Below are 44,776 nucleotides of genomic sequence, written 5' to 3'. Positions count from 1 at the left end.
GGCATCGAGCACGGCGAGGAATATTGCCAGGGAATCGCTGGAAAAGGCCATTGTCAGTAAACCTGATCATGGTGGTGCAAGCATGGGGTGTGTATTTGAACATGCATTGTGGGTTTTGGGGTGTTTGGCGGGGTGTTTGCAGCGCCTGTGAGATCGAGCGCCGCCGCAAAACCCAAGGCAGGCACCTCTAGGCCTTCATCCCAATCTTACAGCCCCTCGCCCAGCACCCGGTCAATGCTGTCGACAAAGTAGTCCACGCTCGCCCGGGTGGTGCACATTGGCGGCTTGATCTTGAGAATGTTCAGGTAGTCGCCGGTGGGTTGCATGAAGATACCCAGCTCACGCAGGCGGTCGCACAGGGCCATGGTTTCTTCGGTGGCCGGCTCCAGCGTTTCGCGGTTACGCACCAGCTCCAGCCCCAGGTAAAAGCCCGAGCCATGCGCCGCACCCGCCAGCGGATGCTTGTCGACCAGCGCCTGCAGGCGGGCCTTGAAGTAGCGCCCGGTGTCGCGGGCGTTGTCCCACAGGCCTTCTTCCTGCATCACGTCCAGCACCGCCATGCCGATGCGGCAGCTGACCGGGCTGCCACCGGCCGAGGAGAAGAAGTAACCCTCGGCCTCCAGCGCTTCAGCGATTTCGCGGCGGGTGATGACCACGCCCAACGGCTGGCCGTTGCCCATGCCCTTGGCCATGGTGATGATGTCGGGCACCACGCCTTGCTCCTCGAAGCCCCAGAAGTATTCGCCCAAGCGGCCATAACCCACCTGCACTTCGTCGGCGATGCACACGCCGCCGCGGGCGCGGACCTTGGCGTAAGCGTCGCGCAGATAACCGGCCGGCAACGAAATGCCGCCAGCGTTGCCGTACACGGGCTCGCAGATGATGCCCGCCAGCTGGCGGCCACGGGCATCGAGGTCGGCCAGCTTGGCGTCGACGTCGCGCAGGTAGTCAGCCGCGCTGTCGCCACCGCGGAAACGGCCGCGGAAGGTGTTCGGCGCTTCGACCGGGTGTACCCAGTCCGGGCGGGTTTCCAGGGCTTGCGGGTTGTCGGCAATGGACGTGGAGATGGCGTCGGTGGCCACCGACCAGCCGTGGTAGGCCTCCAGCACGCTCAACAGGTCGCGCCCGCCGCTGTAGGCCCAGGCCAGGCGAATGGCCAGGTCATTGGCCTCGGTGCCGCTGTTGACCATGAACACCCGGTCGAAGCCCTCGGGCGCGAGGTCCAGCAGGCGTTCGGAGAACTCGGTGATGGCCGCGTAGTGGAAGCGCGAGTTGGTGTTCAGCAGCGACCACTGCCGCGCCGACTCGGCGACCATGCGCGGGTGGCCGTGGCCCAGTACCGCGACGTTGTTGAGCATGTCCAGGTACGAACGGCCCTGCATGTCGATCAGGTAGTTGCGCCAGCCGCGCTCGATGTGTGGCGGTTGCGCGTAGTAGTGCTTCTGCGAGCGGGCAAAGCTGGCGTCGCGGCGAGCCAGCAGGGCCTGTGGGTCGGGCAGCGGCTCGGCATCGCAGTCCAGGTCCAGCAGCGCGGCCGGCGACGGGCACAGGGCCAGCCAGGCGTCGGCGTGGGACGGGGTGGCGAAGAAGGGTGGCTGTAGGGCAAGGTCCAGGCACAGCTGTACGCTGAGGAAACCACAGCTATGGCCCAGCGACTGGCCTTTTTCCAGCGCCTGCCCATCGGCGGGTGCATCTTCCAGGCCCTGTAGCCACAAGGCCCAGTGCGCGGTTTGCAGGCAACCGCGCCCGTCGCCATGGCGCTGCCAGGTGCCAGCTTCGGGTGCCTTCACCTGGCTGCCGTTGGGCACATGCAGCTCAACGCCAAGGGCGCAGGTGGCGGGCTCTTCGGGCCGGTCGATATGGGTTTGCGACAGGCGATACTCCCCATGCAGGGTGCAGGCTGGGGCCGTTTGCGCGCTCAGCAGGTGCTGGTCGAAACCGGGTTGCTCCCAGTTACCCGCTTCACAATGGCGGCTGAGCACACCCAGGTCGACCCGCGTTACCTCCTGCCCGGCCAGGTCGGGGAGCAGGGGGGCACAACGGTCCAAGTCTGGAACGTCGATCTGCACGCCCGCCGCCTGCAGGATGGCGGCCTCCATCAGCGCGAAAGGCACGGCAGTGGCGGTGTCGAAGATTTCCCATTCATGGGCCACGTTGTCGCGGGTGTACTGGTTGCCGGGGTCCACGGCCAGTTGCTGCGCGCTGCTCAATACCAGTACAGCTGCCCGGTTGATCACCAGTGGCCACAGGGCTCGCAGTTCGGCCTCGGTCAGTGGGTTGAGCACCTGATAGGCGCTGATCGCCGGCAGGATGCGCAGCGGGTCGCCCTCGGCGTGGTGCAGCAATGCTGCGCAGGTCACTGACAAGTCGGCGATACGCCAGGTGCGTATCAGGTCACCGAAGTCGATCACCCCTTGCAGTTGCCACTGGCGCTCGCTGTCGCGGGCCCACACGGTGTTGTCGTCGGTGAGGTCCAGGTGCACGGCCTGGCTCGGCAGTCGATCAACCAGCTGCAGCAGGCGCTCGCTGGCCTGGCGGGTAGCCTGCTCGATGCGGGCGCGCTGGGCACTGTCTTGCAGCACCGGCAGCAGGTGATCGATCAGCGCTTCGGCATGTTGCGGGTCCCATTGCAGGGTGCGTACAAGCCCTGGGTGATCGAAGTCGGCCAGGGCCTTGTTCAGCTTCGCACAAAGCCCGCCCAGTTCAGCCACCAGGCGTGGCGGCATGTGCTTGAGGCGAGTCAACGGTTGGCCTTCGATGTAGTCGAGCAGGCGCAGGCGCAGGGGTTGCCCGTCGATGTCCAGTGCCACCAAGCCTTCGCCATTGCGCGCTGGGCGCACTGCCGGTACCGGCAAGCCCTGTTCGTGCAGGAAGGCCAGTGCGGCGTGCTGTGCTTCCAGTTCAAGCTGGGCATAGCTGCCGTGGCAGGCCTTCAGCACATAGCGGCCTTGTGGTGCCTCCACACGGAAGTTGAGGTCCTGCTGGCTACCCAGCGGCGTCAGGTCACCCTCCAGGCCATAGTGCGTCTGCAATACGGCGCGTGCCTGCGTTTCGCTGAGTGAAGGGCTGGGCAGGCCGGAACGGCTGATCAGCGTGGTCAGGGCAGGGGAGGCGGACGGGGGCTGTGGGCTGGACATGAGGCTCTACCGTTTCTGCTGGGAGTTGGCGGAAAAGAATTTATGCCCGAGCTGGCTGATGATGAAAGACGATTGTTGTCAGTAATTCTGATAATGGCGCCAAATTATGGAAATTTGAACTTTTGCTCGCGGGCATCGCTGCACGGGATGCCAGTGGTTGGGTGCCGTGTTCGCCTTAGCGGAAGGTGGTTTTGCCGACGGCGAAATGAGTGTCTTCTGTGGAAGCGGAGACTGCCTGCGTGAATTAACCGTTACAGCCTGTCAAAGCTGTATCGCTGATCTTCAGCGAGCAGCCGGGACTAGAGCCCAGCCAGAGCACCCGCAACGGAAAACACGCGGCAGGAGCGAGCGCAGCTCGCGATGCGCCGCGCGGGCGGCGCTCGATCTTGAGGGCGCTACAAGACTTAAGGCGAACCCACCTCAACCTCCAAAAACGCCGCCTCCAGCAACTGCCGCGTATACGGATGCTGTGGCGCATGAAAAATCGCCTGTGCATCCCCTTGCTCCACCACATGCCCATGCTTGATCACCATCAACTGGTGACTCAACGCCTTCACCACCGCCAGGTCATGGCTGATGAACAGGTAGGTCAGGTTGTACTTCTGCTGCAAATTACGCAGCAATTCCACCACCTGCCGTTGTACTGTGCGGTCCAGCGCGGAGGTGGGCTCATCCAGCAGTATCAGCGCGGGCTTCAACACCAACGCCCGGGCAATGGCTATGCGCTGGCGCTGCCCACCGGAAAACTCATGGGGATAGCGATGCCGTGTACGCGGGTCCAGCCCCACTTCCTCCAGCGCTGCGATTATCGCCGCTTCCTGCTCTTGCGCCGTACCAATGCCGTGAATGCGCAACCCTTCACCCACGATGTCCGCCACGCACATGCGCGGGCTCAGGCTGCCGAACGGGTCCTGAAACACCACCTGCATTTCCCGGCGTAGCGGCCGCACGGCCTTCTGGTTCAGCCCTTGCAAATTCTGCCCATGGAAGTGAATGCCACCCTGGCTGGAAATCAACCGCAGGATCGCCAAGCCGAGCGTCGACTTGCCCGACCCGGACTCGCCAACAATCCCTAGCGTCTGCCCTTGCGGCAGGCTGAAGTTGACCCCGTCCACCGCCTTCACATGGTCAACGGTGCGCCGCAGCAGCCCCTTCTTGATCGGGAACCACACCTTTAGGTCATCCACTTCAAGCAACGGCGCGCCCACCGGGTTGTGCGCAGGCAGCCCGCTGGGCTCGGCATTGATCAGCATCTGCGTGTAATGGTGCTGCGGAGCACTGAACAGCGTGGCGCATTCGGCCTGCTCGACAATCTGCCCGCGCTGCATCACGCAGACGCGGTGGGCGATGCGGCGTACCAGGTTCAGGTCATGGCTGATCAGCAACAGCGCCATGCCCAGGCGCGCCTGCAGGTCCTTGAGCAGGTCGAGGATCTTCAACTGCACGGTCACGTCCAGCGCTGTGGTCGGCTCATCCGCAATCAGCAACTCCGGCTCGTTGGCCAGCGCCATGGCAATCATCACCCGCTGGCGTTGCCCGCCCGACAGCTCGTGGGGCAGGGCCTTCAAACGCTTTTGTGGTTCGGGAATACCGACCAGTTCCAGCAACTCCAACGTGCGTGCCGTCGCTTCCTTGCCGGTCAGGCCCTTGTGTAGCAAAAGGATCTCGTTGATCTGTTTTTCGATACAGTGCAGCGGGTTGAGCGAGGTCATCGGCTCCTGGAAGATCATCGCAATGCGGTTGCCGCGAATGCGTTGCAGGGTCTTCTCGTTCTGCTGGAGCAGGTCTTTGCCTTCGTAGCGGATGCTGCCGCTGGGGTGGCGGGCCAAGGGGTAGGGCAGCAGGCGCAGGATCGAGTGCGCGGTGACGGACTTGCCCGAGCCACTTTCGCCCACCAGGGCCAAGGTCTCGCCCTTGCGGATGTCGAAGCTGATGCCGTCGACCACGCGGTTGACCTGGTCCCCGGTCACAAACTCAACGGCCAGGTCGCGCACTTCGATCAGGTTCTGTTCACTCATGTCACTTCCTCGGGTCGAAGGCATCGCGGGCGGATTCGCCGATGAACACCAGCAGGCTCAGCATCAGCGCCAGCACGGCAAAGGCGCTGATGCCCAGCCACGGCGCCTGCAGGTTGGACTTGCCCTGGGCCACCAGTTCGCCCAGCGATGGCGAACCGGCGGGCAGGCCGAAGCCGAGGAAGTCCAGGGCGGTGAGGGTGCCGATGGCCCCGGTGAGGATGAACGGCATGAAGGTCATGGTCGAGATCATGGCGTTGGGCAGGATGTGCCGGTACATGATCGCGCCGTTGCGCATGCCTAAGGCGCGGGCGGCGCGCACGTATTCCAGGTTGCGCCCGCGCAGGAACTCGGCGCGTACCACGTCCACCAGGCTCATCCACGAGAACAGCAGCATGATGCCCAACAACCACCAGAAATTGGGCTGCACGAAGCTCGCCAGGATGATCAACAGGTACAGCACTGGCAGGCCGGACCAGATCTCCAGAAAACGTTGCCCGGCCAGGTCGACCCAGCCGCCATAAAAGCCCTGCAAAGCGCCGGCAATGACGCCGACGATGGAGCTGGCCACGGTCAGGGTGAGGGCAAACAGCACCGAAATGCGGAAGCCGTAGATCACCCGCGCCAGTACGTCGCGGCCCTGGTCGTCGGTGCCCAGCCAGTTGTCCGCCGAGGGCGGTGCCGGCGCGGGCACGCGCAGGTCGTAGTTGATGCTCTGGTAGCTGAACGGGATGGGCGCCCACAGCACGAAGCTGTCTTTCTTTTCCAGCAGCTCGCGGATGTAGGGGCTCTTGTAGTTGGCTTCCAGCGGGAACTCGCCGCCGAAGGTGGTTTCCGGGTAGCGCTTGAACGCCGGGAAGTACCACTCGCCGTCGTAGCGCACGGCAATTGGCTTGTCGTTGGCGATCAGCTCGGCGCCCAGGCTCAGGCCGAACAGGATCAGGAACAGCCACAGCGACCACCAGCCACGGCGGTTGGCCTTGAAGCGCTCGAAGCGCCGGCGGTTGAGGGGGGACAAGGCCATGTCAGTGCTCCCGGCTGGCGAAGTCGATGCGTGGATCGACCAGGGTGTAGGTCAGGTCGCCGATCAGTTTCACCACCAGCCCCAGCAGGGTGAAGATGAACAGGGTGCCGAAGACCACCGGGTAGTCGCGGTTGATGGCCGCTTCGAAACTCATAAGCCCCAGGCCGTCGAGGCTGAAGATCACCTCGATCAGCAAGGAGCCGGTGAAGAAGATGCCGATGAACGCCGAAGGGAAGCCGGCGATCACCAACAGCATGGCATTGCGGAACACGTGGCCATACAGCACCCGTGGCCGGCTCAGGCCTTTGGCCTTGGCGGTGACCACGTATTGTTTGTTGATCTCGTCGAGGAAGCTGTTCTTGGTCAGCAGGGTCATGGTGGCGAAGTTGCCGATGACCAGTGCGGTGATCGGCAGCACCAGGTGCCAGAAGTAGTCCAGCACCTTGCCGGTGGTGCTCAGCTCGTCGAAATTGTTGGAGGTGAGGCCGCGCAGCGGGAACCAGTCGAAATAGCTGCCGCCGGCGAACAGCACGATCAGCAGGATGGCGAACAGGAACGCTGGGATGGCGTAGCCGACGATGATTGCCGAGCTGGTCCACACGTCGAAGTGGCTGCCGTGGCGCACCGCCTTGGCGATGCCCAGCGGGATCGAGATCAGGTACATGATCAGCGTGCTCCACAGCCCCAGCGAGATCGACACGGGCATTTTCTCGATAATCAGGTCGACGACCTTGGCATCGCGGAAGAAGCTGTCGCCGAAGTCCAGCCGGGCGTAGTTCTTGATCATGATCCACAAGCGTTCGGGCGGCGACTTGTCGAAGCCGTACATGCGCTCGATTTCGGCGATCAGCGCCGGGTCCAGGCCCTGGGCGCCGCGGTAGTTGGAGCCGGCCACGGAGACTTCGGCACCGCCACCGGCAATGCGGCTGGTGGCGCCTTCGAAACCTTCGAGCTTGGCGATCATCTGCTCGACCGGGCCGCCGGGGGCGGCCTGGACGATGATGAAGTTGATGATCAGGATGCCGAACAGGGTCGGGATGATCAGCAGCAGGCGGCGCAGGATGTAGGCCAGCATCTTAGTTGGCCTCGTCCGCAGGGGCTTCGCTGACCGCCGGGGTTACCCCGGGCTTGATCCACCAGGTATCGATCCCGATGTCGTACTTGGGCGAAACATCCGGGTGGCCGATGTGGTTCCAGTAGGCCACGCGCCAGGTCTTGATGTGCCAGTTGGGGATCACGTAGTAGCCCCACAGCAGCACCCGGTCGAGGGCGCGGCAGTGGTCGACCAGGCTCTGGCGCGAATCGGCGTTGATCAGCTCTTCCACCAGTTGGTCGATAGCCGGGTCGCGCAGGCCGATGAAGTTGCGGCTGCCGGGGTTGTCGGCGGCGGCGCTGGACCAGAACTCGCGCTGCTCGTTGCCCGGCGAGTTGGACTGCGGGTAGCCGCCAACGATCATGTCGTAGTCACGCGAACGCAGGCGGGTGATGTACTGGGAAACGTCGACCCGACGGATGTTCAGGTCGATGCCGAGGTCGGCAAGGTTACGCTTGAACGGCAGCAGGATGCGTTCGAACTCGGTTTGTGCCAGCAGGAACTCGATGCTGACCGGTTTACCCTGCGCGTCGACCATCTTGTCGTCGACGATTTTCCAACCGGCTTCCTGAAGCAGCTTGTAGGCCTGGCGCTGTTGCTCGCGGATCATGCCGCTGCCATCGCTGACCGGGTTCTTGAAGGCCTCGGTGAAGACCTGTTCGGGGACTTTGCCACGCAGCGGTTCGAGGATCTTCAGCTCGCTGGCGCTGGGCAGGCCCTGGGCGGCCATTTCCGAGTTGTCGAAGTAGCTGCCGGTGCGGGTGTAGGCGCCGTTGAACAGCTGTTTGTTGGTCCACTCGTAGTCCAGCAGCAGGCTCAGGGCCTGGCGCACGCGTATGTCCTGGAACACCGGGCGGCGGATATTGAAAATGAAACCTTGCATGCCGGTGGGGTTGCCGTTGGGCAGCTCTTCCTTGATCAGGCGGCCGTCGCGCACGGCGGGCACGTTGTAAGCGGTGGCCCAGTTTTTTGCACTGACCTCCAGCGCGTAGTCGAACGCCCCGGCCTTGAGTGCTTCCAGCGCGACAGTGGTGTCGCGGTAGGCGTCGAACGTCATGGCATCGAAGTTATAGAACCCGCGGTTGATCGGCAGGTCCTTGGCCCAGTAATCCTTGACCCGCTCGTAGCGCACCGAGCGCCCGGCTTTTACATCGGCGACCTTGTACGGCCCGCTGCCCAGCGGGATTTCCAGGTTGCCGCGGTTGAAGTCGCGGTTTGCGTACCAGTGCTTGGGCAGCACTGGCAGTTGGCCGAGAATCAGCGGCAGCTCGCGGTTACCCTTGTGCTTGAACGTGAACAGCACCTTGAGCGGGTCTTCGGCGACCACCTCGGCGACGTCGGCATAGTACTGGCGGTACAGCGGCGCACCGTCCTTGATCAACGCGTTGAAGGTGAATACCACGTCTTCGGCACGCATCGGGTGGCCGTCGTGGAAGCGCGCTTCGGGGCGCAGGTAGAAGCGCACCCAGCTGTTGTCGGGGGCCTTTTCGATCTTGCCGGCCACCAGGCCGTATTCGGTGAACGGCTCGTCCTGGCTCTGGCGCATCAGGGTGTCGTAGATGATGCTGATGTTCTCGGCCGACACGCCTTTGTTGATGAACGGGTTGAGGCTGTCGAAGCCGCCGAAGCTGGACTGGCGGAAGGTACCGCCCTTGGGCGCATCCGGGTTGACGTAGTCGAAGTGCTTGAAGTTGGCGGGATACTTGGGGGGCTCGTCATACAGGGTGAGCGCGTGTTGCGGTGCGGCCAGGGCGGGAAGGCTCAGGCAGGCGAGCAACAGGCTGCCTGCCAGCCGGCGCAGTGGGTGCGTTGGCGTCATTGGGCTTTCTCCGAAGTCTTGATCCACCAGCTGTTCAGCCCCAGGGTGTAGGGCGGCGTGGTGACGAAGGCGAACCGGTTGCGGTAGGCCAGGCGATGATTGTCGAGGTACCAGTTGGGGATCATGTAGTACTGCCATGAAAGCACACGGTCCAGGGCGCGGGCGGCGGCGATCTGGTCGTCGCGGGTACGCGCAGCCAGCAGGGTGTCGAGCAGGTGGTCGACCACCGGGTCCCTGACCCCCGCATAGTTCTTGCTGCCCTTGGTGGCGGCCTGGCTGGAATGGAAGTACAGCCACTGTTCGAGGCCGGGGCTAAGGGTCTGGTTCAGGGTCATCAGAATCATGTCGAAATCGAACTGGTCCAGGCGTTGTTTGTACTGGGCGCGGTCCACGGTGCGCAAGCGCGCATCGATGCCGATGCTGGACAGATTTTCGACATAAGGTTGCAGGATGCGTTCAAGGTTGGGGTTTACCAGCAGCAGTTCCATGCGCAACTGCTGGCCCTTGCTGTCGACCAGGCGCTGGCCATTGAGCTTCCAGCCGGCCTCGGCAAGCAGGCCCAGGGCCTGGCGCAGGGTCTGGCGGCTGATGCCGCGGCCATCGGTCTGGCTGACCTTGTAGGGTTCGCTGAACAGCTTGGCCGGCAGCTGGTCGCGGAACGGAGCCAGCAACAACCATTCCTTGCCGGTGGGCAGGCCGCTGGCGGCGAACTCGCTGTTGGGGTAAAAGCTGGTCGAGCGACGGTAGGCGCTGCTGAACAGGGCGCGGTTGGTCCACTCGAAGTCGAGCATCAGCCCCAGCGCCTGGCGCACCCGTGGGTCGCTGAAGGTGGCGCGGCGGCTGTTCATGAAAAGGCCCTGGGTTTGCGTCGGGATCTGGTGCGGGATCTGGGCCTTGATGACCTCGCCACGGCGCACGGCCGGGAAGTTGTAGCCGTTGGCCCAGTTCTTGGCCTGGTGCTCGATATAGATGTCGAATTCGCCGGCCTTGAAGGCTTCGAAGGCAACGGTGGCGTCGCGGTAGAACTCGTACTCCACGCGCTTGAAGTTGTACTTGCCACGGTTGACTGCCAGGTCCTTGCCCCAGTAGTTCTTCACCCGCTCGAACACCAGCCGGCGGCCGGGCTGAACTTCGGTGATGCGGTAGGGGCCGCTGCCCAGCGGTGGCTCGAAGGTGGTCGCCTTGAAATCGCGCTTTTGCCAGTAGTGCTTGGGCAGCACCGGCATCTCGCCCAGGCGCAGGATCAGCAGCGGGTTGCCGGCGCGCTTGAACACGAAGCGGATACGCAGCGGTCCGAGGATGTCCACCCGTTGCACTTCCTGCAGGTTGGTGCGGTAGATCGGGTGGCCGTCCTTGAGCAGGGTGCGGTAGGAAAAGGCCACGTCTGCCGAGGTGATCGGCTGGCCGTCATGCCAGCGGGCTTCCGGGCGCAGGTTGAACACGACCCAGCTGCGATCTTCGCTGTACTCCACCGAGCGGGCGATCAGGCCGTAGCTGGAGGTCGGCTCGTCGCCGGACGGGTCGTACTGGCCGGTGCCGACCATCAGTGGCTCGTTCAGCTCGCTGATGCCGTATTGCTGGAAATTGGGCGTGGTAATCGGGCTCGACCCCTTGAAAGTGTAGGGGTTGAGGGTATCGAACGTACCAAAAGCCATGGCCCGCAAGGTGCCGCCTTTGGGCGCTTGCGGGTTGACCCAGTCGAAATGGGTGAAGGTGGCTGGGTACTTGAGCGTGCCGAACTGCGCGTATCCGTGGCTTTCGCTCACCATCGCGGCTGCGGGAAAGCTCAAGGCCAGGCTGAGTGACAGCAGGAGGGGACGTATCAAGTCGGCATCCGATCCAGAGGCGTTGGGCTTTGATCGGGGTACAGTAACAGCTTGGTGGGGTTGGAAAAAGAGAGCTGCAAGCTTCAAGCTTCAAGCTGCAAGAAAAAGCGGGGCGCATGCGATTTGCTTTGTTCTTGCCGCTTGTAGCTTTTCAGCTTGTCGCTTTCAATGCGAGAGGTAGACGGTCAGGGTCTGGCCTGGCTTGAGGGCGTGGCCGCTGCGCGGGTTCCAGCGCTTGAGGTGCTGCATTTCCACGTTGAAGCGCTTGGCCACCAGGTACAGCGAGTCGCCCTTGCGTACCTTGTATTGCGTGGAACGCTTACCGGATGCCGCCACCCGGTTGCCAGCGGCGCTCGGTGCACTGCCACCGCGCAGGGCCAGTACCTGGCCGGCGCGCACGCTGTTGCCGGACAGGCGGTTCCAGCGTTTGATGTCCTTGACCGACACGCGGTTGGCCTTGGCGATGGCACCCAGGTTGTCGCCACGCTTCACCCGGTAGCTACGCGCTGCAACCGGCGCCTGGGCCTCGGCCACAGCGCGGGCGAACACCGCCTTGTTCGGCTGCAGGCTCACCAGTTGCTCGGGCTTGAGGTTGGACAGGCTGTCACTCAGCAGTTGCGCCTTGGCGGTCGGTACCAGCAACTGTTGCGGGCCATCCACGGTCATGCGCTTCTTGAAGGCAGGGTTGAGCTGGATCAGCTCGTCTTCGTCGATGTTGGCAAAGGCTGCCACCCGTGACAGGTCGAGGCGGTCGTTGATCGCTACCGCCTCGAAGTAGGGTTCGTTGGCGATCGGGTTCAGGTTCACGCCGTAGGCTTCAGGGGTGAGCACCACCTGCGACAGGGCCAGCAGCTTGGGCACGTAGTCGCGGGTTTCCTGTGGCAGCGGCAGGTTCCAGTAGTCGGTTGGCAGGCCGAGTTTTTCGTTGCGCTCCATGGCGCGGCTGACCGTGCCTTCACCGGCATTGTAGGCGGCCAGAGCCAGCAGCCAGTCGCCGTTGAACATGTCGTGCAGGCGGGACAGGTAGTCCAGTGCCGCGTTGGTCGAGGCGGTGACGTCGCGACGACCGTCGTAGAAGTTGGTCTGGCGCAGGTTGAAGTGGCGGCCGGTGGACGGGATGAACTGCCACATGCCCGCCGCGTGGGCGCGCGAGTAGGCCATCGGGTTGTAGGCGCTTTCGATGGCTGGCAGCAGCGCCAGTTCCAGCGGCATGTCGCGCTCTTCAAGGCGCTCGACAATGTAATGCAGGTAGAGGCTGCCACGCTCGCCGGCGCTTTCGATGAAGCTCGGGTTGCTGGCGAACCACAGGCGTTGCTGCTCGATACGCGGGTTGACGTCGATGCCATCCTGCAGCGCGAAGCCCTGGCGCATGCGCTCCCAGACATCCTGCGGTGCCTGCTCGGCCGGCTTGACCAGCAGCGGTGAAGGTTTGTGCTTGATCCGCGCCTGGTAGTTGTGCGCGCGAACGCTTTCGGATTCGTCGAGCTGACGGGTGCTCTGGCAGCCCACCAAGGTGGCGGCCAGGGCCAGCGCACTGATTTGGGCCAGGCGCGTCAGGGCGACGGAATGAGAGGTTCTGCGGCTACGGGAAGACATCGGCTGACACAGGTATCCGGGCGAAAAATTTCGGCGATTCTAGAAACCGCTCCGGACCTGGTCAACCTTTGACCATCACTTGCGATATATCTTGCGGTTATCAGAAGGTGTCCTTCCAAGACCTCAAGGCAGCAAAAACAGTGACCTGCGAGTCGTTTGGATGTCCCTTCCATTCGTCTGCTTTTTGTTTAACTAATGTTTCAGAGGTGCGCAGGAAGGGGTTGGTCAGCCGTTCCAGGCCAATGGTTGATGGCAAGGTGATGCGATTGTCGGCGCGCAAACGGGTAACGTCCTCGAACCGCTTTATAACGTGCGGGTTGGTGGGTTCCACCGCCTTGGCAAAACGCAGGTTGCTGAGGGTGTATTCGTGGGCGCAGTACACTTCTGTTTGCGCCGGCAGCGCCGCTAGCCGGGCGAGGGCGGGTTGCATCTGTTCGGGTGTACCCTCGAACATGCGACCGCATCCGGCGGCGAACAGGGTGTCGCCGCTGAACAGCACGGGCGTTGCCGGCTGGTCGCTGAAAAACGCGATATGCCCCAGGGTGTGGCCGGGTACTGCCAGCACCTGGAAGGTTACGCCCAGCACGGTAACCTGATCGCCTTCGTCCAGCGCCAGGTCGCGGCAGGGGATACGTTCGTGGGCCGGGCCGCAGACACGCGCATCGGTCAGTTGCTTGAGCCGTTCCACGCCGCCGACATGGTCGTTGTGGTGGTGGGTAATCAGGATATCGCTGAGCACCCACTCGGGATTGGCCGCCAGCCAGCGTTCCACCGGGCCGGCGTCACCTGGGTCGACCACCGCGCAGCGGCGTTTGGCAGTATCCTGTAACAACCAGATGTAGTTGTCGGAGAAAGCGGGGAGAGCATCGATCTGTATCATGGTGCGGATCCGATTCGCCTAGCGTGGGACATGAGGGCATCTTAGCCGCGATGGCGCGGTGCGAGAACCTTCGAGGGAGAGCGCAATGACCGACCAAGCCTTTGCCCAGGCCGACCCGGACTGGGTCAAGCTTATCAGCCTGGCCCGTGAGTGGTTCAACGGCCCACTCGGCCAGCTGATGCTCAAGGAGGAGGAAAAACTGCTGGAAGAAGAGCTGGGCCGCTTCTTCGGCGGGTACCTTGTGCATTACGGGCCTTGTGCCGAGCCGCCACCGAGCGCGCCCCAGGTGCAGCGCAACGTGCGCCTCGGCGCGCCGCTGCCTGGGGTGGAGATTGTGTGCGAGGAACAGGCCTGGCCGCTGAGCGAGCATGCTGCCGACGTGGTGGTGCTGCAACATGGCCTGGATTTCTGCCTCTCGCCCCATGGCCTGCTGCGCGAGGCCGCCAGCGCCGTGCGCCCGGGCGGGCATCTGCTGATTGTCGGGATCAACCCGTGGAGCAGCTGGGGCATGCGCCATTTCTTCAGCCACGGGGCGTTGCGCAAGGCCCGCTGCATCTCGCCGTCGCGGGTGGGGGACTGGCTCAACCTGCTGGGCTTCGCGCTGGAGAAACGCCGCTTCGGGTGCTATCGTCCGCCGCTTGCCTCACCGGCCTGGCAGCAACGCCTGGAGGGCTGGGAACGGCTGGCAGGTGGCTGGCAAAGCTCGGGTGGCGGCGTGTACCTGCTGGTGGCGCGCAAGATGGTGGTCGGCCTGCGGCCGCTGCGCCCGGAGCGCCGCGAACCGATGGGCAAGTTGCTGCCGCTGCCGCTGGCCAAGGTCAACCGCACGGCGGTGAACCCTGATACTGAAAAGCACTGAACATGAGTGGTACATGAGCGAAAGCGTCGAGATGTTTACCGATGGTGCCTGCAAGGGCAACCCCGGCCCGGGTGGTTGGGGCGTCCTGATGATCTACAAGGGCGTCGAGAAGGAACTGTGGGGCGGCGAACGTGACACCACCAACAATCGCATGGAGCTGATGGCCGCGATCCAGGGGTTGATGGCGTTGAAGCGTGAATGCGAAGTGGTGTTGACCACCGACTCGCAGTACGTGATGAAGGGCATCAACGAGTGGATGGTCAACTGGAAGAAGCGCGGCTGGAAGACGGCGGCCAAGGAGCCGGTGAAGAATGCCGACCTGTGGCAGCAACTGGATGAGCAGGTCAACCGCCACAAAGTGACCTGGAAGTGGGTGCGCGGCCATATCGGTCACCCCGGCAACGAACGCGCCGACCAGCTGGCCAACCGTGGCGTGGACGAAGTGCGCGCCCAGCGTTGAGCTGGGGTACAATTGCCGCCTTTGTAACTGATGCAAGTTGGAGCGCCCCGCGTGGAGCAGCAGCAAGATAAGCGGTTCGTCATTCTCGATACCGAAACCACGGGTATGCCGGTCAGCGAAGGCCACCGGATCATCGAGATCGGCTGTGTCGAAGTCATCGGCCGGCGCCTGACCGGGCGGCACTTCCACGTTTACCTGCAGCCGGACCGCGAGAGTGACGAGGGCGCGATCAACGTCCACGGCATCACCGATGCCTTCCTGGTCGGCAAACCGCGCTTTGGCGATGTAGCTGAGGAGTTCTTCGAGTTCATCCAGGGCGCTACCCTGGTCATCCACAACGCGGCGTTCGACGTTGGCTTCATCAACAACGAATTCGCCTTGCTCGGCCAGCACGACCGTGCGGACGCTTCGCAGTATTGCACCATCCTCGATACCCTGCTGTTGGCACGTTCGCGTCACCCGGGGCAGCGCAACAGCCTCGATGCGTTGTGCAAACGCTACGATATCGACAACTCGGGCCGTGAACTGCACGGCGCACTGCTCGACTCGGAACTGCTGGCAGACGTCTACCTGGCGATGACCGGTGGCCAGACCAGCCTGTCGCTGGCTGGTCATGGGGCAGACGCCGAAGGTGACGGGCAGGGGGCTGTAGGTAGCGAGATCCGCCGGATTACCGGGCGTGCGCCGGGGCGGGTGATCATGGCCAGTGCCGAAGAGCTGGAGGCGCATGCCGAGCGCCTGGCGGCCATTGCCAAGTCGTCGGGTGGGCCTTCCATGTGGCAAGCCTTGACCGAGACACCTGCTGGTTGATTCTTAGCCTGTACCGGCCTCTTCGCGGGCACGCCCGCTCGCACAGGGATCTCACAAAGCCTGAGCAAGTGGGGTTCTTGTGGGAGCGGGCGTGCCCGCGAAGAGGCCGGCCCTGAAAACACAGGTTCAACTACCCTGAAATGGACGCCCTGTCCTTCGGAGGTAGCCACCTGATGTACAAGGACCTCAAGTTCCCCATCCTCATCGTCCACCGCGCCATCAAGGCTGACAGCGTCGCCGGCGAGCGCGTGAGGGGCATTGCCGAGGAACTGCGCCAGGACGGCTTTGCCATCCTCGCTGCCGCCGACCACGCCGAAGCGCGGCTGGTCGCCGCCACCCACCACGGCCTGGCCTGCATGCTGATCTCCGCCGAAGGCGCCGGCGAAAATACCCACCTGTTGCAGAACATGGCCGAGCTGATCCGCCTGGCTCGCCTGCGTGCACCCAACCTGCCGATCTTCGCCCTGGGTGAGCAGGTCACCCTGGAAAACGCCCCTGCCGAGGCCATGAGCGAGCTCAACCAGCTGCGCGGCATCCTGTACCTGTTCGAAGACACCGTACCGTTTCTTGCCCGCCAGGTGGCGCGTGCCGCACACACCTACCTCGATGGCCTGTTGCCGCCTTTCTTCAAGGCGCTGGTGCAGCACACCGCGCAATCCAACTATTCCTGGCACACCCCGGGCCATGGTGGTGGCGTGGCCTACCATAAAAGCCCGGTAGGCCAAGCCTTTCACCAGTTTTTCGGGGAAAACACGCTGCGCTCCGATCTGTCGGTTTCGGTGCCGGAGCTGGGGTCGCTGCTTGACCACACCGGCCCCTTGGCTGAAGCCGAGGCCAGGGCTGCCCGCAACTTTGGCGCCGACCATACCTTCTTCGTCATCAATGGCACCTCTACGGCCAACAAGATCGTCTGGCACGCCATGGTCGGCCGTGACGATCTGGTGCTGGTGGACCGCAACTGCCACAAGTCGGTGGTCCACGCGATCATCATGACCGGCGCCATTCCGTTGTACTTGTGCCCAGAGCGTAACGAACTGGGCATCATCGGCCCGATCCCGCTCAGCGAGTTCAGCCCTGAGGCGATCCAGGCGAAGATCCAGGCCAACCCGCTCGCCCGTGGCCGGGCGCCGCGTATAAAGCTGGCGGTGGTGACCAACTCCACCTATGACGGCCTGTGTTACCACGCAGGGCTGATCAAGCAGACCTTGGGCAGCAGTGTCGAGGTGCTGCACTTCGACGAGGCCTGGTTTGCCTATGCGGCGTTTCATGACTTCTTCACCGGGCGTTATGCCATGGGCACTGCCTGCGCGGACGATAGCCCGCTGGTGTTCAGTACCCATTCCACCCACAAGCTGCTGGCGGCGTTCAGCCAGGCTTCCATGATCCATGTGCAAGACGGGGCCAGGCGCCAACTGGACCGCGACCGCTTCAACGAAGCGTTCATGATGCACATATCGACCTCGCCGCAGTACAGCATCCTTGCTTCGCTGGACGTGGCCTCGACCATGATGGAAGGGCCGTCCGGGCGCTCGCTGCTGCAAGAAATGTTCGACGAGGCACTGAGCTTTCGCCGTGCCCTGGCCAATCTGCGCGAACACATTGCCGCAGATGATTGGTGGTTCAGTATCTGGCAACCGCCGAGCGCTGAAGGTATTCACCATCTGCAAGCGCAGGACTGGTTGTTGCAACCCGGCGCAGAGTGGCATGGCTTTGGCGAGGTGGTGGACGACTACGTGCTGCTCGACCCGCTGAAGGTAACCCTGGTGATGCCGGGCCTTAGTGCGGGTGGTGTGCTGGACGAGCACGGTATCCCGGCAGTGGTGGTCAGCAAGTTTCTCTGGGAGCGGGGGCTGGTGGTGGAAAAAACCGGCCTGTACAGCTTTCTGGTGTTGTTCTCCATGGGCATCACCAAGGGCAAGTGGAGCACGTTGCTGACCGAGTTGCTGGAGTTCAAGCGCCACTACGATGGCAATACTGCCCTGAGCAGCTGCTTGCCGAGTGTGGTGGCCGCCGATGCATCACGCTACCGGGGGATGGGCCTGCGCGACCTGTGCGACCAGTTGCATGGCTGCTACCGCAGCAACGCCACGGCCAAGCAACTCAAGCGCCTGTTCACGCGCTTGCCAGAGGTGGCCGTGAGCCCGGCCCAGGCCTATGACCAGATGGTGCGTGGAGAGGTGGAGGCGGTGCCGATCGAGGTACTGCTGGGGCGTGTGGCGGCAGTCATGCTGGTGCCGTACCCGCCTGGCATTCCGTTGATCATGCCGGGGGAGCGGTTCACCGAGGCGACCCGCTCGATACTCGACTACCTGGCCTTTGCCCGGGCGTTCAACCAAGGGTTTCCCGGTTTTGTCGCCGACGTGCATGGCCTGCAGAACGAGAGTGGTGGCTACACCGTGGACTGCATCAAGGAATGCGAATGATCTCGACACCGGAGCGTGCCAGTTCGAAACGGTTTTCACCCAGGTGGTTGACCTTGTCGCCGATGGCCAGACGGTAAGTGGTGATGGGGGCGCCCAGCGTGCTGCCGTCCAGTTGCAGGGTGGACTCCTGGAACTCGTGCACGGGGTAGATACGGCCTTCGGCATCACGGGCGTGGAATTGGCCGACCATTACTGCTGCCATTTGGGTGGAAACCTCTGAATTGCGTAGGAAATGTATGCAGGAATAGACCGTGGAACAACCGCGGAAGTTTTCGCCTTGCACAAAAAAAAACGAAGCGCCGAGGAACGGTCATCTATAACTACAACGTCCCTTTACCCAGCACAGGATGGAAATTGCCATGAGCCAGGTGTATTCGGTAGCAGTTGTCGTCGGCAGCTTGCGCAAGCAGTCCTACAACCGTAAGGTCGCCCGCGCACTTTCGGAGCTGGCGCCGTCCAGCCTAGCCCTGAAGATTGTCGAGATTGGCGATTTGCCGTTGTACAACGAGGACGTCGAGGCCGAAGCGGTGCCCAAGGCGTGGGAGCGTTTTCGCAAAGAGATCCGCGACAGTGATGCCGTGCTGTTCGTCACGCCGGAATACAACCGCTCGGTGCCGGGTTGCCTGAAAAATGCCATTGATGTGGGCTCGCGACCCTACGGGCAAAGTGCATGGAGCGGCAAGCCGACGGCGGTGGTGAGTGTGTCGCCGGGGGCCATTGGCGGCTTTGGTGCCAACCATGCCGTGCGTCAGTCGTTGGTGTTCCTGGACATGCCTTGCATGCAGATGCCTGAGGCCTATATCGGCGGCGCAGCAAGCCTGTTCGAGGACTCGGGCAAGCTCAACGACAAGACCCGACCGTTCTTGCAGGCGTTTGTCGACAAGTTTGCTTCGTGGGTGAAGTTGAACAGGGCGGTTTGATACCTGCTCATCCGGGGCTGATTTCATTGGGGCCGCGTAGCGGCCCCTGCTGTTTAGCGGAAGCTGTAGGAAACGCCTGCATACACGCCAAACCCTTCGCCTGGTGTCAGGCGGGCTTTATCATTTTCAGTGGTAACGGTGGCGATAGGTGATACCGTCGCCGCATAGCGCTTGTTGGTCAGGTTGCGTAGATCCAGCCAGGTCTGCCAGTCCTGCTTCGGTGAATCCCAGCCAAGGCGCGCGCCGAGCAAGGCATATTCATCGGCGTGGTAGCTGTTGGCGTAGTCCACCTGCACTTTGGACGCCATCTGAGTATTCACCCCTGCATAGAACCCGCTCGGCCAGTCATAGCGCAATTCGGCCTGGTAGTAGTGCATGGGGATGCCCGGCAGGCGGTTGTCACCGAACGTGTCGTCATCGCGGTAGTGGAAGTCACTGAAGGTGTAGGCCTGGCGCAGGCTGAGCCTGCCGGTGCCGCTGCGTTCCCACAGGGTACTGTCCAGGCCCGCTTCCACGCCTTGGTGCACGGTGGCGCTGGCGTTGAACTCCTTGGCAGGGGCGCCTTGCACGATTTCCACCGCCAACAATTCATGGCGAACCTGTGAGTAGTACCACGCCAAATCCCAATGCCCGAATGCCGATTCGCCGCGTGTGCCCAATTCCAGTGTGGTGGCCGTCTGGTTTTGCATTTCGATCGGTTGGTTGGCTGTGGGCGCACTCCAGATCAGGGCCCAGGGATGCGGCGGCTCTACCGAGCGGCTGAGGTTGCCGTACACCTGCAGGTCTGGGCGGACGTCGTAGCGCAACCCCAGGCGAGGGGCATAATCCCAGTCATGCATGCTCACCTTGCCGCCTTCGGCAGGGTAGGTCACGTCACTCTCGCGGCGGGTGTAGATCATCGCCAGGCCGGTGGTCAGCCACAGGTTGGGAGCCAGTTCCAGGTCGTTGCCGGCATGCAGCACGGTGTCCGAGCCCTGATAGGTGAAGTCGCGGGTGCGTGGACCGAACACGTCACCACTGCGCGCGAACTGTGACGCGCCACTGTTGGGCAGGTGCTTGGTAGTACGCCAGCCGACGGTGGTTTTGCTCTCGTGGCCGAACAGGGTGTCGCGGCGCGAGTAGTTCAGCGTACCGCTGACATCGGTGTAGGCCACCTTCAGGCGCATCGGGCCTTCACGCAGGTCCATCGGGTAGTCGTGGTAGACCAGCCCGGCTTCCAGGCGCGCATCGTCGTCGAGGTAGAAGGTGGTCTTGTTGGCGACCCAGGTGCTGCCCGGTTGCGGGCGGCTGTCGTCGCGGGCCAGGTAGGCCGGGTTGGCCACGCGTGGGTGGTGCTTGATCTGGTCCTTGGTCAGGCGCCCGGCCAGTTCGTTTTCGGTTTCTCGGTAGCGCAGGTAAAAGCGGGTTTCCAAGTTGGGGTTGAAGCGGTAGCCGATGTTGGCGGCGATGCCTTTGGCGCTGCCGCTGCTGTGTGCCTGGTAGCCGTCATATTCGGAATCGGTCAGGGCCACGTAGTAGTCGAGGTTGCCCAGTACCTGGCCGGAGCTGATATGCCGGTGCTGGTAGCCACGGCTGCCGACCTCATAGCGCACTTGCAACGGCGCGGCGTCGTAGCCGGTGTGGGTGACGTAGTTGATGGCGCCGCCGAGCGCCAGGGCGCCTTGGTCGAAGCCATTGGCGCCGCGCAGCACTTCGGCGTGGCTTAGCCACAGCGGTTCGAACAGCTCATAGGGCGTGCCGCCCGGGCCGGTCAAGGGCAGGCCGTCGAACATTGTATACACCCCGGAGCCGTGGGCACCTGGCGCGCGGTTGATGCCCGAGCCGCGGATCGACAGCTTGATGCCGTCGTTGCCCGCAGATTGGGCGAACACCCCTGGCTGGTAGGCGAGCACGTCCTGGTTGCTGGCCACCCGGCCTTGCCCCACGCGCTGCATATCCACCAGGTTGCTAGCGCCTGGTATTTCACGCAGGCGTTCGCCGGCTGCCGTCAAGTCGTTCTGCTCCTCATCGGTGATCAGCACCTGGCCCAGTTCGACCGAGGATGCCCCCAGGGTGGGCTGGGCGGCAGTCAAGGCAGCCAGCAAACCGAGGCAGGACGAGAGGGGTAAATCGGAACGCATTGTACGACTCCAGGTGAAAGGCGAATGGACAACGGCGTTGAGACGAGCGAAATGCCGCCCGGAGCACGAAGAAAGTCAGCAAATCTTGTGCAGCCTTCGTCAGACGGTTTTGTACGAAAGTTCATTACAAGCCGCAGCAGTGGAGCGATGCGGTATGCGCTTCGTAAGGTGACTGCAGATCGGCAGCGATGCCTCGCTCAATCACCCGTGGAGTACAAGCATGACTGACAACGCACGACACCCGCAGCAACCCCCGGCGGACGCCCCGGTTCGCCTGACGCCTCGTGAACGCCAAGTGCTGTTGTGGTGCGCCTACGGCAAAAGTTCGTGGGAAATAGGCCGGATCCTTGACTGCAAGGAGTCGACGGTGAACTTCCATGTGTCCAACATCCTGCGCAAGTTCGACGTGCCTACCCGGGTGGCTGCGGTAATCAAGGCCATTCGTTACGGCATGCTGGCTGAGCAGTGAGGGGGGTAGGGGCATGAGCAACGAACGTTTACTGCCACGCTATGCCGATAGCCATGACCCGTTCTGGCCCCGGGTAGACCTGGGCAGGCTACGCGAACGCCTGAGCGTGCTGCGGCCCGTCAGTGAGACCGCGCTGGAGGTGGCTGCACGTTGCGCCGCCATTGATGCTGCACGCGAGTTCGCGGGTTGGCGCGCAGTGCTGCGAGAGCGCGGTTACAAGCGCCTTGAGGATGTGGCCGGGCACGACCAGGGGCGCGCTTTGCGGCTGTGTTACATCCGTTTTGTCGAAGCTGCGGTCCTGTACAGCCTTGGCTCGAGCGCGTACTTGCCGACCTCCCGTCGGAGTGCTACCCATGCCTGAGAAGTCCCTTATCGACCGCTTGGTCTTGTCGCTGATCGAACTGTTGGGCGTTGATGGCAGTGTGTTGTTCGCTGCTTTGCTAGGGGCTTTGTTGGTGAGTGCTGCACGTGACCGGTTGATCACCGATGCAGCCAGACGCCTGACGCTGGGCAAGAAATTGCTGCTGGTGTTCGTGACCGTGGGGGTGGGGCACCTGTTCGAGCCGCTGGTTTCATCGCTGGCACCCTTGCTGACCCGAGGCATGGCGGCATTCGTGGCCGCCGTGGTGGTCATCCCCATCAGCCTCAAGGTCATGGTCTGGCTGGATACGCTCGACCCACGCGAGCTCATACAGCGCTGGCGCCGCCGGGGTTAGCTGCCGGTGGCCTGAGGTAGCTGGCTGCGCAGTTCGCTCAATTGTTGTTCCAGCTGCTGGATACGTTGCTTGTCCTTGATGAGCAACAGGATGGTGTGGCGGTCGTCGGGTGAGAGTGCGCGCAGGCGTTCGAGCACGTCGCCCTCCCAGCCGGCTTCACATTCGTGCCCGGGGCGCTGTGCCGTTTCACCCAGCAGTAGCCAGTCCAGGGAGCATGCATGCTGCCTGGCGATCTCCATGCAAAGTGCGTACGGGATGCTGTCGCGCACCTTCCAGCTACTGAGTGTTTGCGGGCTGATGGAAAGTGCACGGGACAGGTCGGCGTCGGACTGGGAGCGGGTAAGAAGCTTGAGGCGTGCGAGCACCTCGGTAAGTACGTGAGTACTCATAACAAATATCCATGACTGGTTTAATGATATTCCATGGGCTTAAACTACTCGTTATGAATACAGCCCTGCGTTTTAAGGAGCATTTCTGCAATGAGAACCACCAAATTGAAGAATACACCCATAGTTGCAGCCAATACTTACACACAGGCCTGCCTGGTCAATGCTAGTAGGTATTTGCCGTGAGTACTTACAAGCTGGTTTGTCCGCATTGCCACAGCCGTATGCGTATACGCACTAGCGAAGGGCGCCATATTTTCCTGCGGATCGCTTATTTGCAATGCACCACCGAGGCGTGTGGCTGGTCAGTGCGGGCCGAATTCGAAATGACCCACGAACTCTCCCCGAGTGGTATGCCCAACCCGGAAGTCTACCTGCCTTCAGCCAATGGTGATTTGCGCAAGGCCGCCTTGCCGGGTGCAGGCCAGGGTAGCCCGCTTGGGTGAGGGGCCGTTGGGTACAGGCAATAAAACGTGCAGATAAAAAAACACCCCGCCTAGGCGGGGTGTTTTGTCTTGCCAAAACTGCCGGGGTAATCAGCCGATCAGTTGCAGGCCGGCTTGCTGAACCAGTTCCAGCAGTGGCTGCGGGTACACACCCAGCACGAAGGCGAGAATGGCGATGGCCAGCAGCATGACGCCACCGGTGCGCTGTTCCCACTTCAGCGGGGCGTCGTGGCGACGCAGGTTTGGCTCGACCAGGTACAGGGTGACCATGACGCGCAGGTAGTAGTACACGCCGATGGCGCTACCGATCACCAGCGCACCGACCAGCCACCACAGGTGCGACTCGACGCCGGTGGCAATGATGTAGAACTTGCCGATGAAGCCAGCGGTCAGCGGGATACCCGCCAGCGACAGCATCATCACGGTCAGTACTGCGGTCAGGTACGGACGGCGCCAGAACAGGCCGCGGTACTCGTACAGCGCATCGGCGTCACGGCCGCCGTATGGCGAGGACATCAGGGTGATGACACCGAAGGCGCCCAGGCTGGTGATCACGTAGGTGACCAGGTACACGCCCATGGCTTCCAGGGCCAGGCCCTTGCTGGCGACCAGGGCAATGACCAGGTAACCGAAGTGGGCGATGGACGAGTAACCGAGCAGGCGTTTGAGGTTGCTCTGGGTCAGCGCCAGCAGGTTACCGATCAGGATCGAAGCGACGGCGATCACTGCCAGTACGGTGCTAAGCACGCCACTGCTGGCAGCAGGGGAGAGCATGAACAGGCGCACCACCACGGCGAATACCGCCACCTTGCTGGCGGTGGCCAGGAACGCGGCGACCGGCGCCGGGGCGCCTTCGTACACGTCCGGGGTCCACAGGTGGAACGGTACCAGCGACAGCTTGAAGGCCAGGCCAACCAGCATCATGCCCAGGCCCAGTTGGGCCACCAGGCTTGGCATGCTGGTGGTAGCCAGGGCCTTGCCGATCTGGTCGAAGCTCAGGCTACCGGCATCGGCGTACAGCAGGGCCATGCCGAACAGCAGGAAGGCGGAACCGGCAGCCGACAGCACCATGTACTTGATGCCGGCTTCCAGTGACCGCTTGTTGAAGAAGGCATACGCCACCAGGCCGTAGACCGGTACCGACAGCAGCTCCAGGCCGATGAACAGGCCGGCCAGGTGGTTGGCGCTGACCAGCACCAGGCCACCCAAGGCCGACATCAGCAGCAGCAGGTACAGTTCTTCACGGTTCCCCGGGAAGCCCTTGGACCCTTCGCCCAGGTAGGCGTGGGCCAGGGTGACGCAAGCCAGCGTCGCCACCAGAATGATCGCCATATAGAGACAGGCGAACTTGTCGATGGTGATCAGCGGGGTGACCGCCAGTGGCGCAACCTTCAGCGCCGGCAGGATCGACAGCAGGGCCAGGTTCAGGCCCACGGTGGACAGCAGGAAGGTCTGCGAGTGGTTGCGCTTCCAGGCGATCGCCAGCATCACCACCACCGTGGTGATGGTGGTGATCAGCATCGGCGCCAATGCGATAAAGTGTTGAGTGGTGAATTCCATAGCGCTCTTACCGGGCCGAAGCGAGTTGAGTGAAAGCGGAACCGAGCCACTGCTGCACACCACTCATGGTGGCGGCAGAGGTGTCGAGGAACGGCTGCGGATACACGCCCAGCAGGATCAGCAACACCGCCAGGCCCAGCACCATGACCAGCTCGCGACCGTCCATGCCGGCCAGCACGGTGTCGGACTTAGCCGGGCCGAAGTAGGCGCGGTGGATCATGATCAGCGAGTACACCGAACCGAAGACCAGGCCGGTGGTGGCGATCACGGTGATCCACGGGACATGCACGAAGCTGCCGATCAGGATCAGGAACTCGCCGACGAAGTTGCCGGTACCTGGCAGGCCCAGCGATGCCGCCGCGAAGAACAGGCTGATGGCCGGCAGGTAGGCGATGCGGTGCCACAGGCCGCCCATCTGGCGCATGTCGCGGGTGTGCAGGCGCTCATACAGCTGGCCGGACAGGATGAACAGCGCGGCAGCCGACAGGCCGTGGGCCAGCATCTGGATCACCGCGCCTTGCAGGGCCTGCTGGCTGCCGGAGTAGATGCCGATCAGCACGAAGCCCATGTGCGAGACGCTGGAGAAGGCGATCAGGCGCTTGATGTCGGTTTGTGCGAAGGCCAGGAAGGCACCGTAGAAGATACCGATCAGGCCCAGGGTCATGGCGATGGGCGCGAACTCTGCCGAGGCGTTCGGGAACAGCGGCAGTGCAAAGCGCAGCAGGCCGTAGGCCGCAGTCTTCAGCAAGATACCCGCCAGGTCCACGGAGCCTGCGGTCGGTGCCTGGGCGTGAGCGTCAGGCAGCCAGGAGTGGAACGGCACCACTGGCAGCTTCACCGCGAAGGCGATGAAGAAGCCCAGCATCAGCACGTACTCGACACCGGCTGGCAGCTCGGCCTTGAGCAGGTCGCTGTAGTTGAAGGTGAGCACGCCGGTGGTGTTGTAGTTGACCAGCACCAGGCCCAGGATCGCCACCAGCATGATCAGGCCGCTGGCCTGAGTGAAGATGAAGAACTTGGTCGCCGCGTAGATCCGGGTTTTCTTGCCGTCCGCCGAGCTGTGACCCCAGAGCGCGATGAGGAAGTACATCGGCACCAGCATCATTTCCCAGAAGAAGAAGAACAGGAACAGGTCCAGGGCCAGGAACACACCGACCACGCCGCCGAGAATCCACATCAGGTTGAGGTGGAAGAAGCCGACGTGGCGCTGGATTTCTTTCCAGGAACACAGTACCGACAGCACACCGAGCAGGCCGGTGAGCAGGATCATCAGCAGCGACAGGCCGTCGAGGGCCAGGTGGATGCTGATGCCGAAGCGCTGGATCCACTGGATTTTGTATTCCACGGCCCAGGCAGGTTCGGCGCCCGGAGCGGGGGCGAGGGTGTAGTCGCCGGTGCCCCACAGCCACAGGCCGATGCCGAGCAGCAGGGACATGGTCAGCAGCGCGATCCAGCGCGGCAGGGTGGCGCCGAAGCGCTCACCCAGCCAGCACAGGAAGCCGCCGATGAAGGGGATCAGGATCAGCCAAGGCAAAATCATGACGGGTTGGTTTCCTTTGGCAAAGTCGCAAGATTCATAGTCATACCGCAGCCACTACCACAGCGCCGAGCACCAGCACGGCACCCACGGCGATAGAGGCGGTGTACCAGCGCAGTTGGCCTGTCTCGGTCTTGCTCATGGCGACGTGGCCGCCACGCGCCATGCGAGGGATCAGGCCGATGCTGCGGTCAACCGGGTCCTTGCGCAGGATGTGGCTGATCAGCAGGTACGGTTTGACGAAGAGCTTGTCGTAGATCCAGTCGAAGCCCCAGGCGGCGAACCACCAGGCCGACAGGACGCGGCCGATGCCGCTGTTGGCAACTGCGCTGACGAAGGTGCGCTTGCCCAGGAACAGCAGGGCCGACAGCAGGATACCGGCGATGGCGATGGCACCCGAGGTGATCTCCAGCGCGTGCTTGGCTTCGCCACCGGCATGGCCGGCGCTTTCAGGCAGCACGCCTGCCAGCGGCGGGTGAATCAAGGCACCGACGGCGGTCGACAGCACGATCAGCACGCCCAGTGGCAGCCAGTGGCTGATGCCATGGCCGGCGTGGGCTTCGGTCTTGGCTTCGCCGTGGAAGGCGATGAAGATCAAGCGGAAGGTGTACAGCGAGGTCATGAACGCACCCACCAGGCCGGCGTACAGCAGGCCGGTGTTGCCGCTGGCGAAGGCTTCCCAGAGGATCTCGTCCTTGGAGTAGAAGCCCACGGTCACGATCGGCAGTGCAGCCAGGGCAGCGCCACCTACCACGAAGCTGGCGTAGGCCAGCGGCAGTTTCTTCCACAGGCCGCCCATCTTGAAGATGTTCTGCTCGTGGTGGCAGGCAACGATCACCGCACCGGAGGCAAGGAACAGCAGGGCCTTGAAGAAGGCGTGGGTCATCAGGTGGAAGATCGCCGCGTCCCAGGCACCGACGCCCAGGGCCAGGAACATGTAGCCGATCTGGCTCATGGTCGAGTAGGCGAGGATACGCTTGATGTCGGTCTGTACCAGCGCGGCGAAGCCGGCCAGCACCAGGGTCACACCACCGACAACGCCTACCAGGTGCAGGATGTCCGGCGCCAGCAGGAACAGGCCGTTGGTGCGGGCGATCAGGTACACGCCTGCGGTCACCATGGTCGCGGCGTGGATCAGCGCCGAAACCGGGGTCGGGCCTGCCATCGCGTCGGCCAGCCAGGTCTGCAGTGGCAGCTGGGCCGATTTACCGACCGCACCGCCCAGCAGCATCAGGGTTGCCAACACCATCCAGGTGTCGCCCGCCTGGAACTTCTGCGGTGCCAGCACCAGCAGTTCCTGCACGTTCAAGGTACCCAGCTGGGCGAACAGGATGAACAGGCCAATGGCCATGAACACGTCGCCGATACGGGTGACGATGAAGGCCTTGAGTGCCGCGTTACCGTTGTTGCGGTTGCTGTAGTAGAAACCGATCAACAGGTACGAGCACAGGCCCACGCCTTCCCAGCCGAAGTAGATGAACAGCAGGTTATCGCCCAGGATCAGGAACAGCATGCTGGCGATGAACAGGTTGGTGTACGAGAAGAAGCGCGAGTAGCCGGCTTCGCCACGCATGTACCAGGAGGCGAACAGGTGGATCAGGAAGCCCACGCCAGTGACCACGCCCAGCATGGTGACCGACAGGCCATCCAGGTACAGGGTGAAGTTCGGCGCAAAGCCGTCCACCGACATCCACTGCCACAGCAGCTGGCTGTACGCGCCGCCTTCAGGCGGGGCGACGTTGAATTGCCAGATGACGTAGGCGGCGGTGGCCGCCGAAAGGCCCACCGAGCCGACGCCGATCAGGGCGGACAGGTTCTCCGAGAACCGCCCGCGCGAGAACGACAGCAGCAGGAAGCCGACGAGGGGGAAGACGAAAGTCAGGAAGAGAAGGTTCATCCGCGCATCTCACTGGCAGCATCGATGTCGAGAGTGTGGAAGCGGCGATACAGTTGCAGCAGGATGGCCAGGCCAATACTGGCCTCGGCGGCTGCCAGGCTGATCACCAGAATGAACATCACCTGGCCGTCGGGCTGGACCCAACGGGCACCGGCGACGACGAACGCCAGGGCAGAGGCGTTCATCATGACTTCCAGGCTCATGAGCACGAAGAGGATGTTGCGGCGGACCATCAGGCCAACCAGACCTAAGCAGAACAGGATGCCGGCGACTGCCAGACCGTGCTCGAGAGGGATAGCACCCATGATTTACTCCTTCGCCTCGTTGCGGCCCAGGTGGAAGGCGGTGACGGCTGCAGCCAGCAGCAGCATCGACGCCAGTTCGACCACCAGCAGGTAAGGGCCGAACAGGCTGATACCCACTGCTTTCGGGCCCACGGTGGTACCGCTGATGCCAGCGCCGCTCGGGGTGGCGAACAGCACGTACAGCAGCTCTGCCAGCAGCAGGGCGCCGAGGATCACTGGCCCGACCCAGATGCCGGGCTTGAGCCAGCCCCGTTCCTGGGCGACCGAAGCCGGCCCCAGGTTGAGCATCATCACCACGAACACGAACAGCACCATGATGGCGCCGGCGTAGGCGATCACTTCCAGGGCGCCGGCGAACGGCGCACCCAGGGAGAAGAAGATCATGGCCACGGAAATCAGCGAAATGATCAGGTAAAGCAAGGCGTGCACGGGGTTGGTACCGGTCACCACCCGAAGGGTGGAGACCACGGCGATCCCGGATGCGAAGTAGAAAGCGAATTCCATCTTTCTGTCCTTATGGGAGCAAGCTCTTCACGTTGATCGGCTCGGCTTCGTTCTGCGCAGCGCCTTTCGGCTTGCCAGCGATGGCCATACCCGCAACACGGTAGAAGTTGTAGTCAGGGTTCTTGCCGGGGCCGGAGATCAGCAGATCTTCTTTCTCGTACACCAGGTCCTGACGCTTGAACTCGGCCATTTCGAAATCCGGCGTCAGCTGGATCGCGGTGGTCGGGCACGCTTCTTCACACAGGCCGCAGAAAATGCAACGCGAGAAGTTGATGCGGAAGAATTCCGGGTACCAACGACCGTCCTCGGTCTCGGCTTTCTGCAGCGAGATGCAGCCAACCGGGCAGGCCACCGCGCAGAGGTTGCACGCTACGCAGCGCTCCTCGCCATCGGGGTCGCGGGTGAGGACGATACGGCCGCGGTAGCGCGGCGGCAGGTAAACGGGTTCTTCGGGGTATTGCAGGGTGTCGCGCTTGCGGAACCCGTGGGAGAACACCATGGCCAGGCTGCGCAGCTGTGTGCCGGTGCCCTTAACGATGTCGCCGATATACTTGAACATGGGTCAAATCCTCACTGGGCCGCGACGGCTGGCGTGTTGTAGAGCACGATCGCAGCGGTCACCAGCAAATTGATCAGGGTCAGCGGCAGGCAGAACTTCCAGCTGAAGTCCATCACCTGGTCATAGCGTGGGCGCGGGATCGAGGCGCGCAGCAGGATGAACAGCATGATGAAGAACGCGGTCTTCAGCGCGAACCACAGGAACGACAGTTGCGGCAGGATGCCGAACGGGCCGTGCCAGCCGCCGAAGAACAGGGTTACCAGCAGCGCCGAGATGAGGATGATGCCGATGTACTCACCGACGAAGAACATGCCCCATTTCATGCCGGCATACTCGATGTGGTAGCCGTCGGCCAGTTCCTGTTCTGCTTCTGGCTGGTCGAACGGGTGACGGTGGGTCACGGCGACGCCAGCGATGAAGAAGGTGCAGAAGCCGAAGAACTGCGGAATGATGAACCACAGGTTCTGGGCCTGGTATTCAACGATGTCGCGCATGTTGAACGAGCCCACCTGCACCACCACGCCCATCAGCGCCAGGCCCAGGAACACTTCGTACGACACGGTCTGTGCCGAAGCACGCAAGCTGCCCAGCAGGGCGTACTTGTTGTTCGACGACCAGCCAGCGAACAGCACCGCGTAGACCGACAGGCCGGCCATGGCGAAGAAGAACAGCAGGCCGATGTTCAGGTCGGCAACGCCCCAGGTCGGGGTGATCGGGATGACCACGAAGGCAATGAGCAGGGCGCTCATGGCCACGACCGGTGCCAAGGTGAAAATGACGCGGTCGACGAAAGGTGGGTTCCAGTCTTCCTTGAAGAACATCTTCAGCATGTCGGCTGCAATCTGGAACATACCGAACGGGCCTACGCGGTTCGGGCCGTAACGGTCCTGCCACCAGCCCAGCAGGCGGCGCTCGACGAAGCTGAGCAGCGCGCCGCAGACCACCACCGCCAGCAGGACCACGATGGCCCGCAGCACGGTGAGGATCACGTCGATTACTTCGGGGGTGAACCAGCTCATTGTGCTGCCTCCTGCAGACCTTCGACGGATGCACCGAAGATGGCAGGCGGAATGCCGGCCAGGCCTTTCGGCAACGCGACCAGGCCTGCGCCCAGCTCTTCATTGATGCGCAGCGGCAGGCGCAGGGCCACACCGGCCACGTTCAGGCTCAGCAGGGCACCGTCGTTGACGCCCAGGCGGTCGGCTTCGGACTTGGCCAGGGCCACGTAGGCAGCCGGGATGCGTTCTTGTACCGGGGCGGCGCGCGAGGAGCTTTCTTCGCTGCCGAACAGGTGGAAGAACGGCACGGCGGTCCAAGTGCCACGGGCCGGGTTGAAGGCACCCGGAATGGCGTTGAACCAGTTCAGGCGGTCGCCTTGCGACTCGATCAGGCGCACGCCCGGGTCACCGGCACGCAGGTGGCCACCGACCTCATCCTGAAACTTGTTCCAGGCTTGTGGCGAGTTCCAGCCCGGCGACCAGGCGAACGGCACCTGCTGGCGCGGTTCGGCGGAGCCCGAGTAGCCTTCCATGGAGAAGGCGAACGCGGTGTCCTTGTCTTGCGGGGTGCGCGGTTCGTGCACGCTGATGTTGGCGCGCATGGCGGTGCGGCCGGAGTAGCGCAGCGGCTCACGGGCCAGCTTCATGCCCTTGATGCGGAACGCGGCGCTTGGGGCCGCGTTGACGATGCCGGCCAGTTGCGGGGCGGCTTCGGCGCAGGCGCTGGTGACGTGGTCCAGCTGGGTCCAGTCGACCGGCTTGTTCAGCAGGGTGGCACGCAGGGCGTGCATCCAGCGCCAGCCTTCGTGGATCTGGATGCTGCTGTCCAGGTATTGCGGGTCGAACACCTGGAAGAAGCGCTGGGCACGGCCTTCCTGGCTGACCAGGGTGCCGTCGCCTTCGGCGAACGAGGCAGCCGGCAGCACCAGGTGGGCGCGGTCGACCGTCGGGGTTTTCGAGTGGTCGGCAACGATCACCACCTTGGCCGCAGCCAGGGCTGCGTCGACCTTGGCGGCCGGTACGCGGGCGTACAGGTCGTTTTCCAGCACGACAATGGCGTCGGCCTTGCCGCTGATGACGGCGTCGAGCGCAGCATCGACGGACTCGCCACCGAGCATGGCCAGGCCGATGCTGTTGGCTTCAGGCACCACCAGGCTGAGCGAGCCGTTCTTCTCGCGCAGCTTCAGGGCCTTGGCGATGTTGGCGGCCGCTTCGATCAGCGCCGGGTCGGCCAGGGACGTACCAGCGACCACCAGTGGGCGCTTGGCCGCGACCAGGGCGTCGGCGATGCGTTGGGCCAGGGCCTTGGCTTCGTCGTCCAGGCCAGCAACGGCAGGTGCGCTCGGCTCGATGGCGTGGGCCACGGCGAAACCGATGCGGGCCAGGTCGGCCGGGGCGGCGTGTACGCACTCTTCGGCAACGTCGTCCAGCTTGGTTTCAGCCAGGGAGGCGATGAACAGCGGGTACAGCGCGTGCTGGCCGATGTTCTTCACGGCGGCGTCGAGCCACGGCTGCACTTTCATGGCTTCGGCCATGGCCTCGGCCTTGCCTTTGGTGGCCTGGCGCACGGCCAGGGCAACGCGGGCAGCGGTTTGGGTCAGGTCTTCGCCGAGCACGAACACGGCGTCGTGGTCTTCGATGTCACGCAGGGTCGGCACTGGCAGCGGGCTGTTGTTCAGCACGTTCAGGGCCAGGCGCACACGGGCCAGTTCGCCTGCTTCCATACCGGCGTAGAAGTAGTCGGCGCCGACCAGTTCACGCAGACCGTAGTTGCTTTCCAGGCTGGCGCGTGGCGAGCCGATACCGACGATGGTGCGGCCGCGCAGCAGGTCGGCGGCCTTGTCCAGGGCGGCGTCCAGGCCCAGCTTGGTGCCATCGGCCAGGTGTGGCTGGCGTGGGCGGTCCTTGCGGTTGACGTAGCCATAGCCGAAGCGGCCACGGTCGCACAGGAAGTACTGGTTGACCGAACCGTTGAAGCGGTTCTCGATACGGCGCAGTTCGCCGTAACGCTCACCCGGGCTGATGTTGCAGCCGCTGGAGCAGCCGTGGCAGATGCTCGGGGCGAACTGCATGTCCCACTTGCGGTTGTAGCGCTCGGAGTGGGTCTTGTCGGTGAACACGCCGGTCGGGCAGACCTCGGTCAGGTTGCCGGAGAACTCGCTTTCCAGCACGCCGTCTTCGACGCGGCCGAAGTACACGTTGTCGTGGGCGCCGTAGACGCCCAGGTCGGTACCACCGGCGTAGTCCTTGTAGTAGCGCACGCAGCGGTAGCAGGCGATGCAGCGGTTCATCTCATGGGCGATGAACGGGCCGAGGTCCTGGTTCTGGTGGGTACGCTTGGTGAAACGGTAGCGGCGCTCGTTGTGGCCGGTCATTACCGTCATGTCCTGCAGGTGGCAGTGACCGCCTTCCTCGCACACCGGGCAGTCGTGCGGGTGGTTGGTCATCAGCCATTCGACGACGCTGGCGCGAAACGCCTTGGACTCGTCATCGTCGATGGAGATCCAGGTGCCGTCGGAGGCAGGGGTCATGCAGGACATGACGATACGACCACGGGTGTCGTTCTCGTCGGTGTACTGCTTGACCGCGCACTGCCGGCAGGCGCCAACGCTACCAAGCGCCGGGTGCCAGCAGAAATAAGGGATGTCGAGGCCGAGTGACAGACACGCCTGTAACAGGTTGTCTGCACCGTTGACTTCGAGCGCTTTGCCGTCTACGTGGATAGTGGCCATTGTTCAAAGTTCTTCGTTGGCCCGCGTGAGCGGGCGTGGCTAATGGAAATCGGTGAGCTTGCGGCACGCCTCGATGGACTCGGGCCTGTCGGCAAGCTGGCGAGTGGCACGGACCACCCGCCTTAATCGTCTTGTTATGCGCCGACCACGATCGGCTTGGCCAGGTTAGGGCGCAGGGTGTCACCAGCGGACGCTGGGGCGACACCGGCCTCGAACTCGGACCTGAAGTATTTGATGGCACTGCCCAGCGGCTCGACGGCACCGGGTGCGTGAGCACAGAAGGTGCGGCCTGGGCCGAGGAAGTTGACCAGCCCCAGCAGCGTCTCGATGTCTTCGGCACGGCCCTGGCCTTTCTCCAGCGCGCGCAGCATCTTCACGCTCCACGGCAGGCCGTCACGGCAGGGGGTGCACCAGCCGCACGACTCGCGGGCGAAGAACTCTTCCATGTTGCGCAGCAGCGACACCATGTTGATGCTGTCGTCCACCGCCATGGCCAGACCGGTACCCATACGGGTGCCGACCTTGGCGATGCCACCGGCGTACATCTGGGCGTCGAGGTGCTCGGGCAGCAGGAAGCCGGTACCGGCGCCGCCTGGCTGCCAGCACTTGAGCTTGAAGCCGTCGCGCATGCCACCGGCGTAGTCTTCGAACAGCTCGCGGGCGGTGACGCCGAACGGCAGTTCCCACAGGCCCGGGTTTTTCACCTTGCCGGAGAAGCCCATCAGCTTGGTGCCGTGGTCTTCGCTGCCTTCACGGGCCAGCGACTTGTACCAGTCGTTGCCGTTGGCGACGATGGCCGGCACGTTGCACAGGGTTTCGACGTTGTTCACGCACGTCGGCTTGCCCCACACGCCCACGGCGGCAGGGAAGGGCGGCTTGGAGCGCGGGTTGGCGCGGCGGCCTTCCAGCGAGTTGATCAGTGCTGTTTCTTCACCGCAGATGTAGCGGCCGGCACCGGTGTGCACGAACAGCTCGAAGTCAAAACCGGAACCCAGGATGTTCTTGCCCAGCAGGCCTGCGGCCTTGGCTTCATCAATGGCGCGGTTGAGGTTTTTCGCTGCGGTGGTGTATTCGCCACGCAGGAAGATGTAGCCACGGTAGGCCTTCAGGGCGCGGGCGCTGATCAGCATGCCCTCGACCAGCAGATGGGGCTGTTGCTCCATCAGCATGCGGTCCTTCCAGGTGTTCGGCTCCATTTCGTCCGCGTTGCACAGCAGGTAGCGGATGTTCATGGATTCGTCTTTGGGCATCAGGCCCCACTTCACGCCAGTGGGGAAGCCTGCACCACCACGGCCCTTGAGGCCGGAGTCCTTGACGCTTTGCACGATGTCGTCGGCCGACATTTGCGCCAGCGCCTTGCGCGCGGCGGCATAGCCGTTCTTGGACTCGTACTCGGCCAGCCAGACCGGCTCGCCGTCGTCACGCAGGCGCCAGGTCAGCGGGTGGGTTTCGGCGGTACGCGCAATGCGGTTGGCCGGGCCGAAGGAAGTAATGGTCATACGTAACCCTCCAGCAGTTTGGTAACGCCAGCCGGCTGTACGTCGCCGAAGGTGTCGTCGTCGATCATCAGCGCCGGGGCCTTGTCGCAGTTGCCCAGGCAGCACACCGGTAGCAGGGTGAAGCGGCCGTCGGCGGTGGTCTGGCCAAGGCCGATGCCCAGCTCGCTCTGGATCTGGCTGACCACGGACTCATGGCCGCCGATGTAGCAGACCATGCTGTCGCACACGCGGATGATGTGGCGGCCGACCGGCTGACGGAAGATCTGGCTGTAGAAGGTGGCGACACCCTCGACATCGCTGGCCGGGATGCCCAGCACTTCGCCGATGGCGTGAATGGCGCCGTCCGGCACCCAGCCACGTTCCTTCTGGACGATTTTCAGGGCTTCGATGGACGCCGCGCGCGGGTCCTCGTAGTGATGCATTTCGTGCTCGATGGCCGAGCGCTCGGTTTCGCTCAGGGCGAAACGGTCTGTCTGGATAAGCGTGCTGTTCATGCTTAGCGGTCCACGTCAGCCATAACGAAGTCGATACTGCCCAGGTACGCAATGAGGTCGGCGACCATGCTGCCTTTGATCACCGAAGGGATCTGCTGCAGGTGCGGGTAGCTCGGGGTACGGATCCGGGTGCGGTAGCTCATGGTGCCGCCATCGCTCGTCAGGTAGTAACTGTTGATGCCCTTGGTCGCCTCGATCATCTGGAACGACTCGTTGGCCGGCATGACCGGGCCCCACGAGACTTGCAGGAAGTGCGTGATGAGGGTTTCGATGTGCTGCAGGGTGCGCTCTTTCGGCGGCGGCGTGGTCAGCGGGTGATCCGCCTTGTACGGGCCTTCCGGCATGTTGCGCAGGCACTGGTCGATGATGCGGATACTCTGGCGCATCTCCTCGACACGGACCATGCAGCGATCGTAGGCATCGCCGTTGTGGGCCAGCGGTACTTCGAACTCGAAGTTCTCGTAGCCGGAGTAAGGGCGGGCTTTACGCAGGTCGAAGTCGCAACCGGTGGCACGCAGGCCGGCACCAGTAGTACCCCAGGCCAGGGCTTCCTTGGTGTTGTACGCGGCAACGCCAATGGTACGGCCCTTGAGGATGCTGTTCTGCAGGGCAGCCTTTTCGTACTCGTCGAGGCGCTTGGGCAGCCATTCGACGAAGTCCTTGACCAGCTTGTCCCAGCCGCGCGGCAGGTCGTGGGCGACGCCACCGATGCGGTACCAGGCCGGGTGCAGGCGGAAACCGGTGATCGCTTCGATCACGGTGTAGGCGCGCTGGCGGTCGGTGAAGGTGAAGAACACCGGGGTCATGGCGCCCACGTCCTGGATGTAGGTGCCCAGGAACAGCAGGTGGCTGGTGATGCGGAAGAACTCGGCGAGCATGATGCGAATCACGTCGACTTTCTGCGGCACCTTGATACCGGCCAGCTTCTCTACGGCGAGCACGTACGGCAGGTTGTTCATCACCCCGCCGAGGTAGTCGATACGGTCGGTGTAGGGGATGAAGCTGTGCCAGGACTGGCGCTCGGCCATTTTTTCGGCACCACGGTGGTGGTAGCCGATGTCCGGAACGCAGTCGACGATCTCTTCACCGTCCAGCTGCAGGACGATACGGAAGGCACCGTGCGCCGAAGGGTGGTTGGGGCCGAGGTTGAGGAACATGTAGTCCTCGTTGGCGCCCTGACGCTTCATGCCCCAGGCTTCCGGGTTGAAGCGCGCCGATTCCTCTTCAAGCTGCTGCTTGGCGAGGGTCAGGCTGTAGGGGTCGAACTCGGTGGCACGGGCCGGGTAGTCCTTGCGCAGCGGGTGGCCTTCCCAGGTGGGCGGCATCATGATGCGGCTCAGGTGCGGGTGGCCGGCAAAGTCGATGCCGAACATGTCCCAGACTTCACGCTCGTACCAGTTGGCGTTTGGCCAGATACCGGTCACGGTCGGCAGGTTCAGGTCGCCTTCGCTCAGCGACACCTTGATCATCACGTCGCTGTTACGCTCGACCGATAGCAGGTGGTAGAACACGCTGAAGTCGGCGGCTGGCAGGCCACGGCGCTGGGTGCGCAGGCGTTCGTCGACGCCGTGCAGGTCGTACAGCATGCTGTACGGCTTGGCCACGCCACGCAGGAAGCTGAGCACCTCTTTGAGCTGGGCGCGCTTGACCCACAGCACGGGCATGCCGGTGCGGGTTTCCTGGGCGACAAATGCTTCGGCGCCAAAACGGTTGTTCAGTTCGACGACCACATCCTGGTCGTCAGCCTTGTAAGGCGGAATGAAAATAGCGTTGTCCGCTGTCATGGTCTCGGTCGCTTTGGGTCAACGTTAAGAATGAAGCCAGGCCGCCGGCTCCTTCGGGAGCGGGCGGCAGGTCGCTGGATCAGACTTCGTCGGGGCTGCGCAGGTTGGTGACTGCAATGCGCTGCTCACGACGAAGGTCTTTCTGGGCTGGCATCTCGGCACGGTAAATACCTTGATCACCAACAACCCAGGAAAGCGGGCGTCGTTCTTGGCCGATCGACTCCTGCAACAGCATCAAGCCTTGCAGGAAAGCCTCAGGGCGTGGCGGGCAGCCAGGCACATAGACGTCCACGGGGAGGAACTTGTCGACCCCCTGAACGACCGAGTAAATGTCGTACATGCCACCGGAGTTGGCGCACGACCCCATGGAGATGACCCACTTGGGCTCGAGCATCTGCTCGTACAGGCGCTGGATGATCGGCGCCATTTTGACGAAGCAGGTACCGGCGATGACCATGAAGTCGGCCTGACGCGGCGAGGCCCGGATGACTTCGGCGCCGAAGCGGGCGATGTCGTGGGGTGCCGTGAAGGCCGTGGTCATTTCCACGTAGCAGCAGGACAGGCCGAAGTTGTACGGCCAGAGGGAGTTCTTGCGACCCCAGTTGACCGCGCCACGCAGCACATCTTCAAGCTTGCCCATGAAGATGTTCTTGTGGACCTGGTCCTCTAGCAGCTGGTCGGTGACGGTTTCCCGTTCACCTACCGGGTACTGCTCGTTAGGCGCATCCGGATCGATTCTGGTGAGATTGTATTGCATTGCCAAAGCCTCATTGTTTCAGCTTCGCTTGCCGCTTGCGGCGACCTTCGGGAGCCCAATCAAGAGCACCGACGCGCCATAGGTAGACAAGACCTGCCAACAGAATTGCTATGAAAACGAGAGCTTCGACGAACCCGGTCCAGCCGCTTTCGCGGACGGACACAGACCATGCAAAGAGAAAAAGGGCTTCGATATCGAAGATCACGAACAGCATCGCGACCAGATAGAATTTGGCGGACAGGCGCAGGCGGGCGCTGCCGACGGGCAGCATGCCGGATTCGAAGGGTTCGTTCTTGGCGCGGCCCCAGGCCTTGCTACCGAGCAGGCTGGACAGGCCGAGCATGAAGGCACACAGGCCGACGACACCCAGGAGGAAGATGGCAAAGCCCCAGTTGTGGGCGATGAGTCCTGCCGAATCGGACATGCTAGAGATCCTTATACAGAGACCCAGCTCTGCAGTCTGAAATAAGTAAAGCGGCGACGTGGTGTCGCAGGTGCAGTGACCAAATGTCGCAGCTGAATCAATCGCGCTGATTTTATGGGTAAACCCGGTGCAAGTAAAATTTCTGTCGCAAATTTATTCGTAGGATTAAGAACAAAACACGCTCGTAACTGGCTGAAAGCCTTGAGATTCGGGCATTGCGTGCTGTTTTGTTAATTATGTTTCTTGCGACTGGTAACGAATTGCAATTTTCGAAATGATAATTAATATCATTTATCTTGATACCTTCTAATTTGGCTGTTCTGCGCCTTGTAAAGTTCATCTGGCGATTCCCCCTACTTGCAAATGCGAAAGGCTCTTGTTCTAGCAGCTTCCGGCGCTGCGCGCACCGCTCTGGGTCAATACTTTATCGATTGAGCGATGACCGACAGATGACGCGCCCGCCCACTGGTCGAGCCAGTAGGTAAGGATGATCAGGTAGGGCGCGGCAGCGATCGAGATCCACGTGCGATAGGCTGAAGCGGGGGCGCTGCACAACCAGGCGATCAGGGTCAGCACCGGGATGGGCTTGGCCAGCAGGGCAAGTACGGTGTTGCCGCTGGCCAATGCATATATACAGAGAGCAGCGGCGGCCAGGGCGAGAATCATCAGGTGGCTTGGATGAGGCATGGGCGGTCCTTGCTGCTGTGCTGCCACAAGCATAGCCCTGATTCTGGGTTCTGCTTCAGCCTGTTCCGGCCCCTTCGCGGGCAAGCCCGCTCCCACAGGTCCTGTGCACAGTTTGAGGGCTGCAGTAATCCTGCGGGAGCGGGCTTGCCCGCGAAAGGGGCGGGACAGGAAAAAGAAAGGCCCGGGGCTTTCGCAAGCCCCGGGCCTCTGTCAGCCACCCACTATCAGTGGAACTGCTCTTCCTCGGTCGAACCGGTCAGTGCAGTCACCGACGATGCGCCACCCTGAATCACGGTGGTCATGTCGTCGAAGTAGCCAGTGCCCACTTCCTGCTGGTGCGCCACGAAGGTGTAGCCTTTGCTGGCGTCCGCGAATTCCTGCTCCTGCAGCTTCACGTACGCGGTCATGTCGTTGCGGGCGTAGTCGTGCGCCAGGTTGAACATGCCGTGCCACATGTTGTGAATGCCGGCCAGGGTGATGAACTGGTGCTTGTAGCCCATGGCCGACAGCTCGCGCTGGAACTTGGCAATGGTGGCGTCGTCGAGGTTTTTCTTCCAGTTGAAGGACGGCGAGCAGTTGTACGACAGGATCTGGTCCGGGTACTCCTTCTTGATCGCTTCGGCGAAGCGGCGGGCTTCGTCCAGGTCTGGCTTGGCGGTTTCGCACCAGATCAGGTCGGCGTACGGCGCATAGGCCAGGCCGCGGGCGATGGCCTGGTCGAGGCCGGCGCGTACCTTGTAGAAGCCTTCACGGGTACGCTCGCCGATCACGAACGGCTGGTCGTACGGGTCGCAGTCACTGGTCAGCAGGTCGGCGGCGTTGGCGTCGGTGCGGGCCAGGATGATGGTCGGAACGCCCGACACGTCGGCTGCCAGGCGCGCGGCCACCAGCTTCTGTACGGCTTCCTGGGTCGGTACCAGTACCTTGCCACCCATGTGGCCACATTTTTTGACCGAGGCCAGCTGGTCCTCGAAGTGCACGCCAGCGGCGCCTGCTTCGATCATGTTCTTCATCAGTTCGTAGGCGTTCAGTACGCCACCGAAACCGGCTTCGGCGTCAGCCACGATGGGCGCGAAGTAGTCGATGTAGCCATCGTCGCCCGGGTTCTTGCCGGCTTTCCACTGGATCTGATCGGCGCGGCGGAAGGCGTTGTTGATGCGCTTGACCACGGTCGGTACCGAATCGACCGGGTACAGCGACTGGTCAGGATACATGGACTCGGCCGAGTTGTTGTCGGCGGCTACTTGCCAGCCGGACAGGTAGATGGCCTGGATGCCGGCTTTTACCTGTTGCACTGCCTGGCCGCCGGTGAGGGCGCCCATGCAGTTCACGAAATCTTTTTCTGGGCGGAAGGACGGGTGGGCACCTTCGGTGACCAGCTTCCAAAGTTTTTCCGCGCCTTGGCGAGCAAAGGTGTGCTCCGGCTGGATGGAGCCACGCAGGCGAACGACATCGGCGGCGGAGTAGGTACGGGTCACGCCTTTCCAGCGCGGGTTTTCGGCCCAGTCTTTCTCGAGGGCTGCAATTTGCTGTTCGCGTGTCAGTGCCATGGAAATAAACCTCGTCGCATCGATCTTGGGTTAATTGTGCTGATGCCCGGGTGCAGATCAGGGTGCCTGGCGGCTGTCCTGTTCTAGAGAGTGCGGCGGCGAACGCGAAGGCTCGAAGGGGGAAGGGTGGGCAGGCCAGGCGAAGGTGTGCTCCGGCAGGTCGGCTCGTGGTTGCCTTGCTGCGGTGCTACGCGATTGCCAGTACTGCGGTGATGCGCTTCCGTCCCTCGGGACAACTTCTTCGTTGCAGTCGCAATCCCGTCGAACCGCCTTGTGGGCCGTATAGACACGAGGCGCCTCCAGGGGTGGGAGGAGTACGCCTCGAAGGCCCTTGCCAGGGCCCCTGATTAGCGGGAGCGAGGCCATCATGCCCTTGGGAAAAAGGGCATGTCAAATGTTTTGTAGTGGAATATTTCACTTACTACATCTTTGGTCTAATGCGACTTGGCAGTCAGTTTCAAGGCCTTTGGTCGAGGCCTTGAATTGCCTGGGATCAGTCGAGAAGGTCGACTTTGACACGCAAAGTCATGTTTTCACCCCGCTGGGTGCTGTAACTGCGGCTTGACGTGCTGCGGTCGGCTTGGCTCTGCTGGTTGTAGCCTGCCAGGGTGATCCATTCGCCGAGCTTGCCAGTGACGGTCGTGTCGGTACTTTGCACTTTCACTACATCTGCACGTTCATGGCTGATGCGGTCATTATTGGTGCTTATTTGCAGACGAACCGTATCGCCGCTCAGGCTTGGCGTAACGTAGAAACCCTGGGTCACGTTGCGGTATTCGGTGTTGCTCTGCAGGCGCCCGTAGCCGTCGGTACTGGTGCTGGTGATCGGGATGCTCTGGCCAACCTGGATCAGCGCCGGCTGGCCTTCGCTGGCCTGGATCTGTTGCATGCCGCCGTCACGGTTGCTGGTGCCGTAGTGGATAACACGGGCATTGCCACGGTTGTCCTGGAAGTTGCTGTCGTTGTTGTCGACGCTAATCAGCAGGCGTTTGGGGGCGGTGTCGAGTTGTTGCAGCAGGGCACGCAGGTCGTCGATGCGCTTGGGGCTGGCGTTGACGATCAGCTTGTTCTCGAAGGCGCTGACTGTGCCGTCCTTGCCGATGAATGCCTGCGCCGCAGGCAGCAGTTCGGCGCTGGCGCGGTGCTGCAGCGGCACCACCTCGGTGGCGGCCTGGGCGACGAGGCTGGTAACTAGCAGCAGGGTGGTGAAAAGGGGGCGTAGCGGCATGTCCATGATCTCCGCAGGGGGAATCGCCAGAATGGCCAAGGCATCCTGCTTGTGCCGGGTGCCCATTAAAACCTGCCTTTTATACTGGCTTTATCCAGGCAACTATAAATTATAGTCAGCCAGATAATTGCAGATAATTCCACGATGCAGGCTTGGTTGGTCAGCCCGCGCACATCACGCTGTGGCTGCTGTCGGACAAATTACGTAACATTCCCGCTACAATTTTTTGCCCGTTCTAAAGGCCGTCCAGCTGCCTCGGGCGCTCCTGTGGCTCTGTGGGAGTGCTCCAGACAAGTGCTCGCCATCCACAGGAATCTCATGAAACCCGCCCGACTACGCGCCGACCTGCTCGCCGGCCTCACCACCTCGTTCGCCCTGGTGCCCGAGTGCATCGCCTTTGCCCTGGTGGCTCACCTCAACCCCTTGATGGGCCTGTATGGCGCATTCATCATCTGTACCCTGACTGCGCTGTTCGGCGGTCGGCCCGGGATGATCTCCGGCGCCGCTGGCTCAATGGCCGTGGTGATCGTCGCGCTGGTGGTGCAGCACGGCGTGCAGTACCTGCTGGCAACGGTGTTGCTGGGCGGTGTGGTGATGATCCTGTTTGGTCTGCTGCGCTTGGGCAAACTGGTGCGCCTGGTGCCGTACCCGGTGATGCTTGGCTTTGTGAACGGTTTGGCCATCGTCATCGCCATGGCTCAGCTTGAGCATTTCAAGGACGGTGAGCACTGGCTCAGTGGTGCGCCGCTGTACCTGATGATCGGCCTGGTAGCGCTGACCATGGCGGTGGTTTATGTGCTGCCGAAGCTGACCCGCGCAGTTCCGCCAGCGCTGGTGGCGATCCTGGGTGTTGGCCTGCTGGTGTACCTGCTAGGGCTGCCCACCCGCACCCTGGGTGACATGGCGCACATCGCGGGTGGCCTGCCAGGGCTGGCGCTGCCGGATGTGCTCTGGAACCTGGAAACCCTGAAGATCATCGCCCCCTACGCGGTGCTGATGGCCATGGTCGGCCTGCTGGAAACCCTGCTAACCCTCAACCTGACCGATGAAATCACCGAGAGCCGAGGTTTCCCGGACCGCGAGTGCGTGGCGTTGGGCGCGGCTAACATGATCTCGGGCCTGTGCGGCGGCATGGGTGGCTGCGCGATGATCGGGCAGACGGTGATCAACCTCAGCTCCAATGGCCGCGGCCGGCTGTCGGGAGTGGTGGCCGGGGTAATGATCTTGCTGTTCGTGTTGTTCCTGTCACCGCTGATCGAGCGCATTCCGCTGGCGGCACTGGTGGGGGTGATGTTCGTGGTGGCCCAGCAGACCTTTGCCTGGGCGTCGCTGCGGGTGCTTAACAAAGTACCGGTGAACGATGTGCTGGCGATCATTGCGGTCACTGTCGTGACAGTGTTTACCGACCTGGCCATGGCGGTGCTGTTCGGCATCATCATTGCGGCCCTTAATTTTGCCTGGCAGCATGCGCGGGAGTTGTATGCGGACTGCCATGAGGATGCGCAGGGCGGCAAGCATTATCAGGTACATGGCACGCTGTTCTTTGCCTCTACCACCTCGTTCCTCAATCAGTTCGATACGGCCAGCGACCCTGCTCAGGTTACGCTGGATTGCCAGCATCTGAGCTTTGTCGATTACTCGGCGATTGCGGCATTGAAGACCCTGCGTGAGCGGTATGCCAAGGCGGGCAAGCAGTTGCGCGTGGTGCACTTGTCGGAGCGCTGCAAGAAGCTGTTGAGGCGGGCGGGGGAGCAGCACTGAAGGTGAGTGGGTGCCTGTGCTGGCCTCTTCGCGGGCACAGGCAAACCAATCACTCCCCGCGGTTCTTCTTCACAATGGCATCGGCAATGCTTGCCGGTGCCTCGGCATACCGGGTGAACTCCATCGAAAAGCTCGCCCGGCCCTGGGTCATCGAGCGCATCGAGGTGGCATAGCCGAACATTTCGCCCAGCGGCACCTCGGCACGGATCACCTTGCCTGCCGGCGTTTCGTCACCGTCCTGAATCATCCCGCGGCGCCGGCTCAGGTCACCCAGAATGTCGCCCTGGTACTCCTCCGGCGTCACCACCTCCACCTTCATCACCGGCTCCAGCAGCACCGCGCCACCTTTCTGCGAGAGCTGTTTGGTGGCCATCGACGCAGCGATCTTGTAGGCCATTTCGTTGGAGTCAACGTCGTGGTAAGAGCCGTCGAACACCGCGGCTTTGAGGTTGATCAGCGGGTAACCGGCAAGCACGCCGTTCTTCATTTGTTCCTCGATGCCTTTCTGGATCGCCGGAATGTACTCGCGTGGTACCACGCCACCGACGATCTCGTTGATGAACTCCAGGCCTTCCTTGCCTTCGTCGCCGGGGGCGAAGCGGATCCAGCAGTGGCCATACTGGCCACGGCCGCCGGACTGGCGGACGAAACGCCCCTCGATCTCGCAGGTATTGCGGATTTTTTCGCGGTAGGCCACCTGCGGCTTGCCGATGTTGGCCTCGACATTGAACTCGCGGCGCATGCGGTCGACGATGATGTCCAGGTGCAACTCGCCCATGCCAGAGATGATGGTCTGGCCGGTTTCTTCGTCGGTGCGTACGCGGAATGACGGGTCTTCCTGGGCCAACTTGCCCAGGGCGATGCCCATTTTTTCCTGGTCGGCCTTGGTCTTCGGCTCGACGGCCACGGAAATCACCGGGTCGGGGAAGTCCATGCGCTCAAGGATGATTGGCTTGTCCATGTCGCACAGGGTGTCGCCGGTGGTCACGTCCTTCATGCCGATCAGCGCGGCGATGTCGCCGGCGCACACGTCTTTGATCTCTGCGCGCTGGTTGGCGTGCATCTGCACCATGCGGCCGATGCGTTCCTTCTTGCCCTTGACCGAGTTGAGTACCGCGTTGCCCGAGCTGAGCACGCCGGAATACACCCGGGCAAAGGTGAGGGTGCCGACGAAGGGGTCGGTGGCGATCTTGAAGGCCAGGGCCGAGAACGGTTCTTTGTCGTCGGCGTGGCGCTCCAGGTGCTTCTCTTCGTCGTCGGGGTCGGTGCCCCTGATCGCCGGGATTTCCGACGGGGCCGGCAGGTAGTCGATCACCGCGTCGAGCATCAGCGGCACGCCTTTGTTCTTGAACGAGGAGCCGAGGATGGTCGGTACAATTTCGTTGGCGATGGTACGTTGGCGCAGCGCAGCCTTGATCTCGTCGACACTCAATTCCTCGCCTTCGAGAAACTTCATGGTCAGCTCATCGCTGGCCTCGGCTGCAGCCTCGATCATATGCGC

38 protein-coding genes (1 of these 38 running past the window's edge) are annotated in these 44,776 nt (G+C 62.7%); 10 read left to right on the top strand and 28 right to left on the bottom strand.

Features of this window, described 5'->3' with window-relative positions; translation table 11 throughout:
* Window positions 1-206: 206 nt before the first annotated feature.
* The 8 genes from APH36_RS05635 to gloB form a co-directional block, all read right to left on the bottom strand.
* The gene (locus tag APH36_RS05635; protein ID WP_060497830.1) at window positions 207-3,137 is read right to left on the bottom strand and encodes an aminotransferase; all 2,931 of its coding nucleotides are present in this window, start codon (window positions 3,135-3,137) and stop codon (window positions 207-209) included.
* Window positions 3,138-3,541: 404 nt separating this feature from the next.
* Entirely contained in the window at window positions 3,542-5,155 is a 1,614-nt protein-coding gene (locus APH36_RS05630; protein ID WP_060497829.1) for an ABC transporter ATP-binding protein, read from the bottom strand.
* Between the two features lies 1 nt (window position 5,156).
* Complete coding sequence (locus APH36_RS05625; protein WP_016711616.1) at window positions 5,157-6,176, bottom strand: ABC transporter permease; 1,020 nt, start codon at window positions 6,174-6,176, stop codon at window positions 5,157-5,159.
* A 1-nt stretch (window position 6,177) separates the two neighbouring features.
* Window positions 6,178-7,251 carry a microcin C ABC transporter permease YejB gene (locus APH36_RS05620; protein WP_027608722.1) on the bottom strand — a complete coding sequence of 358 codons (1,074 nt, stop codon included), beginning with the start codon at window positions 7,249-7,251 and terminating at the stop codon, window positions 6,178-6,180.
* Between the two features lies 1 nt (window position 7,252).
* Entirely contained in the window at window positions 7,253-9,088 is a 1,836-nt protein-coding gene (locus APH36_RS05615; RefSeq protein WP_060497828.1) for an extracellular solute-binding protein, read from the bottom strand.
* The gene (locus APH36_RS05610; RefSeq protein ID WP_200928651.1) at window positions 9,085-10,914 is read right to left on the bottom strand and encodes an extracellular solute-binding protein; all 1,830 of its coding nucleotides are present in this window, start codon (window positions 10,912-10,914) and stop codon (window positions 9,085-9,087) included. The genes APH36_RS05615 and APH36_RS05610 overlap by 4 nt, the downstream gene beginning before the upstream one ends.
* A 165-nt stretch (window positions 10,915-11,079) precedes the next feature.
* Window positions 11,080-12,510, bottom strand: a complete 1,431-nt coding sequence (locus APH36_RS05605; RefSeq protein WP_060497826.1) for a lytic transglycosylase domain-containing protein — start codon at window positions 12,508-12,510, stop codon at window positions 11,080-11,082.
* Between the two features lie 100 nt (window positions 12,511-12,610).
* Window positions 12,611-13,390, bottom strand: coding sequence for a hydroxyacylglutathione hydrolase (gene gloB / locus APH36_RS05600; protein ID WP_060497825.1), 780 nt, complete (start codon window positions 13,388-13,390; stop codon window positions 12,611-12,613).
* Window positions 13,391-13,475: 85 nt separating this feature from the next.
* Between gloB and APH36_RS05595 the strand changes: the two genes are divergently transcribed.
* The 4 genes from APH36_RS05595 (at window position 13,476) to APH36_RS05580 (ending at window position 17,942) form a co-directional block, all read left to right on the top strand.
* Window positions 13,476-14,249: a class I SAM-dependent methyltransferase gene (locus tag APH36_RS05595; protein ID WP_016711610.1), complete on the top strand. Its 774-nt coding sequence runs from the start codon at window positions 13,476-13,478 to the stop codon at window positions 14,247-14,249.
* A 13-nt stretch (window positions 14,250-14,262) separates the two neighbouring features.
* On the top strand, window positions 14,263-14,709 hold the full coding sequence (gene rnhA / locus APH36_RS05590) for a ribonuclease HI (RefSeq protein WP_060497824.1): 447 nt from the start codon (window positions 14,263-14,265) through the stop codon (window positions 14,707-14,709).
* Between the two features lie 51 nt (window positions 14,710-14,760).
* The gene (gene dnaQ, locus APH36_RS05585; RefSeq protein WP_060497823.1) at window positions 14,761-15,519 is read left to right on the top strand and encodes a DNA polymerase III subunit epsilon; all 759 of its coding nucleotides are present in this window, start codon (window positions 14,761-14,763) and stop codon (window positions 15,517-15,519) included.
* Window positions 15,520-15,692: 173 nt separating this feature from the next.
* The gene (locus tag APH36_RS05580; RefSeq protein ID WP_060497833.1) at window positions 15,693-17,942 is read left to right on the top strand and encodes an Orn/Lys/Arg decarboxylase N-terminal domain-containing protein; all 2,250 of its coding nucleotides are present in this window, start codon (window positions 15,693-15,695) and stop codon (window positions 17,940-17,942) included.
* On the opposite strand, the gene APH36_RS05575 is transcribed toward APH36_RS05580, so the two are convergent.
* Window positions 17,926-18,144, bottom strand: coding sequence for a hypothetical protein (locus APH36_RS05575; protein ID WP_016488235.1), 219 nt, complete (start codon window positions 18,142-18,144; stop codon window positions 17,926-17,928). The genes APH36_RS05580 and APH36_RS05575 overlap by 17 nt on opposite strands.
* 157 nt (window positions 18,145-18,301) lie before the next feature.
* Here APH36_RS05575 and chrR point away from each other — a divergent pair, with 157 nt between their 5' ends.
* Window positions 18,302-18,862, top strand: coding sequence for a class I chromate reductase ChrR (chrR, locus tag APH36_RS05570; protein WP_060497822.1), 561 nt, complete (start codon window positions 18,302-18,304; stop codon window positions 18,860-18,862).
* A 53-nt stretch (window positions 18,863-18,915) separates the two neighbouring features.
* Here chrR and APH36_RS05565 read toward each other — a convergent pair whose 3' ends face one another.
* Complete coding sequence (locus APH36_RS05565; RefSeq protein WP_060497821.1) at window positions 18,916-20,982, bottom strand: TonB-dependent receptor domain-containing protein; 2,067 nt, start codon at window positions 20,980-20,982, stop codon at window positions 18,916-18,918.
* A 220-nt stretch (window positions 20,983-21,202) separates the two neighbouring features.
* On the opposite strand from APH36_RS05565, the gene APH36_RS05560 reads away from it, so the two are divergent.
* Genes APH36_RS05560 through APH36_RS05550 form a run of 3 tightly spaced genes read left to right on the top strand, consistent with a single transcriptional unit; the run spans window position 21,203 to window position 22,167 of the window.
* Window positions 21,203-21,451 (top strand): helix-turn-helix domain-containing protein, encoded by a 249-nt coding sequence (locus APH36_RS05560; protein ID WP_060497820.1) that lies wholly within the window; start codon window positions 21,203-21,205, stop codon window positions 21,449-21,451.
* A gap of 13 nt (window positions 21,452-21,464) precedes the next feature.
* Complete coding sequence (locus tag APH36_RS05555) at window positions 21,465-21,812, top strand: head completion/stabilization protein (RefSeq protein ID WP_060497819.1); 348 nt, start codon at window positions 21,465-21,467, stop codon at window positions 21,810-21,812.
* A complete protein-coding gene (locus APH36_RS05550; RefSeq protein WP_060497818.1) occupies window positions 21,805-22,167 on the top strand; it encodes a hypothetical protein in 363 nt (120 codons plus the stop codon). The genes APH36_RS05555 and APH36_RS05550 overlap by 8 nt, the downstream gene beginning before the upstream one ends.
* On the opposite strand, the gene APH36_RS05545 is transcribed toward APH36_RS05550, so the two are convergent.
* Entirely contained in the window at window positions 22,164-22,556 is a 393-nt protein-coding gene (locus tag APH36_RS05545) for a helix-turn-helix domain-containing protein (protein WP_060497817.1), read from the bottom strand. The two genes, APH36_RS05550 and APH36_RS05545, sit on opposite strands and share 4 nt — an antisense overlap.
* A 179-nt stretch (window positions 22,557-22,735) precedes the next feature.
* Here APH36_RS05545 and APH36_RS30570 point away from each other — a divergent pair, with 179 nt between their 5' ends.
* On the top strand, window positions 22,736-22,999 hold the full coding sequence (locus tag APH36_RS30570; protein ID WP_082426343.1) for an ogr/Delta-like zinc finger family protein: 264 nt from the start codon (window positions 22,736-22,738) through the stop codon (window positions 22,997-22,999).
* A 90-nt stretch (window positions 23,000-23,089) separates the two neighbouring features.
* On the opposite strand, the gene nuoN is transcribed toward APH36_RS30570, so the two are convergent.
* The 16 genes from nuoN to APH36_RS05465 form a co-directional block, all read right to left on the bottom strand.
* A complete protein-coding gene (nuoN, locus tag APH36_RS05540; RefSeq protein WP_012273301.1) occupies window positions 23,090-24,559 on the bottom strand; it encodes an NADH-quinone oxidoreductase subunit NuoN in 1,470 nt (489 codons plus the stop codon).
* A gap of 7 nt (window positions 24,560-24,566) precedes the next feature.
* Window positions 24,567-26,099 carry an NADH-quinone oxidoreductase subunit M gene (nuoM, locus tag APH36_RS05535; RefSeq protein ID WP_060497816.1) on the bottom strand — a complete coding sequence of 511 codons (1,533 nt, stop codon included), beginning with the start codon at window positions 26,097-26,099 and terminating at the stop codon, window positions 24,567-24,569.
* 40 nt (window positions 26,100-26,139) lie between these two features.
* Window positions 26,140-27,993 carry an NADH-quinone oxidoreductase subunit L gene (gene nuoL, locus APH36_RS05530; RefSeq protein ID WP_060497815.1) on the bottom strand — a complete coding sequence of 618 codons (1,854 nt, stop codon included), beginning with the start codon at window positions 27,991-27,993 and terminating at the stop codon, window positions 26,140-26,142.
* On the bottom strand, window positions 27,990-28,298 hold the full coding sequence (nuoK, locus tag APH36_RS05525) for an NADH-quinone oxidoreductase subunit NuoK (RefSeq protein WP_003251446.1): 309 nt from the start codon (window positions 28,296-28,298) through the stop codon (window positions 27,990-27,992). Before nuoK ends, nuoL begins: the two co-directional genes overlap by 4 nt.
* A gap of 3 nt (window positions 28,299-28,301) precedes the next feature.
* Window positions 28,302-28,802, bottom strand: a complete 501-nt coding sequence (gene nuoJ, locus APH36_RS05520) for an NADH-quinone oxidoreductase subunit J (RefSeq protein ID WP_060497814.1) — start codon at window positions 28,800-28,802, stop codon at window positions 28,302-28,304.
* A 10-nt stretch (window positions 28,803-28,812) separates the two neighbouring features.
* A complete protein-coding gene (gene nuoI, locus APH36_RS05515) occupies window positions 28,813-29,361 on the bottom strand; it encodes an NADH-quinone oxidoreductase subunit NuoI (RefSeq protein WP_016488223.1) in 549 nt (182 codons plus the stop codon).
* 11 nt (window positions 29,362-29,372) lie between these two features.
* Complete coding sequence (gene nuoH / locus APH36_RS05510) at window positions 29,373-30,380, bottom strand: NADH-quinone oxidoreductase subunit NuoH (RefSeq protein WP_003251440.1); 1,008 nt, start codon at window positions 30,378-30,380, stop codon at window positions 29,373-29,375.
* A complete protein-coding gene (gene nuoG, locus APH36_RS05505; protein ID WP_060497813.1) occupies window positions 30,377-33,091 on the bottom strand; it encodes an NADH-quinone oxidoreductase subunit NuoG in 2,715 nt (904 codons plus the stop codon). The genes nuoH and nuoG overlap by 4 nt, the downstream gene beginning before the upstream one ends.
* Before the next feature lie 134 nt (window positions 33,092-33,225).
* On the bottom strand, window positions 33,226-34,590 hold the full coding sequence (nuoF, locus tag APH36_RS05500) for an NADH-quinone oxidoreductase subunit NuoF (RefSeq protein WP_060497812.1): 1,365 nt from the start codon (window positions 34,588-34,590) through the stop codon (window positions 33,226-33,228).
* A complete protein-coding gene (gene nuoE / locus APH36_RS05495; protein WP_012273294.1) occupies window positions 34,587-35,084 on the bottom strand; it encodes an NADH-quinone oxidoreductase subunit NuoE in 498 nt (165 codons plus the stop codon). Before nuoE ends, nuoF begins: the two co-directional genes overlap by 4 nt.
* A 2-nt stretch (window positions 35,085-35,086) precedes the next feature.
* The gene (nuoC, locus tag APH36_RS05490; protein WP_019098402.1) at window positions 35,087-36,868 is read right to left on the bottom strand and encodes an NADH-quinone oxidoreductase subunit C/D; all 1,782 of its coding nucleotides are present in this window, start codon (window positions 36,866-36,868) and stop codon (window positions 35,087-35,089) included.
* A gap of 79 nt (window positions 36,869-36,947) precedes the next feature.
* A complete protein-coding gene (locus APH36_RS05485) occupies window positions 36,948-37,625 on the bottom strand; it encodes an NADH-quinone oxidoreductase subunit B family protein (RefSeq protein WP_003251429.1) in 678 nt (225 codons plus the stop codon).
* 10 nt (window positions 37,626-37,635) lie between these two features.
* Window positions 37,636-38,049 carry an NADH-quinone oxidoreductase subunit A gene (locus APH36_RS05480; protein WP_003251427.1) on the bottom strand — a complete coding sequence of 138 codons (414 nt, stop codon included), beginning with the start codon at window positions 38,047-38,049 and terminating at the stop codon, window positions 37,636-37,638.
* Window positions 38,050-38,430: 381 nt separating this feature from the next.
* A complete protein-coding gene (locus tag APH36_RS05475; protein WP_177337084.1) occupies window positions 38,431-38,736 on the bottom strand; it encodes a hypothetical protein in 306 nt (101 codons plus the stop codon).
* A gap of 224 nt (window positions 38,737-38,960) precedes the next feature.
* Window positions 38,961-40,286, bottom strand: a complete 1,326-nt coding sequence (gene aceA, locus APH36_RS05470; RefSeq protein ID WP_016711593.1) for an isocitrate lyase — start codon at window positions 40,284-40,286, stop codon at window positions 38,961-38,963.
* Between the two features lie 493 nt (window positions 40,287-40,779).
* Window positions 40,780-41,514 carry a secretin N-terminal domain-containing protein gene (locus tag APH36_RS05465; protein WP_060497832.1) on the bottom strand — a complete coding sequence of 245 codons (735 nt, stop codon included), beginning with the start codon at window positions 41,512-41,514 and terminating at the stop codon, window positions 40,780-40,782.
* A gap of 318 nt (window positions 41,515-41,832) precedes the next feature.
* On the opposite strand from APH36_RS05465, the gene APH36_RS05460 reads away from it, so the two are divergent.
* Complete coding sequence (locus APH36_RS05460) at window positions 41,833-43,275, top strand: SulP family inorganic anion transporter (protein ID WP_060497810.1); 1,443 nt, start codon at window positions 41,833-41,835, stop codon at window positions 43,273-43,275.
* A 49-nt stretch (window positions 43,276-43,324) separates the two neighbouring features.
* Here APH36_RS05460 and fusA read toward each other — a convergent pair whose 3' ends face one another.
* Window positions 43,325-44,776 carry the 3' portion of an elongation factor G gene (fusA, locus tag APH36_RS05455; protein WP_060497809.1) on the bottom strand. Its footprint extends 660 nt past the window's final position, so the window shows 1,452 of its 2,112 coding nt (coding positions 661-2,112); its start codon lies beyond the right edge, outside the window; it ends in the stop codon at window positions 43,325-43,327.

Origin of the sequence: Pseudomonas sp. NBRC 111133 (assembly GCF_001320605.1) — a bacterium.
GTDB lineage: Bacteria > Pseudomonadota > Gammaproteobacteria > Pseudomonadales > Pseudomonadaceae > Aquipseudomonas > Aquipseudomonas monteilii.
The sequence above is the reverse complement of the archived record's forward strand: the minus strand, read 5'-3'. Positions and strand labels throughout refer to the sequence as shown.

Bases quoted from the DNA above. Each gene is read 5' to 3' on its own strand.
- APH36_RS05630 (WP_060497829.1), bottom strand. From the start codon at position 5,155: ATGAGTGAACAGAACCTGATCGAAGTGCGCGACCTGGCCGTTGAGTTT.
- nuoJ (WP_060497814.1), bottom strand. From the start codon at position 28,802: ATGGAATTCGCTTTCTACTTCGCATCCGGGATCGCCGTGGTCTCCACC.
- APH36_RS05550 (WP_060497818.1), top strand. From the start codon at position 21,805: ATGCCTGAGAAGTCCCTTATCGACCGCTTGGTCTTGTCGCTGATCGAA.
- APH36_RS05625 (WP_016711616.1), bottom strand. From the start codon at position 6,176: ATGGCCTTGTCCCCCCTCAACCGCCGGCGCTTCGAGCGCTTCAAGGCC.
- nuoH (WP_003251440.1), bottom strand. From the start codon at position 30,380: ATGAGCTGGTTCACCCCCGAAGTAATCGACGTGATCCTCACCGTGCTG.
- nuoI (WP_016488223.1), bottom strand. From the start codon at position 29,361: ATGTTCAAGTATATCGGCGACATCGTTAAGGGCACCGGCACACAGCTG.
- nuoK (WP_003251446.1), bottom strand. From the start codon at position 28,298: ATGGGTGCTATCCCTCTCGAGCACGGTCTGGCAGTCGCCGGCATCCTG.
- nuoF (WP_060497812.1), bottom strand. From the start codon at position 34,590: ATGACCATTACTTCCTTCGGCCCGGCCAACCGCATTGCGCGTACCGCC.
- APH36_RS05475 (WP_177337084.1), bottom strand. From the start codon at position 38,736: ATGCCTCATCCAAGCCACCTGATGATTCTCGCCCTGGCCGCCGCTGCT.
- nuoE (WP_012273294.1), bottom strand. From the start codon at position 35,084: ATGAACAGCACGCTTATCCAGACAGACCGTTTCGCCCTGAGCGAAACC.
- APH36_RS05635 (WP_060497830.1), bottom strand. From the start codon at position 3,137: ATGTCCAGCCCACAGCCCCCGTCCGCCTCCCCTGCCCTGACCACGCTG.
- APH36_RS05620 (WP_027608722.1), bottom strand. From the start codon at position 7,251: ATGCTGGCCTACATCCTGCGCCGCCTGCTGCTGATCATCCCGACCCTG.
- APH36_RS05595 (WP_016711610.1), top strand. From the start codon at position 13,476: ATGACCGACCAAGCCTTTGCCCAGGCCGACCCGGACTGGGTCAAGCTT.
- aceA (WP_016711593.1), bottom strand. From the start codon at position 40,286: ATGGCACTGACACGCGAACAGCAAATTGCAGCCCTCGAGAAAGACTGG.
- rnhA (WP_060497824.1), top strand. From the start codon at position 14,263: ATGAGCGAAAGCGTCGAGATGTTTACCGATGGTGCCTGCAAGGGCAAC.
- nuoM (WP_060497816.1), bottom strand. From the start codon at position 26,099: ATGATTTTGCCTTGGCTGATCCTGATCCCCTTCATCGGCGGCTTCCTG.
- nuoL (WP_060497815.1), bottom strand. From the start codon at position 27,993: ATGAACCTTCTCTTCCTGACTTTCGTCTTCCCCCTCGTCGGCTTCCTG.
- APH36_RS05555 (WP_060497819.1), top strand. From the start codon at position 21,465: ATGAGCAACGAACGTTTACTGCCACGCTATGCCGATAGCCATGACCCG.
- APH36_RS05615 (WP_060497828.1), bottom strand. From the start codon at position 9,088: ATGACGCCAACGCACCCACTGCGCCGGCTGGCAGGCAGCCTGTTGCTC.
- nuoG (WP_060497813.1), bottom strand. From the start codon at position 33,091: ATGGCCACTATCCACGTAGACGGCAAAGCGCTCGAAGTCAACGGTGCA.
- APH36_RS05460 (WP_060497810.1), top strand. From the start codon at position 41,833: ATGAAACCCGCCCGACTACGCGCCGACCTGCTCGCCGGCCTCACCACC.
- nuoC (WP_019098402.1), bottom strand. From the start codon at position 36,868: ATGACAGCGGACAACGCTATTTTCATTCCGCCTTACAAGGCTGACGAC.
- APH36_RS05605 (WP_060497826.1), bottom strand. From the start codon at position 12,510: ATGTCTTCCCGTAGCCGCAGAACCTCTCATTCCGTCGCCCTGACGCGC.
- APH36_RS05480 (WP_003251427.1), bottom strand. From the start codon at position 38,049: ATGTCCGATTCGGCAGGACTCATCGCCCACAACTGGGGCTTTGCCATC.
- APH36_RS05485 (WP_003251429.1), bottom strand. From the start codon at position 37,625: ATGCAATACAATCTCACCAGAATCGATCCGGATGCGCCTAACGAGCAG.
- APH36_RS05545 (WP_060497817.1), bottom strand. From the start codon at position 22,556: ATGAGTACTCACGTACTTACCGAGGTGCTCGCACGCCTCAAGCTTCTT.
- APH36_RS05580 (WP_060497833.1), top strand. From the start codon at position 15,693: ATGTACAAGGACCTCAAGTTCCCCATCCTCATCGTCCACCGCGCCATC.
- gloB (WP_060497825.1), bottom strand. From the start codon at position 13,390: ATGATACAGATCGATGCTCTCCCCGCTTTCTCCGACAACTACATCTGG.
- APH36_RS05565 (WP_060497821.1), bottom strand. From the start codon at position 20,982: ATGCGTTCCGATTTACCCCTCTCGTCCTGCCTCGGTTTGCTGGCTGCC.
- nuoN (WP_012273301.1), bottom strand. From the start codon at position 24,559: ATGGAATTCACCACTCAACACTTTATCGCATTGGCGCCGATGCTGATC.
- APH36_RS05465 (WP_060497832.1), bottom strand. From the start codon at position 41,514: ATGCCGCTACGCCCCCTTTTCACCACCCTGCTGCTAGTTACCAGCCTC.
- APH36_RS05575 (WP_016488235.1), bottom strand. From the start codon at position 18,144: ATGGCAGCAGTAATGGTCGGCCAATTCCACGCCCGTGATGCCGAAGGC.
- APH36_RS05560 (WP_060497820.1), top strand. From the start codon at position 21,203: ATGACTGACAACGCACGACACCCGCAGCAACCCCCGGCGGACGCCCCG.
- chrR (WP_060497822.1), top strand. From the start codon at position 18,302: ATGAGCCAGGTGTATTCGGTAGCAGTTGTCGTCGGCAGCTTGCGCAAG.